Origin of the sequence: Streptomyces sp. NPDC056231, from assembly GCF_048270745.1 — a bacterium.
Taxonomy (GTDB): Bacteria; Actinomycetota; Actinomycetes; order Streptomycetales; family Streptomycetaceae; genus Streptomyces.
This window is the reverse complement of record NZ_JBLVKW010000025.1, coordinates 1-57671: the sequence shown is the minus strand read 5'-3', so window position 1 is coordinate 57671 and position 57671 is coordinate 1. Positions and strand designations below refer to the sequence as shown.

At 69.3% G+C, this 57671-nt stretch carries 49 protein-coding genes (1 of these 49 running past the window's edge); 24 read left to right on the top strand and 25 right to left on the bottom strand.

All coding sequences use genetic code 11. From position 1 onward, the window contains the following. Window positions 1-129 carry the end of a sigma-70 family RNA polymerase sigma factor gene (locus tag ACNPQM_RS20485; RefSeq protein ID WP_418085155.1) on the top strand. Its footprint begins 747 nt before the window's first position, so only the last 129 of its 876 coding nucleotides appear in the window; the start codon falls outside the window, past its left edge; its stop codon occupies window positions 127-129. Between the two features lie 306 nt (window positions 130-435). Then, on the top strand, window positions 436-1095 hold the full coding sequence (locus tag ACNPQM_RS20480) for an MSMEG_1061 family FMN-dependent PPOX-type flavoprotein (RefSeq protein ID WP_418085154.1): 660 nt from the start codon (window positions 436-438) through the stop codon (window positions 1093-1095). Between the two features lie 151 nt (window positions 1096-1246). Here ACNPQM_RS20480 and ACNPQM_RS20475 read toward each other — a convergent pair whose 3' ends face one another. Both ACNPQM_RS20475 and ACNPQM_RS20470 read right to left on the bottom strand, forming a co-directional pair. Continuing rightward, a complete protein-coding gene (locus ACNPQM_RS20475) occupies window positions 1247-1438 on the bottom strand; it encodes a hypothetical protein (RefSeq protein ID WP_418085153.1) in 192 nt (63 codons plus the stop codon). 11 nt (window positions 1439-1449) lie between these two features. Then, on the bottom strand, window positions 1450-2301 hold the full coding sequence (locus tag ACNPQM_RS20470) for a DUF5753 domain-containing protein (protein ID WP_418085152.1): 852 nt from the start codon (window positions 2299-2301) through the stop codon (window positions 1450-1452). 307 nt (window positions 2302-2608) lie between these two features. On the opposite strand from ACNPQM_RS20470, the gene ACNPQM_RS20465 reads away from it, so the two are divergent. Further along, a complete protein-coding gene (locus ACNPQM_RS20465) occupies window positions 2609-3109 on the top strand; it encodes an ATP-binding protein (protein WP_418085151.1) in 501 nt (166 codons plus the stop codon). Here ACNPQM_RS20465 and ACNPQM_RS20460 read toward each other — a convergent pair. After that, on the bottom strand, window positions 3081-3911 hold the full coding sequence (locus ACNPQM_RS20460; RefSeq protein WP_418085150.1) for an ATP-grasp domain-containing protein: 831 nt from the start codon (window positions 3909-3911) through the stop codon (window positions 3081-3083). The genes ACNPQM_RS20465 and ACNPQM_RS20460 overlap by 29 nt on opposite strands. Then, window positions 3908-4846, bottom strand: a complete 939-nt coding sequence (locus ACNPQM_RS20455; protein ID WP_418085149.1) for an ATP-grasp domain-containing protein — start codon at window positions 4844-4846, stop codon at window positions 3908-3910. The genes ACNPQM_RS20460 and ACNPQM_RS20455 overlap by 4 nt, the downstream gene beginning before the upstream one ends. A 539-nt stretch (window positions 4847-5385) precedes the next feature. Between ACNPQM_RS20455 and ACNPQM_RS20450 the strand changes: the two genes are divergently transcribed. Further along, entirely contained in the window at window positions 5386-5748 is a 363-nt protein-coding gene (locus ACNPQM_RS20450) for a YciI family protein (RefSeq protein WP_418085148.1), read from the top strand. A gap of 354 nt (window positions 5749-6102) precedes the next feature. Here the strand turns inward: ACNPQM_RS20450 and ACNPQM_RS20445 are convergent, their stop codons facing one another. Further along, window positions 6103-7554 (bottom strand): FG-GAP repeat protein, encoded by a 1452-nt coding sequence (locus ACNPQM_RS20445; protein ID WP_418085147.1) that lies wholly within the window; start codon window positions 7552-7554, stop codon window positions 6103-6105. A 326-nt stretch (window positions 7555-7880) separates the two neighbouring features. Here ACNPQM_RS20445 and ACNPQM_RS20440 point away from each other — a divergent pair, with 326 nt between their 5' ends. From ACNPQM_RS20440 to ACNPQM_RS20420, 5 genes are all read left to right on the top strand, one after another. After that, on the top strand, window positions 7881-8741 hold the full coding sequence (locus ACNPQM_RS20440; RefSeq protein ID WP_418085146.1) for a calcium-binding protein: 861 nt from the start codon (window positions 7881-7883) through the stop codon (window positions 8739-8741). Window positions 8742-8963: 222 nt separating this feature from the next. Beyond that, window positions 8964-9833: an LLM class F420-dependent oxidoreductase gene (locus ACNPQM_RS20435; RefSeq protein ID WP_418085145.1), complete on the top strand. Its 870-nt coding sequence runs from the start codon at window positions 8964-8966 to the stop codon at window positions 9831-9833. 213 nt (window positions 9834-10046) lie between these two features. Then, window positions 10047-10640, top strand: a complete 594-nt coding sequence (locus ACNPQM_RS20430) for a hypothetical protein (protein WP_366693234.1) — start codon at window positions 10047-10049, stop codon at window positions 10638-10640. 126 nt (window positions 10641-10766) lie between these two features. Next, window positions 10767-13175, top strand: a complete 2409-nt coding sequence (locus tag ACNPQM_RS20425) for a Tox-REase-5 domain-containing protein (protein WP_418085144.1) — start codon at window positions 10767-10769, stop codon at window positions 13173-13175. Between the two features lie 25 nt (window positions 13176-13200). Beyond that, a complete protein-coding gene (locus ACNPQM_RS20420; RefSeq protein ID WP_418085143.1) occupies window positions 13201-13932 on the top strand; it encodes an Imm52 family immunity protein in 732 nt (243 codons plus the stop codon). 175 nt (window positions 13933-14107) lie between these two features. Here ACNPQM_RS20420 and ACNPQM_RS20415 read toward each other — a convergent pair whose 3' ends face one another. Continuing rightward, window positions 14108-16483 (bottom strand): hypothetical protein, encoded by a 2376-nt coding sequence (locus ACNPQM_RS20415; protein ID WP_418085142.1) that lies wholly within the window; start codon window positions 16481-16483, stop codon window positions 14108-14110. 196 nt (window positions 16484-16679) lie between these two features. Here ACNPQM_RS20415 and ACNPQM_RS20410 point away from each other — a divergent pair, with 196 nt between their 5' ends. Next, the gene (locus tag ACNPQM_RS20410; protein ID WP_358857913.1) at window positions 16680-17198 is read left to right on the top strand and encodes a hypothetical protein; all 519 of its coding nucleotides are present in this window, start codon (window positions 16680-16682) and stop codon (window positions 17196-17198) included. 80 nt (window positions 17199-17278) lie between these two features. On the opposite strand, the gene ACNPQM_RS20405 is transcribed toward ACNPQM_RS20410, so the two are convergent. The 3 genes from ACNPQM_RS20405 to ACNPQM_RS20395 are packed head-to-tail and all read right to left on the bottom strand — an operon-like array spanning window position 17279 to window position 20392. Next, window positions 17279-17728, bottom strand: a complete 450-nt coding sequence (locus ACNPQM_RS20405; protein ID WP_358857914.1) for a DUF3592 domain-containing protein — start codon at window positions 17726-17728, stop codon at window positions 17279-17281. 20 nt (window positions 17729-17748) lie between these two features. Beyond that, window positions 17749-18333 (bottom strand): hypothetical protein, encoded by a 585-nt coding sequence (locus ACNPQM_RS20400; protein WP_358857915.1) that lies wholly within the window; start codon window positions 18331-18333, stop codon window positions 17749-17751. Between the two features lie 34 nt (window positions 18334-18367). Further along, window positions 18368-20392 carry a hypothetical protein gene (locus ACNPQM_RS20395; protein WP_418085141.1) on the bottom strand — a complete coding sequence of 675 codons (2025 nt, stop codon included), beginning with the start codon at window positions 20390-20392 and terminating at the stop codon, window positions 18368-18370. A 399-nt stretch (window positions 20393-20791) separates the two neighbouring features. Between ACNPQM_RS20395 and ACNPQM_RS20390 the strand changes: the two genes are divergently transcribed. Further along, entirely contained in the window at window positions 20792-21187 is a 396-nt protein-coding gene (locus ACNPQM_RS20390; protein WP_358857917.1) for a hypothetical protein, read from the top strand. Window positions 21188-21287: 100 nt separating this feature from the next. Here ACNPQM_RS20390 and ACNPQM_RS20385 read toward each other — a convergent pair whose 3' ends face one another. Beyond that, the gene (locus ACNPQM_RS20385; protein WP_418085140.1) at window positions 21288-21659 is read right to left on the bottom strand and encodes a DUF192 domain-containing protein; all 372 of its coding nucleotides are present in this window, start codon (window positions 21657-21659) and stop codon (window positions 21288-21290) included. A gap of 113 nt (window positions 21660-21772) precedes the next feature. Between ACNPQM_RS20385 and ACNPQM_RS20380 the strand changes: the two genes are divergently transcribed. Further along, complete coding sequence (locus ACNPQM_RS20380) at window positions 21773-22576, top strand: prepilin peptidase (protein ID WP_418085186.1); 804 nt, start codon at window positions 21773-21775, stop codon at window positions 22574-22576. A gap of 248 nt (window positions 22577-22824) precedes the next feature. Next, window positions 22825-23607, top strand: a complete 783-nt coding sequence (locus ACNPQM_RS20375; protein ID WP_418085139.1) for a class I SAM-dependent methyltransferase — start codon at window positions 22825-22827, stop codon at window positions 23605-23607. 6 nt (window positions 23608-23613) lie between these two features. On the opposite strand, the gene ACNPQM_RS20370 is transcribed toward ACNPQM_RS20375, so the two are convergent. Further along, window positions 23614-24768: a winged helix DNA-binding domain-containing protein gene (locus tag ACNPQM_RS20370; protein WP_418085138.1), complete on the bottom strand. Its 1155-nt coding sequence runs from the start codon at window positions 24766-24768 to the stop codon at window positions 23614-23616. Window positions 24769-25162: 394 nt separating this feature from the next. Continuing rightward, a complete protein-coding gene (gene mgrA, locus ACNPQM_RS20365; RefSeq protein ID WP_418085137.1) occupies window positions 25163-26203 on the bottom strand; it encodes an L-glyceraldehyde 3-phosphate reductase in 1041 nt (346 codons plus the stop codon). A 200-nt stretch (window positions 26204-26403) separates the two neighbouring features. On the opposite strand from mgrA, the gene ACNPQM_RS20360 reads away from it, so the two are divergent. From ACNPQM_RS20360 to ACNPQM_RS20345, 4 genes are all read left to right on the top strand, one after another. Then, on the top strand, window positions 26404-27165 hold the full coding sequence (locus ACNPQM_RS20360; protein ID WP_358857923.1) for an isoprenyl transferase: 762 nt from the start codon (window positions 26404-26406) through the stop codon (window positions 27163-27165). Between the two features lie 532 nt (window positions 27166-27697). After that, window positions 27698-29020 carry a PhoH family protein gene (locus ACNPQM_RS20355; RefSeq protein ID WP_358857924.1) on the top strand — a complete coding sequence of 441 codons (1323 nt, stop codon included), beginning with the start codon at window positions 27698-27700 and terminating at the stop codon, window positions 29018-29020. Between the two features lie 390 nt (window positions 29021-29410). Continuing rightward, on the top strand, window positions 29411-30112 hold the full coding sequence (locus ACNPQM_RS20350; RefSeq protein ID WP_358857925.1) for a lytic transglycosylase domain-containing protein: 702 nt from the start codon (window positions 29411-29413) through the stop codon (window positions 30110-30112). A gap of 134 nt (window positions 30113-30246) precedes the next feature. Beyond that, window positions 30247-31671: an AI-2E family transporter gene (locus ACNPQM_RS20345; RefSeq protein WP_418085136.1), complete on the top strand. Its 1425-nt coding sequence runs from the start codon at window positions 30247-30249 to the stop codon at window positions 31669-31671. A 67-nt stretch (window positions 31672-31738) separates the two neighbouring features. Here ACNPQM_RS20345 and ACNPQM_RS20340 read toward each other — a convergent pair whose 3' ends face one another. Next, window positions 31739-32275: an alkyl hydroperoxide reductase gene (locus ACNPQM_RS20340; protein WP_358857927.1), complete on the bottom strand. Its 537-nt coding sequence runs from the start codon at window positions 32273-32275 to the stop codon at window positions 31739-31741. A 12-nt stretch (window positions 32276-32287) separates the two neighbouring features. Next, window positions 32288-32842, bottom strand: coding sequence for a peroxiredoxin (locus ACNPQM_RS20335; protein ID WP_358857928.1), 555 nt, complete (start codon window positions 32840-32842; stop codon window positions 32288-32290). Window positions 32843-32973: 131 nt separating this feature from the next. Between ACNPQM_RS20335 and ACNPQM_RS20330 the strand changes: the two genes are divergently transcribed. Further along, on the top strand, window positions 32974-33951 hold the full coding sequence (locus ACNPQM_RS20330) for a hydrogen peroxide-inducible genes activator (RefSeq protein ID WP_358857929.1): 978 nt from the start codon (window positions 32974-32976) through the stop codon (window positions 33949-33951). A 129-nt stretch (window positions 33952-34080) separates the two neighbouring features. Here ACNPQM_RS20330 and ACNPQM_RS20325 read toward each other — a convergent pair whose 3' ends face one another. From ACNPQM_RS20325 to ACNPQM_RS20315, 3 genes are read right to left on the bottom strand one after another with little or no spacing between them, the layout of a single operon-like run. Continuing rightward, on the bottom strand, window positions 34081-36489 hold the full coding sequence (locus ACNPQM_RS20325; RefSeq protein ID WP_418085135.1) for an FtsX-like permease family protein: 2409 nt from the start codon (window positions 36487-36489) through the stop codon (window positions 34081-34083). Next, the gene (locus ACNPQM_RS20320; protein WP_418085134.1) at window positions 36486-37172 is read right to left on the bottom strand and encodes an ABC transporter ATP-binding protein; all 687 of its coding nucleotides are present in this window, start codon (window positions 37170-37172) and stop codon (window positions 36486-36488) included. Before ACNPQM_RS20320 ends, ACNPQM_RS20325 begins: the two co-directional genes overlap by 4 nt. Next, window positions 37169-37693 (bottom strand): PadR family transcriptional regulator, encoded by a 525-nt coding sequence (locus ACNPQM_RS20315; protein ID WP_358857932.1) that lies wholly within the window; start codon window positions 37691-37693, stop codon window positions 37169-37171. The genes ACNPQM_RS20320 and ACNPQM_RS20315 overlap by 4 nt, the downstream gene beginning before the upstream one ends. 511 nt (window positions 37694-38204) lie before the next feature. On the opposite strand from ACNPQM_RS20315, the gene ACNPQM_RS20310 reads away from it, so the two are divergent. After that, window positions 38205-40487: a transglycosylase domain-containing protein gene (locus tag ACNPQM_RS20310; RefSeq protein WP_418085133.1), complete on the top strand. Its 2283-nt coding sequence runs from the start codon at window positions 38205-38207 to the stop codon at window positions 40485-40487. 92 nt (window positions 40488-40579) lie between these two features. Here the strand turns inward: ACNPQM_RS20310 and ACNPQM_RS20305 are convergent, their stop codons facing one another. The 4 genes from ACNPQM_RS20305 to ACNPQM_RS20290 form a co-directional block, all read right to left on the bottom strand. After that, window positions 40580-42043, bottom strand: coding sequence for a catalase (locus ACNPQM_RS20305; RefSeq protein WP_418085132.1), 1464 nt, complete (start codon window positions 42041-42043; stop codon window positions 40580-40582). 137 nt (window positions 42044-42180) lie between these two features. After that, window positions 42181-44139, bottom strand: coding sequence for a SpoIIE family protein phosphatase (locus ACNPQM_RS20300; RefSeq protein ID WP_418085131.1), 1959 nt, complete (start codon window positions 44137-44139; stop codon window positions 42181-42183). 371 nt (window positions 44140-44510) lie between these two features. Then, a complete protein-coding gene (locus tag ACNPQM_RS20295) occupies window positions 44511-45227 on the bottom strand; it encodes a DUF402 domain-containing protein (RefSeq protein WP_418085130.1) in 717 nt (238 codons plus the stop codon). Window positions 45228-45271: 44 nt separating this feature from the next. Beyond that, window positions 45272-46696: a class II fumarate hydratase gene (locus ACNPQM_RS20290; protein WP_418085129.1), complete on the bottom strand. Its 1425-nt coding sequence runs from the start codon at window positions 46694-46696 to the stop codon at window positions 45272-45274. 106 nt (window positions 46697-46802) lie between these two features. On the opposite strand from ACNPQM_RS20290, the gene ACNPQM_RS20285 reads away from it, so the two are divergent. After that, on the top strand, window positions 46803-48332 hold the full coding sequence (locus tag ACNPQM_RS20285; protein WP_418085128.1) for a ricin-type beta-trefoil lectin domain protein: 1530 nt from the start codon (window positions 46803-46805) through the stop codon (window positions 48330-48332). Window positions 48333-48384: 52 nt separating this feature from the next. Here ACNPQM_RS20285 and ACNPQM_RS20280 read toward each other — a convergent pair whose 3' ends face one another. After that, complete coding sequence (locus ACNPQM_RS20280) at window positions 48385-49713, bottom strand: M18 family aminopeptidase (RefSeq protein ID WP_418085127.1); 1329 nt, start codon at window positions 49711-49713, stop codon at window positions 48385-48387. A 303-nt stretch (window positions 49714-50016) separates the two neighbouring features. Further along, the gene (locus tag ACNPQM_RS20275; protein ID WP_418085185.1) at window positions 50017-51288 is read right to left on the bottom strand and encodes an MFS transporter; all 1272 of its coding nucleotides are present in this window, start codon (window positions 51286-51288) and stop codon (window positions 50017-50019) included. A 74-nt stretch (window positions 51289-51362) separates the two neighbouring features. Here ACNPQM_RS20275 and ACNPQM_RS20270 point away from each other — a divergent pair, with 74 nt between their 5' ends. Next, entirely contained in the window at window positions 51363-52349 is a 987-nt protein-coding gene (locus ACNPQM_RS20270; RefSeq protein WP_418085126.1) for a LuxR C-terminal-related transcriptional regulator, read from the top strand. A gap of 110 nt (window positions 52350-52459) precedes the next feature. Here ACNPQM_RS20270 and ACNPQM_RS20265 read toward each other — a convergent pair whose 3' ends face one another. Beyond that, window positions 52460-54127, bottom strand: a complete 1668-nt coding sequence (locus tag ACNPQM_RS20265) for a fumarate hydratase (protein WP_418085125.1) — start codon at window positions 54125-54127, stop codon at window positions 52460-52462. Window positions 54128-54500: 373 nt separating this feature from the next. Between ACNPQM_RS20265 and ACNPQM_RS20260 the strand changes: the two genes are divergently transcribed. Together ACNPQM_RS20260 and ACNPQM_RS20255 are read left to right on the top strand one after the other, a co-directional pair. Beyond that, entirely contained in the window at window positions 54501-55175 is a 675-nt protein-coding gene (locus ACNPQM_RS20260; RefSeq protein ID WP_418085124.1) for a DUF1707 SHOCT-like domain-containing protein, read from the top strand. Between the two features lie 168 nt (window positions 55176-55343). After that, on the top strand, window positions 55344-55715 hold the full coding sequence (locus ACNPQM_RS20255; RefSeq protein ID WP_358857943.1) for a WhiB family transcriptional regulator: 372 nt from the start codon (window positions 55344-55346) through the stop codon (window positions 55713-55715). Between the two features lie 171 nt (window positions 55716-55886). On the opposite strand, the gene glpX is transcribed toward ACNPQM_RS20255, so the two are convergent. Beyond that, the gene (glpX, locus tag ACNPQM_RS20250) at window positions 55887-56918 is read right to left on the bottom strand and encodes a class II fructose-bisphosphatase (RefSeq protein ID WP_358857944.1); all 1032 of its coding nucleotides are present in this window, start codon (window positions 56916-56918) and stop codon (window positions 55887-55889) included. Window positions 56919-57086: 168 nt separating this feature from the next. On the opposite strand from glpX, the gene ACNPQM_RS20245 reads away from it, so the two are divergent. Next, window positions 57087-57605: a DUF4245 domain-containing protein gene (locus ACNPQM_RS20245; RefSeq protein ID WP_418085123.1), complete on the top strand. Its 519-nt coding sequence runs from the start codon at window positions 57087-57089 to the stop codon at window positions 57603-57605. The last annotated feature ends 66 nt before the right edge of the window (window positions 57606-57671 follow it).

The following is a 57671-nucleotide window of genomic DNA, read 5'->3' as shown; positions in this document are numbered from 1 at the left end:
TCCTGGAGCGAAGACGGCACCCCGCTTTCCCTCCTGGCCTTCACTGTCGCCGACGGCCACATCACCGAGATCACCGCCGTGGTCGACCCGGCCGAACTCGCGCTCATGGACCTGCCGGACCCGGTGTGAAGACCGGTGCCGCCAGGAGCCGGTCGGTGAAGCCCAGTTCGTACGTCGGCCCGGCCCCCGCCTCCCGCCGGCGGTTGCCCTCACGTCGCTCATGGCGCCCGGACTCACAGCGCGCCACCCGGCGCGGGGCGAGTTCTGCGACCAACTCGCCCGGATGTTGGCGCGACAGCCCGCAGAAGGCAGGATGGGACATGGCCGCGCGGGCCTGCTTGATCTACACGCATCAGACAACTCGCGCGGGTGTCTCCACGTCCCCGCACTCACCGACCAAGATCGATCGCAGGCCGGCCCGTTAGGGTCAGGGGCATGACAACACCCCTTACCGGCAGTGCCTTCGACTTGCTCCGCCTCGACGCCGTGCCCGACCAGGAGGCGCTGCGCCGGGTCTACGAACTCCCCAGCGACGCGGCCGTGCGCAAGCAGATGACCGAACTCACCGAGCAGACACGACGGTTGATCGAATGCTCATCACTGGTCCTGGTCGCCAGCGCGGACGCCGAGGGTAACTGTGACGTTTCCCCGCGCGGCGGCCCTGCCGGGTTCGTCGCCGTCCTGGACGCACGCACGGTGGCGATACCGGACGCGACCGGCAACAAGCGTCTGGACACCTTGCAGAACGTCGTCGCTACCGGACGGGCCGGGCTGCTGTTCGTCATCCCGGGGCGCACCACGACGCTCAGGGTGAACGGCCGGGCCTGCGTCTCCACCCGACCGGAGCTGCTGTCCCAGCTGACCGCCGTGGGCAAGCCGCCGGCCAGTGCGCTGGTGCTGGGGATCGAGGAGGTCTACCCGCACTGCCCCAAGTCGCTCCTGCGCAGCGCGGCCTGGAAGCCGGAGCAGTGGCTGCCGGCGGACGCCCAGCCGGCCTCGGCCGAGGTGACGCTGGCCCAGCTGCGGATGCCGGAGCTGACGATCGCCGACATCGAGCAGGCGGAGGCGGATGCGCTGAAGTACCGGTACGAGTGACGGGCGAACCCGCGATTGCTGAACCACCGGCCGGCCGAACCCCCAGGTCGGCACGTCGCAAGACCAACCGTGGGGCAAAGTGCGCGCTCACTGGAAGCGGGAACCTGCAGCCCGGCACCGCGACCACCTCGCGGTGCCGAGCCCTGACGCATTACAGCAGGTGGTCCGCCTTGCCGGCCTTGATGTCACGGATCATCTGCTGGAGTGCCTCGCGGCTGTCGGTGAGGTATCGATCCTCCTCTCCGAGGACGGCGATGAAGCCGTTGCCGTCTGCATCCGTGCCGAGTCTGAAGCAGTTGTTCCCTTCACCGCAGAAGGGATCTTCCCAGTCGATCGCGGGCATGACGAGCATCCTTAGAGTTGACGTGAGATGGCGTGGACAAAGTCTCGTGATTCAGTGGCAGTCAGCGAGGCGTCCTCCATCCAGTTCAGGTGTGCGCGGTACTTGGTGAGCTGTGCGTCGGCATGCATGAATTCGGGGCCGTGTGCGGAGTCGAGCTGCACAGTGTCGAGCTGGGGCACGGCCCCGTGGGCGTAGAGAACTGCGTGTCCGGCGCCGGGGAAGGCCCCCCGGTCGACAGGAATCACCCGGAGCTCGACGTGCTCACGCTCGGACATGTCGCATAGATGCTGCAGCTGCTCCTGCGTAACTTTCCGGCTGCCGAATTGCATCCGCAGAGCGGCTTCGTGGATGTAGCCCACGTAGTCGACCGGAGATTCGCGGTCGAGCACTTGCTGTCTTTCCATCCGATGGGCTACCCGCAGTTCGATCTCCAGACGTGACAGTGCTGGCAACACGGCGCCGAACACCGCGCGGGCATACCCATCGGTGTGAAGCAGGCCAGGGAGATGGACGGTCTGCGCTGTACGGATCCGGGCGGCGTGCCATTCGAGTTCCGCGATGTCCAGGAGTCCTGAAGGCAGAGTGCCCCGGTACTGCTCCCACCACCCGCGCTCGCCCTGCTCGGCCATCTCTACGAGAGCGTCGACGTAATGGGCATCGGCACAGGCGTAGTTGCAGGCAAGAGTGCGCACGCGTGCCGGAGTGACAGGGCGGACGCCGACCTCCATGTTGGAAATCTTGGTCCGGTCGATGCCCAGGAGGCCGGCCGCGTAGGCGGTGGTCGCTTCGGCGGCGAGGCGCATCTTCCTTAGTTCGGCGCCGAGCCGTTTTTGACGCTCTGTCGGTGTGGAACTGCTGGGCATGGGGCTCCTTTTTCGCCGACGGTGAGCACAGTCTGCCGCTGGGCAGGATGTCCGGTCCAGCAGGTTGGAGGCAATTGCCTCCAACCCTGTGACACACGTGCCCTATTGCGCTACATTCGGTAACGCACTGCTCACGCTGCGAATGGCAAGAAGTGCATCGCGCGGTCCTGCCCGCAACCTCCTGCCCTGGGAGAGGCAGCCCGCGCCAGGGAGACAAGCCACTGCTCATCCCGCAGCGCTGGAGCCATCTGTGCGCATCGACGCGAAAGAGACCGCCAACTCGCCACCCTTACAAGGGGAGTCAGTCATGCCGCAATCTCCGCGCGCCGCGCTCTGCCCGGTAGCGATCGAGGAACCTTCGCCCGCCCCGTACCCGCACTCGCCCCCGTATCCGAAGCGCCGCTCCGAGCGTGGGCTCGCGCTCAGCCTCACTCTTCCCGGTGATCCGCGGAGCGCGGCGATCGGACGCAACGCGGTCACCGCCTCGCTGCGGGCCTACGGGCTCACTGCCTACATCTGGCCGGCCACGCTTGTGCTGGGCGAACTGGTCGGTGTCACCTCGGCCATGACCCCGGGCCGGGAGCTCTACGTCTCCGTACGGCACCGGGACAACGCGCTCCGGGTCGTCGTCTGGGACCAGCACCCGCACCACTCCGACCCCGGCGCCTTCATGCTCTGCGAGGCGCAGCGCAGACGGGCACTGTGGCTGCTGGCGGCGGCCGTGGACGACTGGGGCGGGGAGTGGGACGTCAGCGACGCCCAGCCACCGCACGCAGGCATCAAGTCCTGGGTGGTACTGCCGCGCTGACAGGCCTGTTCTGACAAGACCGTTCCGACAGGGCCAGTTCCGCCAGGGCTTCTGGGGCGCCGGACTGACCCCGGACTCCGGGGAAGGCGTTGATGTCCACGATCAGCGGGGCGCCGTCGCCCGTGTCGATGATGTCCACGCCGTAGACGTCCAGTGCGAAGACCTCGCCGACCCGGCGCACCAGGGCGGGCCAGCCGGGCGGCAGGTCACCGGGGGCGAGCGGCAGTGTGGGGCCCCGCCCCTCGGGCGAGAGTTCGGAACGGCGCAGGGCGGAGAAGAGCTGGTCTCCGATCGCCCACAGTTTGTGGTCCCAGCCGCTGTTCGGTGCGAACTCCTGGACCACGACCGGCTCCTGTGGGTGAGTGGCGGCGAGCTCCCGCAGCTGTGTGTCGCTGTCGAGGCGGGCCACCAGGTCGTGCCTTCGGCTGTGGCGGCTCTTGACCACCACGGGGCCGGGGAGCGGTGGGCCGGACGCCAGGTGAGCGAGTGTGGTGAAGGTGCGGGTGGCGGCGAACGGGAGGCCGGCCCTCCGGGCATGTTCCGCCATCGCTGTGCGGTCCTGGCACAGCGCGGTCGCCGCAGCCGAGTTCACCACGCGGGCGCCGCGCTCCTCCAGGGCGCGGGCGAGAGCCAGGGCGCGTGGCGTACGCGACTTCAGCAGGTAGACGCCGGCGAGCGGCTCGGGGACTTCTGCCACCGTTCTCGGGTCCAGCGTTTCCACCTGATGCTCGGGGGTGAGCAGGGCGGCGGTGTCGACCAGCAACGGATGACCGGGATCGGGCGTGATCAGGACGATTCTCATACGGTCTTGCCCGCCGCCACGGGAACCTGCACCGGGTGGGGGCGGAGTGCCAACGGCGTCGCGCCGACCGCGTCGCGCTGCTCCGGCGGACGGGCGGGGACCGGCTCGGCCGCGCCGGACGCCTGGCCTGTGCGGGCCAGCTCGAGCACGGCTCGTGCCACCCGCGCCGCCGCGTCAGGGACCTGACGGAAGCTGGGGAAGTCGTTCACATCGACGACCACAGGACCATCCGGCCCCAGTACGACGTCCACACCGTACAGATCGAGGCCGTAGACCACCCCGACCTGGGCGGCTATCGCGGCCACCTCGGCCGACAGCGGCACGCGGCGTTCCCGCACCGAGTGGTCCGGGTTGAGCGGGGAGCGGCGTTCGGTCGCGTACAGTTCGCCGCCGACGCTGTACACCTTGACGTCGATGCCCGAGTTGATCACATAGGGCTGGGCGATGAGCATTCCCTCTCCCGCCAGTTCGGGAATCACCGTGGCGAGCCGGTCCGGCGACGACACCAGGTGCACGGCTCGTCCCGAGCTGCCGTCGGCGGGCTTGACCACCAGTGGGTACTCCGACGCCGGAATCTCGACCAGCAGCTCAGGCCTCGCCGCCGCGTAGGTCGGCGGCAGAGGCAGCCCACGGCTGCGACCGATGGCTGCTGCCAGCGCCTTGTCCCGTACGCCTCGTATCGACCGGGCGTCGTTGACCGTCGTCATCCCGGCCGAGGCCGCGGCTTCGAGCAAGGTGAGCCCCGGCCCGCCGGAGACCGTCTTGAGCACCCACGCGTCATGGGTGCTCGCCTGCACCGCGTCAGTCATACGCAGCAGGGAACCGCCCGGCCGCAGCACGTCCACCTGGTGCCCCCAGGAGGTCAGCTGACGGATCACCTCAACCGGCATGCCGTCGTGGCGGTATTGCTCCTCCACCAGAAAGCAGAGCTTCATCGAATTTCCCCGCAACCCCGGATGCCCGCCCTTACCGTTCGGCATCCTGTGACGTCACAGGATGTCATGAACCGTTCTGCGGCCAGGGCGCGATCCGCGGGGACGTCGGGCGCCTGGAACAGATCCGGACCTGGTTCGGTCGGCCGCTGTGAGGCATGGAGCCGGCCGATGCTGACGTGTACTTCGGGAAGGTGCTGCGGAACTCGCCCAGCCGCTGTCCCTCAGCCCCCCGACTGCCGGGCCCTCACCGCTGCCTCCCGTTCACGGTGGTACGAGCGCCAGATCAACCGGTGCACTCGTGTCCAGCGCGGGATGGACCGCGAGAGAGGTCGTGGATGGGTGGGGACGGTCTCGCGCCGGGATCTGCTCGGCTGCACCTGGTGGACGGCTTGTCGCTGTTGCGGCCGGACGAGCAGGTCTTCGAGGCGATGCGACAGGCCAACCGGCCACGGACACGCGCCGGCGGGTGTCACACCAGCGGGCCCGGCGGTGTCTTTATGCCGAACAGCCTCACAGGGACACGTACAAGGAGAGACAGCATGGCCCTGCGCCCGCCGAAGGCCGAGTTCGAGGAGAGCATGATCAAGCAGCTGGGCGCCGTGCCCGCGGCGGAGATCGCCAAGCAGGACGCCTACAACAAGAAGTACACGGCGACCGGCGAGCTGTTCGGCGCGTACGGTCTGGCCGACGCGGCCGCGGCGAAGCTGGTGAGCCGGAAGAACGGCGTCGCGGATGTCACCGACGGCCCGTACCTGGAGACCAAGGAGTACATGGCCTCCTTCTACCTCGTGGACGTCGCGAGCGAGGAGCGGGCCTACGAGCTCGCCGCAGAGATGCCGTGGGCCGACCAGAACCCGACCGAGGTCTGGCCGATCCTGCACGCGACCGCGGACGACGTCTGAGGCTCGCCCCCGTGACCGATGACAGGCGCGTCGACGACCTGCGGGCCACAGATCTGACTCGGTAGTCGCGACGGACAGGACGCTGAGCAGACCGCGCAACTCACGCCGCCTCACATGCTCATGAGCGACAGCACCTGACCTTCGAGGGACGCACCCAGCTGCCGGCCAAACCCCTCCTTGGCAGACTCCGAGAACCGAGCCTCCAATATCTGGCAGGCCTGCTGGATTGCCGGTGGGATCAGACGGCCGGTCACCAGACGAGGTTGGCGTCCGCGCCGGGACCAGGCGCGGTCCGGTCGTGTGGCGCGCCGTCGGGGCGACCGATCCGTCTCGGCTGCGGCCGCCCCGGCCGTCTCATCCGCCCAGTGCCTGCCCGAAGCTCCGGTCCTCGGGGCCACGCCCGAGTTCATGGGAGCCGAAGCTCTTGGAGCCGGTGCTGGTGAGCCCGGTGGCGGCGCCGAGGAGCCGCCATACGGAACCGGTGCGTACGGTCGAACCGGAGACCGCCTCACCGATCGCGGAGGCGGTGAGGTCCGCCCTGCCGTTGCGGTTGGTGTCCGTCAGGAGGACGAGGGATCCGAATTTGTCCTTGCTCTCCGCCGTGCCGGGGATCCCGGACGTGTTCTGGGTGAAGCTCTGGTTGCCGCTGGTGGCGATGCCGGTCGCCGAGCCGCGCAGCAGGAGGATCGAACCCGCGTCCGTGAGGCTGCCGAAGTCCTCACCGGGGAGCCCGACGGCCAGGTCCGCGTAGCCGTCGCCGGTCACGTCGGCGACGGAGAGGGAGGCCCCGAACTGGTCACCACTCTCCGAGGCGCCCGGGACACCGGGAGAATTCTGGGTCAGGGAGGTCGCCGCCCTGCTCCTGCCGAGGCCCGTGGAGCTGCCGTACAGCACGGTCACCGCCCCGCCGAGACCGGTGGTCTCGTAGGCGTCGGCCACCGCGATGTCGGCGTACCCGTTCTTGTCGATGTCCCCGACGGCGGAGGTGTGCGAGGCGGGCAGCACGGCCTCCTGGACCAGTCCCTTGCCGGCGGCGGAGCCCCGGAAGTACCAGGCGCGGGATGTGCCTCCGCGCATCGTCCGGTACTGCACGACGAGGTCGTCCGCCGCGTCGCCCGAGATGTTTCCGGATGACAGGAATCCGTTGGCGTAGGTCGAGGTCTCCGGCAGAGGCACGGTCGACGCGGAGGTCCAGAGGCCGGAGCGGGTGAACGGGCCGTTGAGGATGGAGACGGTGGAGGAAAGGGAGTTGTAGGAGGCGAGGTCGGTGTCCCCGTCCCCGTCGAAGTCCCCGGCGGTGAGTGCGCCGCCGAAACTGTTGCCGTCCTTCGCCACCGGGTCCTTGACGAGCACCGCGGAGCCGCCGAGTCCGGTCGGGCCGCCCCAGTACAGGGTGACCGTGCCCTGATTGGCGTTCGGACTGAGATCCTTGCCCGGCGCGCCGACCGCGAGGTCGCTGTAGCCGTCACCGTCGAAGTCGGCGACGGACAGACTCGCGCCGAAGCGGTCGGTGCCCCTGGGCGTGGCGGGATTGACGCTTCCGGACTGCGTGAGGATCTTCCGCTTGGACGGGTCGATACCCGCGGAAGTGCCGTACACGACGCCGACCCAGCCGGCATCCGTAGTGCCGTCCATCCCGTCGGGCACACCGATCGCGACATCGCGGTAGCCGTCGCCGTTGAAGTCGCCGTGCAGGCCCTTACCGGCGGTGACGGCATCCGCCGGGGCAGCCGCCCCGGCGAGAAGACCGCTGGTCAGCGCCGTGGCGGCGGCCGTCGCAAGGGAGAGACGTATGTGTCTGTACATGCAGGTGTGTCCCTGGGCGTGCGGGGATGCGGGGGCATCCGGGATCCGACGGAGCACCGGTTCGCCACGTTTGCCCGGACTTCACCCGGGCTTCGCGCAGCGTTGGCGTATCCCAGACCACTGATGCGGAAACACGGTTGTACGGGTGGCGGAAGTTCTCAGCCCCGGACCGGCCCGACGACGCACCGCACGTGAGGCCGTGGGCCGTCGGCTCCTGCTTCTGGAGTCGGTGACCCGGCTGACGATTCGGGGCTCTTCGCGCGTGCAGTCATACGGAGTCAAGCGGGTCGGGGCGCCCCGTTGTGGACGCCGCGCCTCCGGGGTGGATGCGTGCGCATACACTGCGCGCACTCATCAACAGCTGCCTGTCGGGGGACATCGACGGGCACTATCCCCTTGGGGTCTTCGTGCGCAAAATGACTGTGGGAGCCGCTCTGCTCGGCTCCCTGGCCTTGGCTTCTCTGCTTCCAGGGGGCGCACAGGCTGACACGGTCGGCACCATCGATCCCGGCAGCTTCCAGATCACCGGCGGGGGCGGCGCAGGAAACGCTGTCGTTCTTGGCGTCTCCGCGCAGAGGACGATCACCGTCAAGCTGTCGGCCAGCGACAACTCAGGCATCAGCGTGGCGGACTTCACCCTCTACCACGGGACGAGCCTCCAGAAAGCCGACGCGGTCCTGAAGAGCAGCGAGTCCGCGCCGACATGCACGGCCACGGGGACAAGCACGGTCTGCACTCGGCACTTCACGATCAGCCCGAAGCGTGATCTTAGGAACGCGCTGGCCGGCATCTGGAAAGTTGCCGTCAACATCCGGGCCAAGGACGGTGAAATCTTCGACGGGAACGGCTACACGACCTTCTTCATGCAGCGTGCGTCCAGGTTGACCACCAACGCCTCGCCCGAACCCGTCACCAAGGGCAAGACCCTCACCGTCACCGGCAAACTCAGCCGGGCCAACTGGGACAGCCACGACTACCGCGGCTATGCGGACCAGCGTGGCGTCCTGCAGTTCCGTCGACCCGGAACCGACTACTACGAAACCCTGGGATCGACCCAGACGAACAGCACCGGGGTTCTCACGGCCAAGGTGACCGCCTCCAGGGACAGCTACTGGCGCTACAACTTCACCGGCACCATGACCACCCCCGCAGTCATGGCCACCGGCGACTACGTCGACGTCCGTTGACGTGTGTGATCAGGGGCTGCGGAGGGCCGCTGCCGCCCGCTGCCCCTGGTCATCACGGCCGGGCAGCGGGCGGCAGCACCCGGTTCGGTAAGGCCGCCGTCCGCCGTCACCTTGGCCTCGGCACCCGTCCGGCCGTACAGACCATGCCTGTACGGCCGGATGCGCCTAACGTGACGAGGACTGCACAAGGTTGCCGAAGGTGTCCGGCGTGGAGGAGTGGACGTGAAGCTCGGTCTGCACTACTGGAACTACTCGCAGCCGGCCGACCCCGCGCTCATCGCGCCCACGCTCGCCGAGTCGGCGCGGATCGCCGACCAGGGCGGGGTCGCGTCGTTCACGGTGATGGACCACTACTTCCAGATGGACACCCCGCAGAGCGCGGCCGACGAACCGATGCTGGAGGGGTACACGACCCTCGGGTACGTGGCCGCGCTGACCCAACGGATGACGCTCGGGCTGATGGTCACGGGCGTGATGTACCGCCACCCCGGCCTGCTCGCGAAGATCGTCACCAGTCTCGACGTGCTCTCCGGCGGCCGGGCGGTGCTCGGGCTCGGTGCCTCCTGGTACGAGCGGGAGCAGCGCGGGCTCGGGGTGCCGGTCGTCCCGGTGGCGGAGCGGTTCGAGCGGCTGGAGGAGACGCTCCAGATCTGTCTGCAGATGTGGAGCGAGGAGGACGGCCCGTACGAAGGGCGGCACTACAAGCTGGCCGAGACGCTCTGCGTGCCGGAGCCGATCGGGGAGCGGCCGCCGATCATGATCGGCGGCGGGGGCGAGAAGAAGACGCTGCGGCTGGTCGCCCGGTACGCGGACGCGTGCAACCTGTTCGCCACCGACGTCGACGAGGTGGCCCACAAGCTCGACGTTCTGCGGGAGCACTGCGCGGCGGCGGGGCGCGACTACGACGCCATCGAGAAGACCGTGATGTTCAACAGGCCGGTCCTGGACGAGACCGATGCGTTCCTCGCCGACGTCGAGGCGTACTCGGAGCTCGGCATCAGCGAGGTCCAGGTGCTGCCGGACCGGCACCCGGTCAGCTTCGCCGAACAGCTCGTCGCGCGCATCGTGCCCAGGCTCGCCACGATCGGCTGACGGCCTCCGGATCCTCGTACCTTCTTTGGGCCGGTGGTGGGCCCGTGGGCCCAAGCCCCGTTCAGGTGTGCTCATTACGCTCGTGCACGACCAACCGTGAGGCATGTGACGACGCCGCCCCGAAGCGGCAATCCGGCATGCCCGCGCGCACGGAGAACTTCACGCTCCATTCGTACTGGCGAGGTGCCCCCACACCGATGAGGTGAAGCGTCGATGAGTGACGGATTCTTCTACTCGTACCACCTTGGCTGGAGCCGCCCCGATGCCGAGTCACTGCTCGGTGATCTCGATGCGGCCGGACTGCGGCTCACCCACCCCACCACCCGGCGCATCACCCTCGTCACTCCGGGATCCGAACCGGTGATGACCCAGTCGTGGGTGACCAGGGAGCAGCTCGCGCTCCTGGCGGGCCTGCAGCGGCTCGACGAGATCGGATTCCTGCTCTGGGTGAAGCGCGGCGCGGAGATCCGTGTGCGCCTCCGCCGCACACGGGACGGCATCGTCTCCCTCGAATTCGGGCTGTACTGGCTGTCCCGGGACGAGCAGGAACTGGCCGTCCGCGCGATCAGGGAGGCGATCGGCAGGGCGTCCCTGCTCTGCATCGGTTTCGTGGTCGACCGGGAGGGCGCGTCGGCGGCGACCGACTGGCGGGCGGTCATCGTCAACGGCACCACGTTCTTCGACAGTTGGCCCGACACGCTTGCCGTGCGGCATGAGATCGCCGACATGCAGCCGCAGTTGTCGCGTGTGACGTCCTTCGAGCAGTCGCCGTGGATGCTGTTCGGGAGCGAGGTGCCCAGCAGGTAGGGCGCGCAGACCGGGAGCTCGGGTCCGGGTTTGGGCCCTGGGGCCCATGCCCTGGACGGGGCGATGTGGTCGGATAAGTGAAGTGGCCCAAGTCTGGTCACGCGCCGACCAGTTGGGGGACTCGTCGTGTCTGGCACAGGCGGAATCGCAATTCCGGGCGGCGCCGGCGGCGGCGTCTTTCCGACCCATTCCGGCAGGCAGTCGCTGCCGCGCCCGCTGCAGGCGGTACTGATTCTCGTCCGGACGCTGTTCGTCTTCGCGGTCCTGGGCGGCATCGGTGTGCTCACCGTGGCGTCGTCGATCAACGAGGTCGACGGAAAGCTGATCGGACTGCTGCTGTACGCGGCTCTGCCGAGCGTCTGCGCCTTCGTGCTCTCGCTGTACCTGCGTACCGGCGGCATCTGGATCTGGCGCGGGCTCCTCGCCGTCCACGTCTGGCTCACCCTCGGCGCGCTGGCGACCCTGGGCGCGGGCGGCGGGCGCGGGGCGACACAGCTGGTGATGCCGGTCGTGATCGTCGTCCTGCTGCTGCGTCCGTCCTCCCGCGACTGGTTCGAACTCTCCCTGGAACAGCGGCAGCCGCACCGGCCGTTCAGCATCGCCCGGATGATCAAGTGGCGCCGGGACGGCGGTCAGACCGCCATGGAGTACCTGGGGCTGGTCCTGGTGGTCGTGGCCCTCATCGGCGGCCTCGTGGCGACGGGGATCGGCGCCCAGCTGACGGGGGAGATCCGGAGCGCGATCTGCCAGCTGACCGGCAGCGCGTGCCCGGCACCGGGCGGCGGCGACGTGGAGGCCGGGGGCGGTACGACCGGTGGGGGCACGGACTCGGGTGGCGCGGTCGCGGGCGGGGGCACCGGCTCGGGCGGGTCGGCCGCATCCGGGGGATCGGACTCCGGCGGGTCGGACTCGGGAGGCTCCGACGCATCGGGCGGAACCAATGGTTCGGGCGGCTCCACCGAGGGCTCGGGCGCCTCGGGCGGATCCGACAGCACCGGCGGTAACGGCGGGACCACCGGCTCGGGTGGCACCGACACCACCACCCAGGACGGCGACGTCGACCAGGGCGGCGACGACATGGACCCCACCGAGGGTCCGGACGCCGACTACGGCAACTACGACGGCAGCCAGGACCAGAAGGACGACGAAAGCTGCACCTCCGGCGTCGGAGCGTTCTTCTCGTGCGCCGCCCACCAGACCGGCGGCTTCTTCAAGGGCCTGGTCGGCGACGGCCTGTGGGGCGATGTCACCGGCACCTTCGACACGATCATTCACCCCATCAAGGCGTGGGACGGCCTGAAGGACTACGGCAAGAGCCTCGGCGACAAGTGGGTCGAGGACTCCAAGGGCGCGGGCGACAAGTGGTCCAAGGGTGACTACCTCGGCGCCGTCTGGGACTGGACCAAGGCGTCCGGCGGTACGGGCGTGAAGGTCCTCGACGACATGTTCATCGGCGACGAAGTCCGTGACATGTGGAAGAACGGCAACGAGGGCCAGGCGATCGGCACCGGTCTCTGGAACATCGGCTCGCTCTTCATTCCCGGCTACGGCGAAGCCAAGCTGATCGGCAAGGCCGGAAAGCTGGGCAAGCTCGGGAAGCTCGGCAAGATCGGTGAGCTGGCCGAGAAGGCGTCGGACGCCGCATCCAAGGCCAGGAAGCTCGCCAAGGCCGGCGATGTGGGCGGGGCGGAGAAGGCGGCGAAGGAGGCGCGTCAGCACGCCGACGACCTGGAGAAGAAGGTCGAGAGCAAGGGCTGCCCGATCGGCGCGGGCCCCCTCGGCCGTACGGGCATCCGGCCCGGCGGCACCACGGTCACCACGGCCTCCGTACGCACGACGGCAGGCACGACAGCAGCCACGACGACACGGGCGACGGCATCCACCGCCACACGGACCGCGTACGCCGGATACGTCACCTTCCCCACCGGCTTCCGTGCCGAGGGCTGCGAGGCCACACCCGAAGAGGTCGAGGCGGCCAAGCAGGCGAAGAAGGAGGCGGACGAGGCCGACAAGGCGGCCAAGGCCGCCAAGCGCGAGGCCGAGCGGAAGCGGCTTGCGAAGATGGCGAAGCCGTCCTGGTACGACCAGCTCAAGAACCCGCGGGCGGGCACCAAGGACCTCGGCGACGGCAAGTGGAAGTCGAAGAGCGCCGACACGTACGCCTACCCGCAGGAGATGGGCGCCCGCTACCAGGAGCAGGTCTCCGGCGTGAAGCGCGGCAAGGAGTACGAGGTTCCGCTCGACAAGTTGGACGGCAAGCCCGTCGAGTTCGACGGCTGGGACTCCGCGAAGCAGACGTACATCGAGACGAAGTGGGGCTACCGCGGGCCCCGGTTCTACAACGAGGCGACGGGTCAGCTCACCAGCCTGGCGACCAACCGCTGGGTGCAGCAGGCGACACGGCAGCTCGACGCCGCGCGCGGAAAGCCCGTGGTCTGGCACATGTCGGACCCCGACGTGGCCAGGGCCACGCAGGAGATGTTCGACGACAGGGGCCTCGACATTACTGTGGAGCCCACCCCGGTGAAGCCCTGACCGGGCAGCGTGAGAGGAGACCCCGTTGCTGAATGTCACGGTCCACGGGCTGTGGGGCGTCCGGAAGGAGGACCCGCAGGAACTCGCCGAGCGCTGGGGGCACCTGCTCCGTACCCTCGGCGGCATCGATGCCGATGCCTGCGGGACCTGGCGGGCGGCGGAGGCGGAGGATGATCCGACGGCACCGCCGGTCGAGCTCGGTGTGCCCGCCCTGACGGAGTACCTCCTGCTCACCAACCCGGACCCGGACGCCCCGTACATCGGCTACACCGCCTCTCTGTGGTCGGGACGGCTGGAGACGGTGAAGGTGACCGTCTCCATCACCGCGGGAGGATCGGCGAACCGCGCGCCCGACTCGTGCGTGGTGGGGCTCCTCTCGGCCTCGGACGACGCGCCGGAACTGGTGCGGCGGTCCACGGACGTCCTGGAGGCGCTCGTCTCCTGCTGGGGCCCGGACTGGGGCGAGGCGTACAGCAGGGAGGAGTTCCGCGCGGTGAAGACGGAGTTCGGTCTCCGGGCCGGCGCCCCACGCGCGGGCCGGTCGGTGTATCTGTCGCCGGGCCGGGCGGACCGCGCACCGGAGGGGCTGCCGGGGACGTACACCCGTACGACAGATGGCGGCCTGGTCGTCGATCTCACGCGCGGTGGCACGGAGCTGCCCGGCATCGAGACGATCACCGAGGTGAACAGGCAGCTGCTTGCGGCCGGGGCACTGGAGCCGCTGACGGTCCCCTTCGACCGGGCCACGTTCGCGTAGTGCTTCGGCGGGTCGTGGTGCAGGACTGCCGGCCAACCCCTTGAACAGACAGCCGTCACAGCGCTGCCGGGCCGGTCAGGAGGAAGGCCCCGCCGCCTGGAACTGCCGTGCCGTGGGGGCGGGGCCTTCGCTGTGAGCGCCCTGGCGTACGGGTGTGGCTGCCAGGGCCTCTCGTTTACTCCGTCTTACGACGGCGCATCCACCAGGTCAGGCCCGCTCCGCCGACGGCGAGTGCCCCGGCGATGGAGGCGATCAGGCCGACGGGGGTGTCGGAGCCGGTGTGGGCGAGGTTGCCGTCCGGGTCCTCGGGGGTGCCGGTGGGGGCGGGAGTGTGACTGCCGGACGGGGCCGGTGCCGGAGTGGTGGGCTGGTGGGTCGGACTGCTGGTGGGCTTGCCCGTGCTGGTCGGCTTCGGGCTCGGGGTTTCGTTCCCGCCGCCGTTGTAGACCTTGCCGGAGCTGGAGCCGCCGAACATGACGGTGTTGCTGTTGCGGTAGGTGACCGTGGTGGTCCTGGAGGTCTTGGTGGTGGTGTCCGTCTTGGGGTGCTGGAGGTTGAACTCCGTCTTGGAGATGTTGCGCTTCGGGGCCTTGGAGAAGTCGACGCCGCCCATGATGCAGGTCTTGTTCTGGCCGTCGACCTGGCAGGGGTAGCTGTAGTCGCCCTGCGTGTAGGACTTCATGTAGTCGTCCCACGTCTGCTTCGGGGTCCAGGCCTTTGCCTTGCCCCGCAGTGGCCAACGAGCCACGTTGTTGCTGTTGATGAGAGGCCGGAAGTCGGTGACGTGGTCCTTGTCCTGGGTGCGGATGTACTCGGCCGCGACGCGGGCGTTGTAGGCGCGGCGCAGGTCGGCGTACGCGCTCCCGCTGTTGACCTTCTCCTCGACGTCGGGGATGACGTACTGCTCGACCAGGCGCTGTGAGGTGTTGATCTGGGCCTCGGTCAGGTCGCACTTGCCGTTGGGGCTGGGGAAGTTGACCTTCTGCGGCTCGGCGTTGACCTTCAGCGGCGCATCCAGGATGTACAGGCCGTTGTCGTCGGCGCGGACCTTGGCGGTCTTGGGGACGATCCACAGCCGGATCTGGTGCCCGCAGGGGATGTTCGCGGCCGCCATGGCATCCCAGTACTGCTTGCCGATGCCGCTGCGGGGGTCCATGTCACGCGCGTAGTCGTGCTTCATCTCCAGGTCGGCCTGGAGCAGAACGCGTCCGGCATCGGTCTTCCCGAACGTCTTGTCCATGATCCTGTCGGGCTGGTCCGGGTTGAGGTTGACCCAGAACTTGTCCGGCGTCAGCGCGAGCCAGGCGAACATCGCATCGGAGGAGAGCTGAAGGCGCTGCTCACCGCCCCAGCCGGGGTTCTTGTCCTCGTCCTCGACCATGTCGGCCTTGAAGGAGTAGTCGAGACCCTTGCCCTTGGCCGGGTTGCCGACGTACTGAAGCTCCAGGGTGGAGAAGTCGATGCCTCCGGGCCGTCCGAAGCCGCCACGCGTGTTGACCTGGTTGTACTGGTGCTGGAGCTTGCGTGCCTGCTCAGGGCTCTTCGCCGAGCGCCACACGTCGTCGTGCAGCGGGCCGTAGGAGCCGACGCGGCGCGGATCGGGGTTGAAGACCTTGTCGTAGCGGGTGTACCTGTTCGGTGTCCAGCGGGCGTGGCCGTTGGCGCGCTGCTCGCGGATGGTGGCCTGGGGCAGGCTCGTGCCGCGTTCGCTCTGGAGCTGCCGGTTCAGGGACGCGTACTGGCGCTTGGTGTTGCCCGTGGTCTCGTCGCCGGTGATCAGGCGGAGCTTGTGGTCGGCGTACTCCTTGTTGCGCAGGATGTGCTTGTCCCAGCGGAGCTGCTCGGCGATGTGCTTGCCGTTGGACTTGAACTCGACGAACTCTTTGGTCTTGGCGTTGTAGGCGTCGTACTTGCGGACCGCCTGCTCGCCGGTCTTGGGGTTGATGACCGCCTTGCCGTCCTTGTCGAAGACCGGCACTTCCTTCTGGCAGATCCAGTCCGGTCCGACGAGCTTGAACTGCTTGACGACACGGGATTCGAAGCCGTCGCCCTTGCGCTGGTTGGCCTCGTTGCCGATGACCCGCTGGTCGAGCCAGAGCCGGAAGTCATTCATCTTCCGGGGGCCGCTGCCGACGAGCTGCTTGTTGAAGCGGGCGTAGATCTCCAGGGCCCGGTACTGCGGGTCACGGGTCTGGCCGTACTTCTTCTTCCACTTCTGGACGTCGTCGTCGGTCTTGCCGGCGGCGTCCAGCTTCGCCTGGTCCGGCGTGGGCATCCCGTCGAAGGCGTGGGAGGGGTTGTCGAAGAAGTAGTCGCCCCAGGTGTCTTCGGGGTTCTGGCTGTAGGGGGTGTTCTTGCCCTGGATGCCGCGGGCCTCGTCCATGTTGTACTTGCGGCCGAGGAACTTCTCATCGCAGCGGATCTTGCCCGGTGCGGCGTCGGCGGTGCTCTGGAAGGCGGGCAGGCCGGTGACGACGAGTCCGGCTGCGGCAGCGGTGGCGAACCAGGCGGCCAGCCGGATTCGTATGCGTGATCGTATGGAGGTACTCAAGTGTCTGTCCCTGTGGGGGGCTCATGGGACACGGAGTTGGACGGTGCGGGCCCCCGTGCTTGCCACCGTCCAGCCCTACACCCTAGAGCCTGATGCGTCGGCTGAGGCAACGGTTTGTCGAGGTGCGGCGTGTCAACTGGCCGGACACGGTGGCCAGTTCACGCCTTGGTCCGGGATTCTGTCTACAGTGGGCGGCATGGCTGACCGCACGGACCATGGCATCGACCCGCAGTCCCACCCCGACCTGTCGGCGTGGCTGGCCGAACGCGCCCGGAGCTTCGACCACTGGGCCGAGGACACCGGCACCCCCGGGACATGGGACTTCTCCCCCCGGTCCTTGGACGTGCTGGAGGACCTCATCCGCAGCCGGTGCGACAGCGACGCGGAGACCCGCACAGCGCGACGCGGCGCATTCCTTCAGGGGGCGTGCTGGTACATCGGGGAAGTGGTGTGCCGCACCCGGGGGGCGGTGTGGAAGTTCGAGCCGTTCGCCGTGAAGGGCGCCGAACTGCCTTCCCTGTTCGGGGAGGCGGATCCGTCAGGGGTCATCGACGACCCCTGTGTGGGGATGCCGGGCGAGGACACGGAGGAGGCCATCTATCCGATGGGCGCCGTGCACGGACTGTTCTGCACCGAGGACGAGCTGGGCAGCCCCATCGCCCAGCACCTCTCGGACGTGCTGGGCGACTTCGACGAGGACGACGACATGGAGTAGCCGGGGCCGCCGCGATCGTCGCCGACGGGGTGGATGCGCGCGCCCACCTGAGGCCGGACGGCCGGTCCGGACTGCTGCTGTCAGAGCCAGCCCCGCATCGCCGCGAACCCGGCCAGCAGCCCCACCGCGAACACCCCCAGCACCACCGTGAACACCGCGGGCATCAGCACCGGACCCCAGGCCCGCGGCCCGGCGACCGTGGCGCGCCTGACCGGGTCCGCCGGATCGTACGAGACCCGGACCGGCGCCCCGACCTCGAAGCCGAAGGGGCCCGGCGCATGGTCGACGAACTCGACCTCGCGGCCGTCGAGCGTGCGGAACGCGAACACGTACTCCGTCGCATAGCTCCGCTCCCGGTCCGCCCCCCGGTCCACGACCCGGCGCTCCGCGCACCGCCCCTCGGCCCGCTCCCCGTGCCGCACCAGGCTCAGCACGCGGCTCAGCCGCAGCGCCGACCGTACGGCGAACGCACCGAGGAACAGGCCGAAAAGCAGCAGGAACGTGGCGGTCCCGCCGGGCAGTACATCCATGAACGCCAGTCCTCCACCCGCTATTTCACGGTGATCGAGTCCACGAACGCGTCGAGGTCCTGAGCGCTCAGAGAGCCCTTCACCGCATTGATCCGGATGGCGAACGGTACGTGCTTCGAATCGACTCCCGCCACCACGACCCCCGTCATCCGGGTGCCGCTCGCCGGGGTCTGCTCCTTGCCGGACGAGGTGAACTCGTAGTCGATCCGACGCGCCTCGCGGGCGCTCTCCTCGCCCGCGAGCCGCACGTCGGTGGTGCCCTTGCGGGTGGCACCGAGGCCGATGCCCGCGCCCGCCGCGGAGGCGGCCTCGCCCGCGTCGTCGATGCCGGTCGCGAAGTCGAGCTGGACCGAGACCATGCCGGTGCGCAGCCCGCCCTCCTCCTTGAGCGCGACGGCCGCGTTGTTCTTGTTGCGGTCGGCGGCGGACTGCTCCTTGTATCCCTTGTTCTCGGGGTAGCCGACGGACACGCTCTTGGTGTCGAGCGTGCCCCAGCCGTCCGGGACGGCGGCGGCGTCCGAAGAGCCGCAGCCGGTGAGCAGGGTGAGACCGAGGGCGGCGGCAACAACCGCGCCGGACGTCCGGGACTTCCTCACTGCCGTCATCGCCTTTCGTTGTGCGGGGTGTTGCGTACGGGGCTCACTTCGCGCAGTAGCTGTACGGGAGGAACGCGCGCTTGTCGCCCTGCGGAGCTCCGAGGAACTGCGCGTCCGTCAGTTGCTCCTTCTTGTGCTCGTCCGAGAGGGAGAATCCGAGGCTCATGCCGAGCGAGACCTCGAAGCCGAACTCCTGGGCGTCCGTCTCGCCGTGGTACTGCATCGTGCTCGACAGACCGTCCTGGAACATCATCTGATCGAACGGGTCGGTTCCGTCGGGCTTCTGCTGAAGCGACTTGTCGCCGAACATGTACTCGAACGGAACGGTGTTGTTGCCGCTGCCGTCCAGCCACTGCTCGGCGATGGCCCGCTTGTCCTCGGTCGCCTTGTCGGTGTCCTTGCCGAAGACGATCGAGTTCGTCTGGACCTCGATGCCCGTGTCGCCGGACGAGTCGGTGGCGCCCGCCTTGCCGCCGCGCTTGTCGCCGTCCTTCTTGCCGTTGTCGCCCTTGGCCTCGCCCTTGTCGGACGTGGAGCCCGTCTCGACCGTCTTCGTCATGTCGATACGGACGATCTTGCCGGTCTTCTGGTCACGGGTGACGGTGACGGCCCCGGTACGGGTGTCCTTCGCCCCGGCCGTACCGGTGAGCGGGCCGGCCGAACCGCCGACCTTGCCCTCCAGTTCGAGCTTGGCGGTGTAGGTGTACGACTCGTTGCCGTTGACGTCGTCCTTCGAGATGGTCACCTCCGGCGAGAACTTGACCTTGCCGCCGAGCTTCGCGCTGAGCTTGGACTCGTCGCCCGCGCTGATGTTGAGACCGCCGTCCGCGTACGCATTGAGGCCGATCGTCGAGTAGGAGATCTTCTTGTTGCCGATCTGCCTCTCGACGTCCTTCTTCTTGTCCGCCCACTTCATCCCCGAGTACCAGTTACCGCCGTAGCCGCCGCTGTACTTCGTGGAGGCCTCCCACATCTTCATTTCCTCGATGTCGTCCCGCATCTTCTTGGCGTCCTCCTCGCTCTTGAAGACCCAGGTGTCACCGTTGGTGATCTTGACGCCGCCGCCGACGTCGACGTCCGCCTTGCCCAGCTTGCCGAGCTTGAAGCCGGGAGTGCTGGCGTTGACGCCGACGGATGCGGCGTCCGTGAACGTCATGTAGACCAGCTTGTCGTTCTCGTCGACCTTGCCGTCCTCGTTCACATCCGTGTTGGCCTGGCTGACCTTCTGCTGGAAGCCGTACTCGTTGCCCCACTCGAACCAGCCGATCTTGACCTTGTCGCCGACCGTTTCGGAGACGCTGGAGATCTGGCAGAGCTTGGGCTCGTAGTCGGCATCCGTCTTCGGCTTCGCGACCGGGTTGTTGCCACCGGTGGTGCACCCCCCGCCGCCACCGAGCGAACTGATCGCACACCGGATCCGCTCGCCGATCTGACCGCCGACACCGGCCATCGCCATCGCGCCGATCATCGTGACGACGAGGATGATCACCCCGAGGTACTCCATGGCGGTGGCACCGCTGTCCCGCCAGGAGTACGAGTTCGGCGTGACGGACTCCGTGCTGTCGTCGTCCTCCAGCAGCCGGTCGACGGCCAGCCCGGCGGCCGAACCGGTGACCAGCACCACGAGCGGCATCAACACGCCCTCGAAACCGACGAGATGCCACGAAACGACGAGGCCGTACGCGAGTCCGGCGACCGGCACACCCAGCGCGGCGGCCAGATGCACCGGGCGGGACTCCCGCTGCTCCTCGGGCAGGACGCGGGCGGCGGCCAGGACGGTGAGCAGGGTGGTGATGACGCTGGGCACATGCAGCAGGCCCAGCCGCCAGGTGAACTCCTCGAGCCGCGCACCCGTGGCGAGGGTCTCCACGAGCCCGCGGCTCACCAGGAAACCGGCGACGATGTAGACGAGGGCGCCGACGGCCCAACTGCGCGTCAGCGGAAAGAACGCACCGCCGCCGCTCCGGCCTGCGCCGTTCCAGCCGGGGCCACCGCCCGGCCGGCCGGGACCCTGCCCCGGCGGTATATGGCCCGTGCTTCCGTGTCCCCAGCCCCCATCACTGCTCACGGCTCTCCCTCTCCGACGCTCATTCGCCCTGCTCGTCCCCCGCTGACCGAACCTCGGGTGTGGCGTGAGCGTACGGGCGAACTAGCCGTATGACCTGGGTCCTTGGCCCCAAACCCGGACCCAAGTGCGCAGCCGCGGCGGCGAATTCGGCGACCTGTGATGCGGGCACGGATCCGGTGGCCGGTTCCGGCGGCCACGGGACCCGCGGAACGACCGTCTCGACGCCGGCGCAACGGCTCCGGCTGGGCCCCGGCATGAGCCCACGGGCCCAAGACGGCCTCGTCGGCCGGTGGCTAGCGTCGCATCCCTGAGGTTCTGAATGTTCCGCCGGCACCCACGTGCGCACAACGACTGCGGGGCCGGGCGGGCTCCCGGAAGGGTGGAAGGGTGACGGCTGGCGTGCAGACGGCGGAACAGCTGATGCTGACCGATGAGGAGTCCCGGCTCCTGCAACAGGGCCTGATCGAGTGGAGCGGCCCCGCGCGGTGCACGGAGGAGTTCGCCGTGGCCATGGGCTTCGACGACGCGGACGACCTGAACCGGCGAGGCGCCCGGATCCGTACGGCACTTGCGGCCAAGGAGCCCCTGGAACCGATGGACTGGGCGCGGGCCCTGCTCGCGACGGAACTGGCGTTCGCCAGCGAGGTGGTCGGCTCGGGATACCAATGGTCCACGACCACCGGCTGGTCCGACGACACGACGGTGAAGGTCCTGCGCTCCACCCAGCTGAAACTGATCCGCACGGTGACCCCGCTCGTCGGCCGCGGCCTGGGCACCCGCCGCCCGGTCTCCTGAGCCGTGCCCCTCACCCGTCGCGACCGCCCGGACCCGGCCCGGCGGGGCGGCGCAGCAGATCTCCCACCCCTCATGTGCCGGTCGGTCTCAAGTCCCCGCGTCAGGAGGTCTGGACGACCCGCACCCGGGCTCCCGGCCGCAGCCCCCACTTCTCCATCGCCCCGGCCTCCGACTCGATCACGTGCCGCGACCGCAGCCGCACCATCCCGAGCCGCCCCGGCTTCATCGTGTGGACCGCCACCACGTTGAACTTCCGGTCCAGGTACGCCACATCGATCGCGAACCGCATCCGGAAGGTGTGCACACTCCCGCACGGGGTGATCATCAGCGCCCCGTCGATCCCGTCCTGACCGAGCAGCCCCTTGGACCGCGCCCGGTACGAGGCGGCGATCCGCAGCGGCACCTCCTGCTCCGGCCCGCCCTCGCGGTCCGTGACCGTCAACGTCCCGTATCCATTGCGCCATTGACCCATGGCCACGAAGGTAGCGCCCGGTGACCGCCGCTGGGCCCGGAACCGCACGCAGTGGGCCCCTGGACCCATGACCCGTGCGCGTCCACCGGCCTAGGGTCGGTTCCGTGTTCGCCATGTTGCTGGGGGTCGCCGCGCTCTGGGGCGCCGCGACCGGACTGCTGGTCCCTCGCGCTGCCTACCGGTTCTCGGTCGAACCGGACGATGCATGGCGGGACACCTGCCCCGCCGGCCACCCTTTCAGCGGGGTGGCCCGCGGCTGGCTCGGTTCTCCCCGGTGCGCTGCGTGTGCCGGGGTACGGACGGCTTTGCGGGCGGCGGCGGTTGCCGCTTCCGTGCCGGATACGGGCAGTGGTGAAGCCGGGAGAACGGCTGAGCGTTACGCCCCCTCCCTCCTCGCCCCGGCCGTGACCGCCCTCGGCTGCACCGTCCTGGCCGCGGCCACCGGACTCCGCCCCGAGCTCGTCGTCTGGCTGCTGCTCGCCCCCGTCGCCGTGCTTCTCGCCACCATCGACCGCCGCGTCCACCGGCTGCCCGACCAGCTGACGCTGCCGCTCGCCGGGGCGGCCGCGCTGCTCCTGGGCGGCGCGGCGCTGCTTCCGGAGCATGCCGGATCGTGGACCTCCGCACTGCTCGGCGGGCTCGCGCTCGGAGGCTTCTACTTCATGCTCTTCTTGATCAACCCGAACGGGATGGGCTTCGGCGATGTCAAGCTCGCCGTGTCGCTGGGCGTGGCCCTCGGCTGGTACGGGTGGGCGATCGTCTGCGCGGGAGGCTTCGCCGGGTTCGTGTTCGGTTCGGTGTACGGGTTCGGGCTGATGATCCTGCGACGGGCCGGTCGCAAGACGGGCATCCCGTTCGGGCCGTTCATGATCGGGGGCGCCCTGCTCGGGCTCCTGCTGGGCGGTCTCGCCGTCTAAGACCGACCAGTAATCCCTGGTGGTTCAGCGCGCGGCGTCGGATGCGGTGCACCGCAAGGCGGAGGGGCGTCCTCATACTGGGTGCATTCGGGCGTTCCGACAACGCAGCGAGATCGCACAGCTGTCGTCGTGCGCCCGCCAGGGATTACGGGACAGCCCTCAACCTGCCGTACCGCTCACGGACCGCCGGGAACGGTGGACCCGGAATCCGGTCGCGGCCGCGGGCGCACCGGTGACACCATCGCCGTATGCCTGGAACACCCGAAGAGGAACGCGCACGCTTCGACGCACTCGTGGCCGAGGCCGCCGCCGTCTCCGTCGACGGCTGGGACTTCTCCTGGCTCGACGGTCGGGCCACCGAACAACGCCCCTCCTGGGGCTATGCGCAAGCCATGGGGGAGCGGCTGGGCCGGGCCCACGCCGCCCTGGACATCCAGACCGGCGGCGGCGAGGTCCTCGCCTCCGCCCCGAAGCTTCCTCCGCTCACCGCCGCCACCGAATCCTGGCCGCCGAACATCGCCCGGGCCACCGCCCGCCTGCATCCGCTCGGCGTCGTCGTGGTCGCCGATGCGGACGAGCCGCCGCTGCCGTTCGGGGACGCCGCCTTCGACCTGGTGACCAGCCGTCACCCGGTGACCACCTGGTGGACGGAGATCGCACGCGTCCTGCGGCCCGGCGGCACATACTTCTCGCAGCAGGTCGGTCCGGCGAGCGTTTTCGAACTCGTCGAGTACTTCCTCGGTCCGCAGCCGCCCGAGGTGCGCGGCGCCCGCGACCCGCAACGGGCCGGCGCCGAGGCCGAGGCGGCCGGGCTGGAGGTCGTCGATCTGCGGCTGGAGACGCTGCGTACCGAGTTCTTCGACATCGGCGCCGTCGTCTACTTCCTGCGGAAGGTGATCTGGATGGTGCCCGGCTTCACAGTCGAGCAGTACCGGCCGCAGCTGGCCGCCCTGCACCACCTCATCGAGACCGAGGGGCCGTTCGTCGCGCACACCACCCGCTTCCTGATCGAGGCCCGCAAGCCGGGGTAGGCGGTCCTACGCGTGCGGCCCCACCGTCACCTTCCCGACCGTCAGCTCCGTCTTCCCTCCCAGCACCGTCCCCACCCGCTCCACCTGTTCCTCCAGCTCCCGCAGCTGTACAGCGGTGAGCGGGGACAGCGGCTCCACGGTCACCGCGATCCGGCGACCCGAGCGGCGCTGGTGCCAGACCCCGGCGACGGTTCCGTCGATCAGCAGCAAGGGGAAGTTCCCCGCCTGACCGCGTGCCAGCGCGCGCTCGTACGCCGCGCCCGGGAAGAGCCGCTCGCGCGGTTGGGACGCGATGGCGAACGCATCGAAATAGGGGAGCATCCGCACCCCGCGCGCCGGTCCGGCGGGGAATCCGGTGTCGCCCGCCACCAGCCACGCCGTACCGCCGCTCTCGTACGCCACCTCTTCGATCGCCCCGTTCCCGGCCAGTTCCGCGAAGAGGGACACGGCCCACGTGGTCGGCGCTGCGAGCCATCTGGCGAAGTGCGCAGGGGTGGCGGGGCCGTACGCGTACAGATAGCGCCGCACGAGTCCGGCGAGCGCCGTCGGACCGTCGAGCGCGACGGCGCCCGGGTTGGTGTACGTGACCTTGCGGCCGCGGTCCGGGGCGAAGCACAGCACACCGCGGTGGCCCGCCAGATGCATCACCTGCCGCCAGCGCGGCCACAGCCCCTGGAACGCGGGTATCACCGGGTCCCCGGCCCATGGACCCGTGCGGGCGACCACCGCGTCGGACAGCTCGTCGATCGTCAGCTCGGTGCCCGTCAGCGCGTCGCCGATCGCCGCCAGGACCTCCTCGGTCTGCCCGGGACTCATCCGGACGTCCTCCCGGAGCGGACCGGCCCCGGTGGGAACTTGGGACAACGCGCCGGTCCACATCGGTAATTCGGCCGCAGGCAGCAGATGTACGGTGCCGCGCGGCCCGTACGTCCTGACCAGGGTGCGGTCGGTCCACAGTGCGGTGCGTACGTCGGCACACGTACCGCCCGTCAGCCGCAGCCCGACGGACAGCTCGGCGGCGGACCGCACCTGTGCGTGTGCGGCAAGCATCGCCGCCACGGCGTCCGCGGGGGAGGCAGCCAAGGGGGCGGAGAGGCCCTGGCGCTCGATCCGGCGGGCGTTCGCCCCGGTCCAGGTCACGGTTGCTGCTCGGGTCGTCATGATGCGGAATCTAGCGGCCCATCAGGTCAGAGGCTGTCCCATATTCGCCCCATGGCCTCTGTGAGACACCCAGCTGTGGTCCTGATCGGCGCGACGGTGCTGGTCCTGGCTCCGGCTGCGTGAAGCCGGAGGGCGGTCGCCGACCCCCTGGCGGGGGGCCGGCGTCAGGCGGACGCCTCCGGCAGCCCACCTGCCTCATCCGCTTCATCCACCTCATCCGCCCCCGGGCGCCGTGCTCGGACCGGAGTCCCACGAATTCGGAGAGTAATTGTCGAGTGGCGTGGCACGCAGCATCACTTACGAAGGGTTATGGTGGAAACCCCCCCTCGGGCCGGTCCGTATCCCCCCCACGGACCGGCCCGTTTTTTGTACCCGTCCGGCGAAGACCGGACTCTCAGCCCCGGCCGGCCCAGATGTTGGTGCCGGCGGTGTCCACGGCGAAGGTGTCGATCTCCTTCAGCTCATCGGCCGACAGGGCCGGCGCGGCGAGCGCCGCGACGTTCTCCTCCAGCTGCTTCACGCTCGAAGCGCCGATCAGGGCCGACGTCATCCGGCTGTCCCGCAGCACCCAGGTGAGTGCCAGCTGAGCGAGTGACTGGCCGCGCCGCTGCGCGATGTCGTTCAGCCCGTTCAGCCGGCGGATCACCTCGTCCGAGAGCAGATCCGGGTCGAGGGACTTGCCCTGGGTGGCGCGTGAACCCTCCGGGATGCCCTTCAGGTACTTGTTCGTGAGCAGCCCCTGGGCGAGCGGCACGAAGGAGATGCAGCCCATGCCGGCCTCCTCCAGCGTGTCGAGCAGTCCGTCGTCCTCGGTCCAGCGGTTGATCATCGAGTAGGACGGCTGGTGGATCAGGGCCGGCACGTCCATCTCCCTGAGCAGCGCGGCCGCCTCGGCGGTCTGCTCCGAGTTGTACGAGGAGACGCCCACGTACAGCGCCTTGCCCTGCTGCACGGCGGAGGCCAGCGCACCCATGGTCTCCTCGAGCGGAGTGTCCGGGTCGAAGCGGTGCGAATAGAAGATGTCGACGTAGTCGAGCTGCATCCGCTTCAGTGAGGCGTCGAGCGACGACAGCAGATACTTGCGGGAGCCCCATTCGCCGTACGGGCCGGGGTGCATCTCGTACCCGGCCTTGGTCGAAATAATCAGTTCGTCACGGTACGGGGCGAAGTCCTGCTGGAAGAGCTTGCCGAAGTTGAGCTCGGCGGAGCCGGGCGGCGGCCCGTAGTTGTTGGCCAGGTCGAAGTGGGTCACGCCGAGGTCGAAGGCGCGGCGCAGAATCGCCCGCTGGGAGTCCAGGGTGCGGTCGTCGCCGAAGTTGTGCCACAGGCCGAGCGAGACGGCGGGGAGCTTGAGGCCACTGCGGCCGGTGCGGCGGTACTCCATGGAGTCGTAGCGCGAACCGGCGGCTCGGTAGGAGAAAGAAGAATCAGTCACGTTTCCCTCCTTATCACGGACTTGTGACAGGCCGGGTTGGGCCGGTGCGGTGCCTGCGCAGTAATGTGGCGGCCTCGGGGACTGTCACGGCACGGCGGAGCTACGGACTCTGCGGACCGGTGCGCCGATCCCCTCGGGGTCGACCCCGGACCCCGGGCAATGGGGCGGGAGGGCCCGCACGGAACCGAGAGGTGAACTCAGTGAACTTGCGCGACCTGGTGTACGGGCTCTACGCACGCCGGGTGGAGGCCCGCCTCGACCACGCCCAGGTGCCCAAGCACATCGGTGTCATCCTCGACGGCAACCGGCGCTGGGCGAAGGCGTCCGGCGGCACGGCCGCGCAGGGGCACCAGGCGGGTGCGGACAAGATCCAGGAGCTTCTCGGCTGGTGCAGTGAGACCGATGTCGAGGTCGTCACCCTGTGGCTGCTGTCCACGGACAACTTCGACCGGCCCGAGTCCGAGCTGACGCCGCTCCTCGGCATCATCGAGAACACGGTTCGTGACCTGGCGGCGGACGGCCGGTGGCGCGTCCACCACGTCGGCACCCTCGACCTGCTGCCCGCGCACACGCAGACCGTCCTCAAGGAGGCCGAGCAGGCCACGTCCGGGGTCGACGGAATACTGGTCAATGTCGCCGTCGGCTACGGCGGTCGGCAGGAGATCGCGGACGCGGTCCGGTCGCTGCTGCTCGACCACTCGTCCAAGGGGACGTCCTTCGAGGACCTGGCGGAGATCGTCTCCACCGACCTGATCTCGGAACACCTCTACACGCGGGGGCAGCCGGACCCGGACCTGGTGATCCGCACGAGCGGCGAACAGCGGCTGTCCGGCTTCATGCTCTGGCAGAGCGCGCACTCCGAGTACTACTTCTGCGAAGTCTTCTGGCCGGCGTTCCGCAAGGTCGACTTCCTCCGCGCGCTGCGCGACTACGCCGCCCGAGGCCGCCGCTTCGGCGGCTGACGCCGTCCGTCTCCGCCACGGAACCCCTCGGCCGGGTGGGCCCGGACCCGCGTGCCCGGGGTCGTCACTTGCCGCCCCCGACGGCACCGGTCCCGTCGTCCATCGCCGGACGGGCTCGAAGGCCCGGCCGGGGCCCGCGTGTCGGGGCGGGTCCGAAGAACAGCCTGTCCGGCGTTCGAGGACGGAGCCCCTCGGCCGGGCGGGCCGGGACCCGCGTGCCCGGGGCGCCCTTGGTCATCACTCCCGGGTCACCCACGCCCCCGGCGCGGCATGGCTTCGCGTGTTCGAGGGAATACCCCTGACAGGTCGACGTCCGGTCAAAACCAGGCGGATGTCGTGTCCAAGTGAGCGGCATGGAGTCCGCTCGCCCGGGAGGCCCTTTGCACACGAAGGACCGTACATACTGTGCGGCTGACGCGGAGGGCCGTCGCTCGGCCCGTGCAAGAGGGTCACAGCCCGGTCCGTCCTCTCCCTTTGGGATGCTCCGCGACGCCGTCGCACCCCAACCTCGTCCGAGGGGGTACGTCCTTCCGTGGTGACCAGCACAAAGCGCCGCATGCCCGACAGGCGCACCTATGTTCTCGACACCAGCGTCCTGCTGGCCGATCCGAACGCCATGGCCCGGTTCGACGAGCACGAAGTTGTGCTCCCGATCGTCGTGGTCACGGAACTGGAGGCCAAACGCCACCATCCAGAGCTCGGTTACTTCGCCCGGCAGGCCCTGCGTCTGCTGGACGACTTCCGGGTCCGGTACGGCCGGCTGGATGCCCCGATTCCGCTCGGGGATCTCGGCGGGACGCTGCGCGTCGAACTCAACCATTCCGACCCCGGCGTACTGCCCGCCGGCTACCGGTTGGGGGACAACGACTCACGGATTCTCGCAGTCGCGCGCAATCTCCAGGCCGAGGGATACGACGTCACGGTCGTCTCCAAGGATCTGCCGCTGCGCATCAAGGCATCCTCGGTCGGCCTCCTCGCGGAGGAGTACCGCGCCGAGCTCGCCGTCACCGACTCCGGCTGGACGGGTATGTCGGAAATGCCCCTCTCTGCCGAACAGGTGGATCTGCTCTTCGGTGAGGAGACGCTCTACGTCCCCGAGGCCGCCGACCTGCCCGTGCACACCGGACTGGTCCTGCAGTCCGAGCGCGGCAAGGCGCTCGGCCGGATCACCGCCGACGGCAATGTGCGCCTCGTCCGCGGCGACCGGGAGGCCTTCGGGATCCATGGCCGCAGCGCCGAGCAGCGCATCGCGCTCGATCTGCTGCTCGACCAGGACGTCGGCATCGTGTCGCTGGGCGGCCGGGCCGGAACCGGCAAGTCGGCGCTCGCGCTCTGCGCCGGCCTGGAAGCCGTCCTGGAGCGGAGGCAGCATCAGAAGGTGATGGTCTTCCGGCCGCTGTATGCAGTCGGTGGCCAGGAGCTCGGCTATCTCCCCGGCACCGAGGCCGAGAAGATGAGCCCGTGGGCGCAGGCCGTCTTCGACACGCTCTCGGCGGTCGCCGGGCGCGAGGTGATCGAGGAGGTGCTGGGGCGCGGGATGCTGGAGGTTCTGCCGCTCACCCACATCCGGGGCCGCTCGCTCCACGACGCGTTCGTGATCGTCGACGAGGCGCAGTCGCTCGAACGGAACGTCCTGCTGACCGTTCTGTCTCGAATCGGGGCAAATTCCCGAGTGGTGCTCACGCATGACGTGGCGCAGCGGGACAACCTCCGGGTCGGCCGGTACGACGGAGTCGTCGCCGTGGTCGAGAAGCTGAAGGGCCATCCGCTCTTCGCGCATGTCACGCTCACCCGTTCCGAGCGTTCGCAGATCGCCGCACTGGTGACCGAAATGCTGGAGGAAGGCCAGATCTGACACGGGATACGACCATTGGTGCCGCCCGGCGAGCCGAAAAGTTTAGCCGGGCGGCATCGTGCTGCGGCACCCTTTTCGTAAAACACGTGAGCCAAACGGGGTGTGAGCTTTCACACGCAACGGAGAATTGCTTCGCGGCGGCCCGTTCCGGCAGAGTCTTGCTTCCGTCAGGCCCCGCATACGGCACACCCGCACCTCCAGAGGTGCCACGCACCAGACAACTCAACAATCGCCGTCCGTATGCCGCCCGCGAGCACCACGCGGCACTCCTCCAGGGGAGTCGCCCACCGGGCCCGTGCCTCCCGTGACCCAAGCAGTAGGGAGGCCAGCGCCAGGGGCACGATTGCGTCCGCGAGGTCACCTAAGCGGGCGATGCTGGAAGGACACCGTGTGAGCCGGATCTCGGTCCGGGGGTTCGCCGTGGCATCTGCCACTGCGGTCACCACCGTCGGCGCCGTCGTAGGCGTTGCATCGGGCAGCACTCCTGCTGCCGACGACAACAACTTCGAGGCGACCGCAGCCGACACGACGCTTCTCGCCGACATCCCTGCGGGCCAGCAGGCCCAGGTGCAGACCGCCTCGCTGACGCAGCAGGCGGACGCCCAGGCGTCCGCGGCCGACGCGGCAGCGAAGAAGTCCGCGGAAGAATCGGCCCGCATCCAGGCCGCCAAGGACGCCGAGTCGAAGAAGCAGGCGGCCGAGGACAAGCTGGCGAAGGAGCGGCAGGCCAAGAAGGACGCCGAGCGTGCCAGCCGGTCCGCGGTGCGTTCCGCATCCGCCTTCGCCACGCAGAGCTCGTACACCGTGGCCGAAGTCCAGGCGATGGCTCGCCAGATGATCCCCGGCGACCAGTACCAGTGCTTCAGCAACATCGTGAACCACGAGTCGACCTGGAACTACCGGGCGACCAACGCGTCCTCCGGTGCGTACGGTCTCGTCCAGGCGCTCCCCGGTTCCAAGATGGCGAGCGCCGGCGCCGACTGGCAGACCAACCCGGCCACCCAGATCAAGTGGGGCCTCAACTACATGAACGGCCGTTACGGCTCCCCGTGCGGTGCCTGGTCCTTCTGGCAGGCCAACCACTGGTACTAGAACCTTCCGAGGTTCCGGTCTCAACCTTACGAAGCCCCTCACCGTCCTACGGTGAGGGGCTTCGCGCGTGTACCGTCGTCCGGACAGCTCCGGGGGGAGTGGTGGGGAGAGAACTCGGGGGTAGAGAAACACTCATGTCGAAACTGCCAGGATGGCTCGGGCGGCTGGGCGCCGAACTGACCGAGCTGGGCGACCGCCTGGAGGAACGCCGCGCCGCGGCGGAGGCCGAGGGGGACGTCGAGGGATACAGGGACGCGCAGGCCGAATTCCCGGTCGCGGTCGTCGCCGCGGTGTCCACCTCCGAAGAACAGTCCACCGCCCCCGGCCGGGTCCCGGCGCCGCCCGCCTACGCACCCGCGGTCGCCGCCCGCCCCGATCCGGTCGCGGCGATCCCCTGGGGGATGCGCGTCGCGGCCGAGGCCGGCTGGCGGCTGCTCGTCCTCGCGGGCACGCTCTGGGTGCTGATGAAGGCCATCAGCGCCATACAGCTGGTGGTGCTGGCGTTCGTCGCCGCGCTGCTCGTCACCGCGATGCTGCAGCCGACCGTCTCCCGGCTGCGGCGGTACGGGCTGCCGAGGGGTCTCGCCACCGCCGTCACCGCGATACTGGGCTTCGTCATCATGGGCCTGGTCGGCTGGTTCGTGGTCTGGCAGGTCATGGACAACCTCGACACTCTCTCCGACAAGGTGCGGGACGGTATCGAGGAGCTGAAGCGATGGCTGCTCGACAGCCCGTTCCATGTCACCGAGCAGCAGATCAACGATGTCGCGAAGAATCTCAGCGACACCATCGGCACCAACACCGAGGAGATAACCTCCGCCGGACTCCAGGGCGTCACCGTGATGGTGGAGCTCCTCACCGGGATGCTGCTGGCGATGTTCTCGACGCTCTTCCTGCTGTACGACGGGAAGCGCATCTGGCACTGGGTGCTGAAGCTGGTGCCCGCGCAGGCGCGGCCGGGTGTCGCAGGCGCCGGGCCACGTGCCTGGCGGACGCTGACCGCCTATGTGCGGGGCACGGTGCTGGTCGCCCTGATCGACGCGATCTTCATCGGGCTCGGCATCTGGTTCCTCGATGTGCCGATGGCGGTGCCGCTCGCCGTCTTCATCTTCCTCTTCGCCTTCATCCCGCTCGTCGGCGCGGTGATCTCCGGAGCGCTCGCGGTGGTCGTCGCGCTGGTCACCGAGGGCGTGTTCACCGCCCTGATGGTGCTGGTCGTGGTGCTGGCCGTGCAGCAGATCGAAGGCCATGTGCTGCAGCCGTTCATCCTCGGCCGCGCGGTACGCGTCCACCCGCTCGCCGTCGTCCTCTCGGTCGCCGCCGGCGGCATGATCGCGGGCATCGGCGGTGCGGTCGTCGCGGTGCCGCTGGTCGCCGTCACCAACACGGTGGTCGGCTATCTGCGGGCGTACGGGGAGGAGCAGGTGCTGCAGTACGCACCGCAGCCGCGCGGCACCTCGGCCGACGGCGTCGCCCCCACCCGGGCGCCGGGACCGCCGCCCAAGGGCCACGGCGACGGCGAAGCCGATAGGGAAGCGGCGCAGCCGGCGACGGAGTAGGGGAAAAGAAGGGCCCCGAGGACGGTCGGTCGTCCTCGGGGCCCTTCTCGTATCAGGGGTGCTGCTGTTACTGCTCGGCGAGCACGGCCTCGGCGTCGAGAGTGACGCCGACCGCCTGGATCACCGAGGCGATCTTGACGGCTTCCTGAATGGTCTCACGGTCCACGCCGGCCTTGCGCAGCACCTGCTCGTGGGAGTCCAGGCACTGGCCGCAGCCGTTGATCGCGGAGACGGCGAGCGACCACAGTTCGAAGTCGACCTTCTCCACGCCCGGCTTGCCGATGACGTTCATCCGCAGACCCGCACGGAGCGTCCCGTACTCGGGGTCCGACAGCAGGTGCCGGGTCCGGTAGAAGACGTTGTTCATCGCCATGACGGCCGCCGCCGACTTCGCCGCGGTGTACGCCTCGGCGGAGAGGTTGGCCTTGGCCTCCGGCTCCAGCTCGCGCAGCACCTTCGGCGAGCGCGAGGCGATCGCGCAGGCGAGGACGGTGCCCCACAGCTGCTGCTGCGGGAGCTCGCTGTTCCCGATGACCGAACCGAGGTTCAGCTTCAGGTCCTTGGCGAAGTCCGGAACAGCGGCCTTCAGTTCGTCGAGTGCCATGTCGGTGTCAGCTCACTCGCCGGCGAGGAGCGCGACTGGGTCCAGGGTGCTCTCGCCCTTGGTCCAGTTGCACGGGCACAGCTCGTCGGTCTGCAGGGCGTCGAGGACCCGGAGGACCTCCTTGGGGTTACGGCCCACGGAACCGGCGGTCACCATCGTGAACTGGATCTCGTTGTTCTGGTCGACGATGAAGACGGCGCGCTGAGCGAAGCCGTCCTCGCCCTCGATGCCGAGGTCACGCATGAGCTCGTGCTTCGAGTCGGCCATCATCGGGAAGGGCAGGTCGGTCAGGTCCGGGTGGTCCTTGCGCCAGGCGTGGTGCACGAACTCGGAGTCACCGGAGAAGCCGAGGATCTGGGCGTCACGGTCGGCGAACTCGTCGTTCAGCTTGCCGAAGGCGGCGATCTCGGTGGGACACACGAAGGTGAAGTCCTTCGGCCACGCGAAGACGATCTTCCACTTGCCCTCGTAGGTCTTGTGGTTGATCTGCTCGAACTCCTTGCCGCTCTCCAGCGAAACACAAGCAGTCAGGTCGAACTCGGGGAACTTGTCACCGACAGTGAGCACGCGCTCTCCTTGCAGCGTAGGAATTCCCAGGTGCGGGAGTTCCTGAGGGTTGGACGGTGTCCACCATGACACAGAGGGCATTGATCGCGGAAATAGCTACAATTGGTTGTGATGATCGGAGGTGCCTATCAGTGGCGCAGAGTAACCAGGGCAATCGCCCCAAACAGCCCAGCCTGTCGCAGCTGCGCGCCTTCGCGGCCGTGGCCGAACATCTGCACTTCAGGGATGCGGCGGCAGCGATCGGGATGAGTCAGCCCGCGCTCTCCGGATCCGTGTCCGCGCTGGAGGAGACGCTCGGTGTCCAGCTCATCGAGCGTACGACGCGCAAGGTGCTGCTCTCGCCCGCCGGGGAACGGCTCGCGGTGCGGGCCCGGGTGGTGCTGGAGGCCGTGGGCGAGCTGATGGAAGAGGCCGAGGCGGTCCGGGCGCCGTTCACCGGAGTGCTCAGACTCGGTGTGATCCCGACCGTCGCCCCGTATCTGCTGCCGGCCGTGCTGCGACTGGTCCACGACCGCTACCCGGAGCTCGACCTCCAGGTGCACGAGGAACAGACCTCGTCGCTGCTGGAGGGGCTGGCGGCCGGACGGCTGGACCTGCTGCTGCTCGCCGTACCTCTCGGGGTGCCACAGGTGACCGAACTCCCGCTTTTCGACGAGGACTTCGTGCTGGTCATGGAGCGCAGCCACTGGCTGGGCGGGCGCATCGACATTCCGCGCGAGGCGCTGCGCGAACTGCCGTTGCTGCTGCTCGACGAGGGGCACTGCCTGCGCGACCAGGCCCTCGACATCTGCCGGGAGGCGGGCCGTACGGAGGGGGCGCCGGTCACCACGACCGCCGCCGGGCTCTCCACGCTGGTGCAGCTGGTCGCGGGCGGACTCGGGGTGACACTGCTGCCGCGTACCGCCGTGACCGTCGAGACCGCCCGCAACGACGCGCTGACCACTGGGTACTTCGCGGAGCCCGCGCCGTCGCGGCGGGTGGCGCTGGGCATGCGGACAGGGGCGGCCCGGCAGGGCGAGTTCGAGGAGTTCGCCGCCGCGTTGCGTGAGGCGATGCGGGTGCTGCCGGTACGGGTGACGACGGGCGCCCAGGAAACGGCGGGCCCCTAGGGCGTGTTTCGAAAGTAGCGTCGTCCGCCCCTAGGGCGGGCCAGACGCCGCCTGGCAGACGGGACTTTCGAAACACGCCCTAGGGGTGCGGTCCCCGGGGGGACCGCACCCCTTGCGGCTACCGCGCCATCACTCCGTGCGCAGGCCGTCCGGCCGCATCAGGCGCCACAGCGAAGGCAGTGAGACCAGAGTCACCAGCAGGATCAGTGCCGCTCCCGCACCGGTCATCGGGAGGAACAACCACCAGTCGGTCACCTTCTTGGCGACCATCCAGATCATCACCGCACCCAGGCCGAGACCGCCTGCGACGGCCGCCACCAGGCCGATGGCCACGGGCACGGCGGTCTGCCAGAGCACCGACCAGCCGAGCGTGCTCCGCCGGGTGCCGAAGGCGACGAGGACCGAGAGCAGCCGCTTGCGCTCGCGCAGCTGCTCCAGCTGCGAGACCAGCATCGCGGCGGCGATCAGCAGCAGGGTCGCGGTCGCGCCGGCCTGGAGACCGGTCTGCACGCTGGCGTACTGCCGGTCGCGGGCCACCGACTTGAGGGTCACGACCCTCATTGCGGGGTCGAGGCGGGCCGCCGTGTTCCGTACGTACTCGGCGACATCCCTGACACTGTCGTCGACCCGGATCTGCGCCTTGGTCTGCGCGTGCGGCAGGGTGCTCGGGTCGATCGCACCGGCCGTCGCCATGATGCCCCAGTGCTCCTCGCCCATCGGATCGCGGCGGGAGGAAACGGTAGGAGTGTCGGCGGGCAGGGTCCACAGCTTCGACTTCTTGCCGGGTATCGATTCCGCCGCGTAGTTGAGTTCGACCGCCTTGCCTTTGCGGGCGGTCTTGTCCATCCACTTGGCCAGGCCCTTGTCCGCGGGGTGGACGACGAACGCGTCACCCTCCTTGCACGAGCCGATCCGGGCGATCTCGCGCAGAGTCGCACAGTCGCCGACGGTCAGCGAGGTGGTGGGCTGGACTTCGTCGTCCTGGTACGTGCCCGGTTTGACGGCGAAGGACTCGACCGTGCCGATGACCGCCGTCACGCCCTTGGTGGCCCGGAATTCCTTTATGGTCCGGGTGGCCGCTTCACCTGTGACGTTCTCGGAGAACGTGTAGAACTGGGCGCGCGTCGGGTCCTGTCCCGTTATCCGGTTGAACTCGTCGCCCACCGCGGCGAACAGCATCTGCAGTGCCACCGCACCCGCGACCGCGACCGCGATGCCGCTGACCGCGCGGGAGGCCGCCCCGCTGCTCAGCTGGAGCCTGCGGATGGCCAGCTGCCAGGGCACCGGTCCGCCGTGCAGCCGGTTGACGCACGCCTCGACCAGCCAGGGCAGCAGCAGCGCGAGACCCACCAGGACCAGTACGGCGCCGCCCGCGATCGGGTACGGATTCACCGGGGAGAACTCGTCGACCTTGCCGGTCAGCCCGAGCACCGCCAGTCCCGCGACGGGTATCAGCAGCCGCCACCAGAGCCGGCGCCTGCGATTGCGGCCGTTGCGTGCGACGCCGAGCGGTTCGATCACCACCGAACGCAGGGCGACCAGCGTGACGAGCACCGCCGTCACGGGAACCGCGACGGCGATCAGCGCCGTCAGCCAGGGGTCGGGGACCAGGTCCGAAGGGAAGGCGCTGACGTCCCACACCTCGACGGAGCCGATGAACTGACACCCCACCAGGAAGAGCGCCAGGCCGACGAGGAGACCGAGCACCGAACCGAAGAGCGCCTCACCGGCGGCGATCCGGCGGGTCATCCGGATGTCCGCACCGACCAGACGGAGTGCGGCGAGCCGGCGGTCGCGGCGGTCCCCGCCGAAGCGCACAGCCGTCGCGATGAAGATCGCGACCGGCACCAGCAGCACCACGCAGATCATGATGATCAGCACGATGAGAATGGGCGGCAACTCCTTGCCCGGGCCCGGGTCGCCGTAACCGGCGATCCGGTGGCCGCCGTTGGCGGGGGTCAGGGTGTCGCTGCCCACGTAGAAGAGCAGCTCTCCCGGGGCCATCAGGCCCGCCTTGCCGATCGTGCCGGTGATCCGGTACGGCAGCCGCTCCTTGAGGAGGCTGCCCTCCGAGGAACCCAGCAGGTCCTTCAGTGCGGGGGAGACCACCATCTCGTCCGGGCCGGGGAAGCGCGTGACGCCCGGCGGGACGACCGGGTGGGCGCCGTCCGCACGCATCAGGAAGCCGCCGATGGTGCGGCCGCGGTATTCCGTCTCTGCGCTGATCCGGAGCACCGAGGTGTCCGACTTCTTGGCCAGGGCGTCCGGCGACTCGGAGATCTTGGTCTCGGCGCGGGCCTGCTCCCGCGCGGAACGTTCGTCGAGCAGATGTGGTGCGGAGGCGGCGACCAGCAGCAGCGCCACCCCGAGGCCGACGCCGACCGCGGTCAGCAGGGTGCGGATCCAGCCCTCGCGCCCGCCGGAGACGGCGAACCGGATGCCGAGACCGAGATCGCGCAGCAGGGCGGCGATGCCGGTGGGCTGCGTCGGCCGGGGCGGTGCGTCGGCCGGGGCGCTCTTGTGGTCGAGCAAGGTCATACCGCGTGCTCCAGGTCACGGGCCCGGCCGTCGCGCACGGTGACGTCACGGTCGGAGTAGGCGGCGAGGCGGGCCTCGTGCGTCACCAGGACCACGGCGACGCCGGCGGACCGGGCGGCCTCGGTGAGCAGCTCCATGACCCGCTCCCCGTTGAGGGAGTCCAGGGCGCCGGTCGGCTCGTCCGCGAAGATCACCTTGGGGGAGGAGGCGAGGGCGCGGGCCACGGCCACGCGCTGACCCTGACCACCGGAGACCTCGGCGGGGCGCTTGGCGCCGAGGTCTCCGACCTCCAGGCGCTCCATCCATGTCAGGGCGGTGCGTTCGGCGTCCTTGCGCCGGGCGCCGCTGAGCCGGAGCGGCAGGGCGACGTTCTCCACACAGGTCAGCTCCGGGACGAGCTGGCCGAACTGGAAGACGAAGCCGAACTCGGTGCGGCGCAGGGCGCTCCGTTCGGCGTCGGACATCGTGGAGAGCTCGCGGCCCGCGTAGGTGACCGTGCCGCGGTCGGGGGTGACGATTCCGGCGAGGCAGTGCAGCAGGGTCGACTTGCCGGAGCCGGACGGGCCCATCACGGCGACGACCTCGCCGGGGTGGATGGAGAACGAGGCGCCGTCGAGGGCCGGCGTCGAACCGTACGACTTGTGCAGGTCGTGGGCGGTCAGCAGGGAACCGCTGGGGGTCACGGGTTCACCACCTTCGCGAGCTGGCCGAGTCGCGCGGCGGTCAGTTCCAGCCAGCGGAGGTCGGCTTCGAGGTGGAACAGCGCGTGGTCGCAGATCAGCTGGTCGGCCAGGTCGCCCTTGCGCTTGCGGTCGGTGAGGATGCGCATCAGGCGCAGGTGCTCGGAGCGCTGGGCGTCCAGCAGATCGGTGGCGCTGCGGCCGGTGAGCAGGGCCAGGACGACCTTGGTGTAGAGCGTCGACTGGAGATACGGCTCCGGCTTCTCGGGCTGGGCGAGCCAGGCCGAGACATCGGTGATCCCGGCCTCGGTGATGGCGTACCGCTTGCGCTCGGGGCCGCCGCCGCTCTCGATGCCGTCGACCTCGACGAGGCCGTTCTTGAGGAGCCGGGACATGGTCGAGTAGACCTGCCCGTAGTGCAGGGGGCGGTCGTGGCCGAACTTCTCGTCGAACGTGCGCTTGAGGTCGTAGCCGTGGCGGGGGCCGGACTCCAGGAGTCCCAGCAGGGTGTGGCCGATAGACATGTTCAGCACTCTACACGCTGTCTATACATCGAGTGTATACCCGAGCCGGGCCGGCCCGATGGGTCGATGGCGAGCAGCAGCCCGAGGGTGAAGAGCGGGATCCGCGCCCCGTTGTGCCCGTTCGCCACGGGATGCCGCCGATGATCGTCAGGCCGACGCCGAGGAAGCTGCCGAGGGCGGTCGGGAGGAGACCGAGGCCACGGGGAAGAGAGCGGGCCGCGGCCCCTGGATCTGGGGTTTCGGTATCTCGGGAAGCGGATCGACGTACGAAGTGGAGTGATTGATCACGAAATCCAGCTATTTGTTCGTTTGAAAAGCACTAGCAAACTGTTATCGGATTAGCTGTTCTCGCAACCATGTGCACCTCTCGTGAGTCGGTTCCCTATGGAGCGGGTGCTGATTGTCACGTCCGCAAAAGGCCGGATCTCTTGCTTTTTGTCCCCACCGACAGTGTTAGCTGGCTGGGCCGAGGGGGATCCGGGCGAGCAGAGAAACAGGGAGCAAGACAGCGATGGGTCGAGCGGATGCGCGACGAGCCCAACAGCGCGATGCGCGAGGGGCTACGAAGAGCGGCGGCATACGCAGACTCTTCACGTGGAAGAAACTGCTGGGCACCTTCTTCGGGTTCTGCCTGCTCGGCATGGGCGCGTTCCTCGTGCTCTACATGATGGTGGACATACCCGAGGGCAACGCCCAGGCCAAGCTCCAGAGCAACGTCTACAAGTACCCCGACGGCACCGTGCTGGCCCGCACCGGCAAGGTCAACCGGGAGATCGTGGGGCTGGCCGAGGTCCCCAAGGATGTGCAGCGGACCTTCGTCGCCGCCGAGAACAAGTCCTTCTACACGGACCAGGGCGTCGACTTCAAGGGCACCGCGCGCGGTCTGATCAACACGTTGTCCGGCAAGGGCAAGCAGGGTGGCTCGACCATCACCCAGCAGTACGTCAAGAACTACTACCTGGACCAGGACCAGACGATCACCCGCAAGCTCAAGGAGCTGGTGATCTCCCTCAAGGTCGACCAGCAGAAGAGCAAGAACGACATCCTCGCCGGGTACATCAACACCAGCTACTACGGCCGCGGCGCCTACGGCATCCAGGCCGCCGCGCAGGCCTACTACGGCAAGGACGCCCGGGACCTGGACGTCTCCGAGGGCGCCTACCTCGCGGCGCTGCTCCAGGCGCCGAGCCAGTACGACTGGGCCGTCGCCTCGCCCCAGGGCAAGCGGCTGGTCAAGGAGCGCTGGAACTACGTACTGAACAACATGGTCGGCGAGCACTGGCTGGACGCCGGCAAGCGCCAGGGGCTGAAGTTCCCGGTGCCGCAGGACCCCAAGCCCGCGGACGGTCTCACCGGACAGAAGGGCTACATCGTCAACGCGGCGCGGGCCGTGGTGCAGAAGCAGGAGCACCTCACCGACGAGCAGTTCGACGCGGGCGGCTGGACCATCACGGTCAACATCGACAAGAAGAAGCAGAAGCAGCTGGAGCAGTCGGTCAAGGACAGGCTGACCAGCAAGCTCGACACGAAGGGCCGCAGCGTCGACCAGGACGTGCAGGCCGGCGCGGTCTCGGTGGACCCGAAGACCGGCGCGGTCGTCGCCCTGTACGGCGGCTCCGGGCTGACCGAGCACTGGACGTCGAACGCCACCCGGCGCGACTACCAGCCCGCCTCCACCTTCAAGCCGATCATCCTCGCCGCGGCGCTCGACCAGGAGGCCCAGACACAGGACGGGCAGCCGATCACCGCCAACACCCGGTACGACGGCAACAGCCGGCGCCCGGTCCAGGGCAGTGACATCGCCTTCGCGCCGCCCAACGAGGACAACCAGAACTACGGCCCGGTCACCGTCCAGACGGCGATGAACAAGTCCATCAACTCCGTCTTCGCGCAGATGGGCGTGGACGTCCACATGGACAAGGTGATGGAGACCGCGGGCAAGCTCGGCATGGACGTCGAGGGCCTGCCGGTCGTGCCGGCTCAGACCCTCGGCTCGATGGGCGCGAGCCCCATGGAGATGGCCGGGATCTACGCGACGCTCGACAACCACGGCAAGAAGGTCACCCCGTCGATCGTGAAGTCCGCATCCCGGCAGGGCGGCGCCCCGATCGCGCTGCCCGACCCGATCGGCGAGCAGGTGATCAGCCGCCAGGCCGCGGACTCGGTGACCTCGGTGCTGACCGGCGTGGTCGACGACGGTACGGCCCGGGTCTCGGTGCGCGACGCCGCGGGCCGCGGCGGCCAGCAGGTGGCCGGCAAGACGGGTACCTCGGACGACAACAAGTCGGCCTGGTTCACCGGCTACACCCCGAACCTCGTCACTTCGGTCGGTCTCTTCGGTGAGGCCGCCCAGTTCCACAAGGGGGCCGACGGCAAGCAGATCCAGAAGGGTTCGCAGGTCACCCTGAAGGGCGCCGCGGGCGGCGGCCGCGTCAACGGCGGTGGCTTCCCGGCCGAGATCTGGGCGGACTACACGTTCCAGGTGATGGGCGGGACCAGCCGCTTCGACCTCGACACGAACATGGGTGCGGCCGTGACGCCGCCGCCGGCCTCGACCTCGCCGAGCCCGAGCGGGACGCCGTCGGATTCGGCCAGCCCGTCGGCCGATCCGTCCAGCGAGGCACCGTCCTCCGAGCCGACGACGGACAGCCCGCCCCCGTCGCCGCCGACCGACCCGACGACGCCCCCGGGCGACATGTCGAGCGGGCCGCCGACCGTCCCGGACCCGACGGACAGCGCCCAGGTCCCGCAGAAACCGGCGGACGGCCGGCAGAACAACCGCCCGCTGGGCTGACGCGGCTCACGCACAGGTCACCCGGCCGACACGGCGAAGGGTGCCATGGATACGCTCCGTGGCACCCTTCGCCGTGTGTCCGGCGTGCGCGGTCAGTCGCCGTTGACCTCCTTGGCGACCCGGTCGCCGAGGTCCTTGTCCACGTTGCGCCAGTACTGCAGCGCCCGTTCCAGGACCGGGCGGCTCACACCGTCCAGGAGATGGCCGGAAATGTTCGACACGAGCCGCTCGCGCGCCGCGTCGTCGAGCACCTTGCGGACCATGGTGCCCGCCTGGCCCCAGTCGTCGTCCTCGCGGTGCAGCTTGTACGCCTCGTGGACCATCTCGCCCGCCGTGGCCCAGCCCGCCGGGTCGCCGAAGCGTTCGGTGTCCGCGGCCGGCCCGCCGTACGAGTTCGGTGCGTAGACCGCTCCCGTGCGCGTCGGCTCGTACCGCATCGGGCCGTCCTTCGCGTACGAGTTCCGGCCGAAGCGCGGCCGGTTCGGAGGCAGCTGCGCGTAGTTCGGGCCGATCCGGTACCGGTGGGTGTCGGGGTACGAGAAGAGCCGGCCGAGCAGCATCTTGTCGGGCGACGGACCGATGCCGGGCACCAGGTTCGACGGTTCGAAGGACGCCTGCTCGATGTGGACGAAGAAGTCCTCGGGGTTCTCGTTCAGCGTCATCCGGCCGACCTCGATCAGCGGGTAGTCGCCGTGCGGCCACACCTTGGTCAGGTCGAACGGGTTGAACCGGTAGTCCGGTGCGTCGTCGAACGGCATCACCTGGACGTACAGCGTCCAGCTCGGGTGATCACCGCGCTTGATCGACTCGAAGAGGTCGCGGCGATGGACGTCGCCGTCGATACCGGCAATCTCGTCGGCATCGGCCTGGGTGTAGAAGTCGATGCCCTGGTCGGTCTTGAAGTGGTACTTGATCCAGAATCGCTCTCCACCCGCGTTCACCCACATGTAGGCGTGCGAGCTGTAGCCGTTCATGTTGCGGTACGTCTTCGGGATACCCCGGTCGCCCATCAGCCACGTCACCATGTGCGCGGACTCCGGGGAGAGGGTCCAGAAGTCCCACTGCATGTCGTGGTCGCGCATCCCGCTCTCCGGGCGGCGCTTCTGCGAGCGGATGAAGTCCTGGAACTTCATCGGGTCCCGGACGAAGAAGATCGGCGTGTTGTTGCCGACCATGTCGTAGTTGCCCTGCTCGGTGTAGAACTTCAGCGCGAAGCCCCGGGGGTCGCGCCAGGTGTCGGGGGAGCCCTGTTCGCCGGCGACCGTGGAGAACCGGGCGAGCATGGCGGTCTGCTTGCCCGGTTGGAAGAGGTCCGCCTTGGTGAACTGACTGACGTCATTGGTTACGACGAAGGTGCCGTAGGCCCCGGAGCCCTTGGCGTGTACCACCCGTTCGGGGACCCGCTCGCGGTTGAACTGGGCCATCTTCTCAATGAGGTAGTGGTCCTGGAGCAGGATCGGCCCGTCGGATCCGACAGTGAGCGAATGTTCGTCGCTCTCCACCGGGATACCGGCGTTGTTCGTGGTGTAAGGAGTGTTCTTGGTTTCCTCGGACACGAGCGTCCTCCCGTCGGTGCGGGGTGTCGGTCAATTCGTCCAGGCGGCGCCCGGTCACGACTGAAGTCAACTCCGACGACGGGAGGATGGCAACATGTGGAGATTGCCCCAACTTGTCCAAATTCGACGAGGCGCTGTCACTGGCTTCGGGTCTGCATCTCGAACCAGACGACCTTGCCGGTCGACAGCCGGGTCGCCCCCCACCGCCTGGCCAGCCGGTTCACCAGGAACAGTCCGCGGCCGCCTTCGTCCATGTCGCGTGCCCGGCGCTGCCGGGGCAGCTGCGGGGCGTCGTCACCGACCTCGCAGCGCAGGATGTCGGTCCGAAGCAGCCGCAGCGTGACCGGCCGCTCCGCGTACCGCACGGCATTGGTGACCACCTCGCTGACCAGCAGCTCCATCGAGTCCGAGAGCTCGTCCAGCCCCCATCGGCTGAGCGCCCGCCGGGCCAGCCGGCGGGCCCGTCCGGGGGCGGAGTCCTCCGGTTCCAGGAACCAGTACGCGACATCGCTCGGCGCGATCCCGTCGAAGCGGGCGGCGAGCAGAGCGATGTCGTCGTCCCGGTCGCCGGGGCCGAGCATGTCGAGCACGTCGTCGCAGAGCGCCTCCAGCGGTGGCGAATGGTCCGGTCCGGTGAGCCGGGCGGTGGCGGCGAGCCGCTCGCGCAGCTGCTCGATCCCGGTCCAGACGTCCCGCAGCCGGGACTCCACCAGACCGTCGGTGTACAGCAGTAGCGTGGCGCCCGCGGGCGCGTCCAGCTCGACCGCCTCGAAGTCGACCCCGCCGACGCCGATCGGGGCACCGGGCGGCACCCGAAGCACCTCGGCGCGGCCGCCCAGGTGAAGCAGGACGGGCGGCGGGTGCCCGGCGTTGGCGATGGTGATCCGGTGCGCGACCGGGTCGTAGACCGCGTACAGGCAGGTCGCCATGCGGTCGCTGCCGAGCCGCTGCGCCTGCTCGTCGAGGTGGTGCAGGACCTCCTGCGGCGGCAGGTCGAGCCCGGCGAGGGTCTGCGCGGTGGTACGCAGCTGCCCCATGATCGCCGCGGAGGTCATGGAGTGGCCCATGACGTCGCCGACGACCAGGGCGACCCGGCTGCCGGGCAGCGGGATCGCGTCGTACCAGTCGCCGCCGACCCGGGCGGTCTCGGCGGCCGGAAGGTAGCGGGAGGCGAGCCGGACACCGGTGGGCTGCGGGAGCGAGTCGGGCAGCATGGTGCGCTGCAGCTCGTCGGCGATGTACGCCTCACGCCCGTACAGCACGGCCTTGTCGATGCCGAGCGCGGTGTGCGTCGCCAGCTGTGCGGCGACCAGCAGATCGTTGGCCTCGAAGGGGGGCCGCTCGGTCCCGCGCAGAAAGACGGCAGCACCGATCACCCTCCGGCGGCCGCGCAGCGGGGCGAGGATCGCCCGGTGGCCGGAGGGTACGGTGCGCCCGGCGCCGAGCAGCTCGGGCAGGGCGACGCGGGCCGTCGCGGAGTCACCGAAGACGGGCCGTACGCCGCGCAGCACCTCGGCGAGCGCGCCGCCCGCCCGGACCTCGCAGAGCTCGGCCGCGGGCATCAGATCGGCGTGCGGGTCGAGGGCGGGAAGGCGCAGCCGCTCGCCCTCCGCTGAGGGAGAGACCTCGGAGTCGTCGTCGCTTAAACGCAGCCGGTCGGACCGGCGCAGCCGCAGCACGAACGGGGTGACGGGGCGCTCGTCGCCGACCGGGAGCGGGTCGCGGAGGTAGACGAGTATGGCGTCGGAGAACGTCGGCACGCTGGCCCGGCACAGCCCCAGGACGATCTCGTCCAGGTCTATGCCGCGGGCGATCCGGCGGGTCGCGGCGCCCACGAAGCGCAGCCGGTCGCCCTCGCGGCGGGACACCGCCTGCGGGTCCGGTCCGGCCGCGGCGGCGCTCGGCGCGGTCGCCGGGTTCGGTGCGCCGGCGGGGCCGGGAATCGCCGGGGGATTCGAGCCGGAGCCGGGCTCCGGGGCCGGCACCGGGATCGCTGCGGCGGCAGGCGCGGCATCCTGCTGCCGCGGCCGGGCGCGTTCCTGCGGCCGGGCGGCGAGAGGCTGCCGGCCTTCGTGGGAGGTGGGGTGCTCCGTCACGCGTGGGGTTCCGTCCGTCCGGGCCGGTTGTATGAGGCAATCACCTTGTGGGGCGCCACTGTGCCCCGGCAGGAGCGGCGATGACAACGGCTGTCACCGCGTGCCCCGCTCGGCGGGGCCGAAACCGTATGCCTGCGAGGTGTACAGGTGACAACGTTTCCGGCGCGTGGGCGGCGGACAGCGTGCACGTCTCCACCCCCTCGTCGTGGTCCATGCGGTTCTTGCGGCTCATGCAACTGATGCGGCTCATGAAGATCGTGCAACTCGTGCGATGACTTGCGGTCAGGGCCTGCGCCGCGCCGACCGGTTGATGCGGAGCAGCCCTCCGGAGGACGATCCTACGTTTGCCCCCCTGGGGTGCATCAAGGGTCTCACGACGGCATATGCGAGGGCGTACGGTCCCAGTCATCCGGCAGCACGGGTACCCGCCACCGCGGATCGGGCCGCCAGTTCTCCCAGCCGTCCCGGAACGGCGCCCCCCACGCGTCGATCACGCGGACGGCCGCGCGGCCCGCCTCCCGTACCCGCCGCGCGGTGTCCCGGTCCATCAGCCCGACCTGCTGCGCCTGCGCGAACTCGTCCTCGTCCAGCCAGCGCCAGCTGCGGTCGGGGTTGACGGCGATGTCCAGGAAGTGATCCTCGGAGTCGATGCCGCCCGCCCAGCGGGTGCGCGGTTCCTCCAGGTTCACGTACCAGTTGCGAAAGCTCCAGCCGCGGTCCCAGAACAGCCAGACCGACCACGGCTCGCCGGGCCGGGCGAGCTTGAGCACGCCCGTGCCGGACCAGGCCGAACGGGCGGTGGTACGGGGCGCGGTGTACCGGGTGACGAGCGGCTCGGCGTGCACGCTGGCGCCGTTGGCGAGGACCGGCTTCACGCATTCGGTGCCGGGCGCCATCCACACGGCGAGCAGCTCGGCGTCGTCCTGGACCACGGTGACGGGGCGGCAGATGTGCACCGGGCTGTGGGCGCGGCCGGCCGGCCGCGGACCGTTGCCGCGGTAGCGCCACAGAATCTGATCACCCGGTGCCCAGTACGTGGTCTCTCCGGGCTCGGCCTCTCCGGGTTCGCTGTCTCCGGTACCTGTCATGGAGAGATCTTAGGGATGCGCCCGCCCGGCCGCTGCGATCCATGTCACGGGCGGGTCATACGCAACACGTCGAGTGCCTCGTCGAGCTGTTCCGTCGTGAGATCGCCGCGCTCCACATACCCCGAGTCCAGCACCACTTCGCGGATCGTCCGCCGCTCGGCGAGCGCCTTCTTGGCGACCTTCGCCGCCTCTTCGTAGCCGATGTACTTGTTCAGCGGTGTGACGACGGACGGCGAGGACTCCGCGTACTCCCTGGCCCGCTCCACGTCGGCGGTGATGCCGTCGACGGTGCGGTCCGCCAGCAGCCGGGAGACGTTGGACAGCAGCCGGACGGACTCCAGCAGATTCTTCGCGATGACCGGAAGCATGACATTGAGTTCGAAATTGCCCGCAGCGCCCGCGACGGCGACCGTCGCGTCGTTCCCCATCACCTGGGCCGCCACCATCAGCACGGCCTCAGGAATGACCGGATTCACCTTCCCCGGCATGATCGACGAGCCCGGCTGGAGGTCGGGAAGGCTGATCTCGGCCAATCCGGTGCGCGGCCCGGAGGCCATCCAGCGCAGATCGTTGGAGATCTTGGTGAGCGAGACGGCGATCGTACGGAGCTGGCCGGACGTCTCGACGAGCCCGTCCCTTGCGCCCTGCGCCTCGAAGTGGTCACGGGCCTCGGTGAACGGCAGTCCGGTGACACGGGCGACCTCGGCGATCACGGCGGCGGAGAAGCCGGGCGGGGTGTTGATGCCGGTACCGACGGCCGTGCCGCCCAGCGGCAGCTCGGCGAGGCGCGGCAGTGATGCGTACAGCCGCTCGATGCCGTACCGGATCTGCGCCGCGTAGCCGCCGAACTCCTGGCCCAGCGTCACCGGCGTGGCGTCCATCAGATGGGTACGTCCCGACTTCACGACCGCCGCGAACTCGACGGACTTGCGCTCCAGGGCGGCCGCCAGATGATCCAGCGCCGGGATCAGCTCGCCGGTGACGGCCGCGGTCGCGGCGATGTGGATGGAGGACGGGAAGACGTCGTTGGACGACTGCGAGGCGTTGACGTGGTCGTTGGGGTGGACGTCGCGGCCGAGGCGTTCGGTGGCGAGGGTGGCCACGACCTCATTGGTGTTCATGTTGGAGGACGTGCCGGACCCGGTCTGGAAGACATCGATGGGGAAGTGCGCGTCCCAGCGGCCCTCGGCGACCTCGGCGGCCGCGTCCTGGATCGCGGCGGCGATGTCCGGGGCGAGCACCTTCAGCTCGGCGTTGACCTTCGCCGCGGCCGCCTTGATCCGGGCCAGGGCCTCGATATGGGCCCGCTCCAGCCGCTGGCCGGAGATCGGGAAGTTCTGCACGGCGCGCTGCGTCTGAGCCCGCCACCGGGCATCCGCGGGCACCTTCACCTCGCCCATCGAGTCGTGCTCGATGCGGTAGTTCTCGCCGGCTGTGCCGCTGTTCGCCGGGACCTGTACGTCGTCCATGGGGTTCAACCTCCTGAAAAAGTTGAGCACTTGTCTTGTTCTGTGTATTCCCAAGTTGCCTACCGACCAGTAAATACCGGGGGTAACCACAACCAGGGGAGGCGCAATGAGGCGCACCAGGCACAGACTTCGCTGTACGGTCGCGGCTGCCGCGGCCATGGCGGCGGCGTTCGGCGGCATGGCCGCTGCCGCCGGACCGGCAGGCGCGGCAGACCGGTCCGGTACCACCACTACCGCATCGACCCCCCTCTCACCCGAGCTGGAGGCCATCCGCGCCGCCGAAGCCACCCAGCTGTACGGGAGCCCGGCCGAGCGCCCGCTCGCCGACCGCAAGACCGGGCTGATCTCGCTCGGCGACAGCGAGATCTCGGGCGAGGGCGTCGGGACGTACGAGGCGGGGACGAACGGTCCCGACAACTGGTGCCACCGCTCACCCGACTCCGCGATCCACCGGACCGGGATCCCGGCCGACGTCACGTACAACGTCTCCTGTTCCGGCGCGTACACCGGCAACATCGTCATCGGCGGCTCGAAGCAGTACGCCGACGAGCTCGTGCAGAGCGACAACCTCGCCATCAAGGCGCGCAACACCCGCATCAAGATGATCGTGCTCGTGGCCGGTGCCAACGACGACCTCCAGTTCGGCCCGGTCATGACGGACTGCGTCGAACGCTGGGTCCTCCTCCAGGGCACCTGCCAGCCGAAGTACGAGGGCGGCTGGCAGGCCCGTGTCGACGGACTCGTCCCCAAGGTCGAGAAGACCGTCCGTGACCTGAGGATTGTCATGTCCGACGCCGGCTACACGAGCCGCGACTACAAGCTCGTGGTCATGGGCTATCCGAGCCCGATCGGCCCGGACTTCTACGACAACCCGAACTTCCCCGGCAAGCTTCCCGGCGGCTGTGCCGGATACGACTCCGACGCCGCCTGGGGCCGGAACGCCGCCGTTCCCGCCTTCGAGCGCGGGATGCGGCAGGCCGCCGCCGACACCGGCGCCGTCTACCTCGACAACTCCCGTCTCTTCCACGGCCACGAGGTCTGCAGCGAGTCCACCTGGGCCCGCGGCCTCTACATCGACCTCTCGAACTTCCCGCCGGACTCCAACTCCGTCCGGCAGTCCTTCCACCCCAACGCGCGCGGGCACGCGGCCTTCGCGTCGTGTCTGACCCAGATCTACAACTCCGGTCTGCGCGAGGCGAGCTGCGCCGACCCGGCCAGCACCGGAAATCCGGTCCTGGAGCCGGCCGCCTGGGACTCGCTCTTCAAGCCCCTCAAGAACGAGGCCACCGGCACCTGTGTGGACGTCCCCGCCTCGGTGACCCGTAACAACACCCCGATCGGCGGCTGGGACTGCCACGGCGGCCGCAACCAGGGCTGGTGGTACGACACCGCCGACCAGAGCATCCACACGGAGCTGAGCCACGACCGGTGCCTCGATGTGCCGGGCGCCGACTACAGGGCGGGCGCCACGGTCATCGTGTGGAACTGCTCGGGCGCGGCCAACCAGAAGTTCGTCAGGCAGTCGGGCACCGTGCGCCCGGCGGCGTCGACCGGCCTGTGTCTGACACTGGCGGCGGCCAAGGACCCGCTGAAGCTGCAGGCGTGCGACGGGACGGCGAAGCAGCGCTTCGCGTAACGCCCGACGGGGCAGGGCGGCCGCCGCGTGCGGTCGCCCTGCCCCGTTTCGCTCACCGGCTCGCGGTCTCGCTCACGAACGCTCGCAGTACGGCAGCCAGATACCCCGGATCGTCCGCCCCGCACAGCTCGCGCGCCGAATGCATGGAGAGCCCCGGCACCCCCACGTCGACCGTCGGAACACCCAGCCGGGCCGCGGTGAGCGGGCCGATCGACGTGCCGCACGGCATCGTGTTGTGGGAGACGAAATGCTGCCACGGTGTGCCGGCCCGTTCGCACGCCGACGCGAACACGGCCATGCCGGTGCTGTCGGTGGCGTACCGCTGATTGACGTTGACCTTGATCACCGGCCCGCCGTTGGGCAGCGGATGGTGGTCCGGGTCGTGCCGTTCCGCGTAGTTGGGGTGGACCGCGTGCGACATGTCGGCGGAGACGCAGAAGGTACCCGACAGGGCGCGCGACCAGTCCTCGGAGCTGCCGCCGCGCGCGGTGACCGAGCGGCTGAGGAGCCGCTCCAGCAGCGGGCTCTGCGCGCCCGTCTCGGAGCCGCTGCCGACCTCCTCGTGGTCGAAGGCCGCCAGGACGGGGATGTACGCGGGTGGCTCGGCGCCCGTCGCCGCGTCGGCCAGGGCGGTGACGCCCGCGTGCACCGACACCAGGTTGTCCAGCCGCGACGAGACCACGAACTCCTGGTCCACGCCCAGATATCCGGGCGGCTGGACGTCGTGCAGCATCAGGTCCCAGCCCAGCACCTCGGCCGGGTCCGCCTCGGCCGCCGCCGCCACCCGGCGCACCAGCGCGCCCTCCTCGGGTGCGCCGAGCGACCACAGCGGGGCGACATGACGCTGCGGGTCGAGCGCCAGAGCGTCATTGACCGTCCGGTCCAGATGGATCGCCAGCTGAGGTACGCGCAGAATCGGTTCGTCGATCCGGACGAGCCGCGACGTGGTCGCGCCACCGGGGGCGCGCAGCGCGAGCCGCCCGGATATCCCCAGGTCCCGGTCGAGCCAGGTGTTGAGGGGGACTCCGCCGTAGATCTCCACGGCGATCTGGCGCCAGCCCGCCGAGCCGGTGTCGGGGGCGGGCTTGACCCGCAGATTCGGTGAGTCGGTGTGCGAACCGATGATCCGGAACGGTGTGTGGGCGGGGACGCCCTCCGGGACGTACCAGGCGATCAGCGCGCCGCCGCTGATGACGAAGCTGCCGCCGGTCGTGCCCGTCCAGTCGGCCGTGCCGTGCAGCTCACGGAAGCCGGCCTTCTCCAGGCGCCGGGCGGCCTCGGCCACCGCGTGGTACGGGGACGGGGCGGCGCCGATGAAGGCGAGCAGGTCGTCGGAGTGGCTGCGTCGGCTGGCGTGGCTGAGATGGGGGGCCGGCGTCATACGGCGTCCACCTTTCCGGTGTTCGGTATCGGGAATGAGGGCGGTGGAGCGGGTGGCATGCGGGTGCAGGCGCGGCCGGCGGCGTGGACGATCGACGGAGTGCTCCGGGAACGTCCGCCACCCTTCGCACGGTCCCGGCCCGGCGCAAGCCGGATCAGCTGCTCGCTGCGTGAAAGCGGCGGTGCGGGATCGTCGAGATCGAGGCCCCGTCGCAGTGGTCGCCGGGAGGAGGGCACAGCGGCACCGGGTCCAGGGCGCAGTCCGCGCGCGCTCCGGTTCGGTCCGCGGCTCCCGCAGGTGGTCTCAAGATTGGCTGGATCCCGTCCCCCTGCGCAGCACCGCCACCCGGAGCACGAACACCAGCGCGACGACGATCGCTGCCCCGTGGGACCACCCGACCACGGTCAGCGGGGTGTAGCGGTCAAGTGCCGCCGCGACGAGGATCATTCCGACACCGAAGCCGAGATTCTCGAACGTCGCGGAGAGCCCGAAGGCGTGACCGCGCGGGCCGGACGGGAGTGTCTGCAGATGCGAGGTGTAGGAAACCTCCGTGAGCCCGTCCGCCGCGCCCGCGATCAGCGCGATCACGGCAGTCGCGACGAGCGGGAACCCCGCGAACGCGAGGATGAAGGCCCCGGACATCACGATCGTGCCGTAACCGAAGCCCAGCGCGCCCACCGACCGCCCGGTGCGCTTTGCGTACCGCTGGATCACCTGCTGCGCGAGGACGTTCCCCACCGCCCACAGACACCAGAAGGAGCTGACGAACACCGCGGGGTGCGAAGGGTCGAGGCCGGCGGAGTGGACCGGCAGCCCCGCGTTGTGGGACGAGGAACCGAACGCGTCCACTCCGCGCAGTGCCACCATCAGGCCGAGTCCGGGCGCGGCGGCAAGCGCGGCGAGCGCGCCGGGCTTCCCCGGCCGCCGCCCCACCTGCTCCGCGGCCTCGCCCGCACTGCCCCCGCCCGCGACCGGCAGCAGCGCCACCGTCACGGCACACAGCACGAACGTGATCATGTCCACCACGAACGCGGCCGTGTACCCGACCAACGAAACCACCACACCCGCCGAGGCGAAACCGGCCACCATGGCCAGCGAACGCCCCGTGATGGAAAGGGAGTTCGCCCATCCGCGGCGTTCCTCGCCCACCATCTCGGGAATGGAGCTGCGCAGCGCCACCATGAACAGCGTTCCGCAGACACCGATCACCACGGACACGGCCACCAGCGCCGTTGTCCGCAGCCCGTCCGGCGCGAGGATCAGCAGCAGCATCACGGCCGCCTGCGCCGCGTTCGTCCACAGCATGACGGTCTTGGCCGTGAAACGCGCGAGCAGCGTGCCGGCCGTCATGCCGGCGGCGAAGCCGGCACCCAGCCGCACCGCCATGAAAAGCCCCATGGCGATCGCCCGGCCCGTCGTCTCGTAGACGAACAGATTGAGCGCCACCATATTCAGGAACGTGCCGTACGAGGAGACCGCGTATCCGGCGACCAGGAAGCGATAACGCCGTTCGCTGCGGGCCGAGTTGTCCGGCCGGTCGGCCGAGTGGCCCAGGGAGTGGTCGGTGCGGAGCATCACCCCGCACATAGTGGCCGAGTAACTGCGAACCCGGATGGCGGCCCGTTTGCACGAATGTAATCTGCATACTTGTGAAGGCCGATCATTCCAGCCCAGGCGCATGTGATTGCCGCGAATCGTCGTCGGACCGCCCCTGCGCCACCGCTCTGACGGCCTACCGGCGCGCCCTGATGGAAGGAAGTCTTCCGGAAGCCGCGGCGCCTGCCTGTCTGCGCGCCCTGCAGCTGGTGGTGGCGGACCGTGAAGCGCCGGGCTCCCTGATCCCCGTACCGCCGGAGACGGCATCCTTCGCCGCGCTCGGGCCCATCGAGGAGGCGATCGTCCGGCAGCGCCGGACTCTGCGTGCCACCCGCGCCGCCCTCGCCGCCTTCGAAGGGCTGTACGCGGATGTGCACCGGACGGAACAGCCCGCCCTCACCCGGCTCGTCGGAAGAGCCGTCATCAACAAGGCGCTTGACGCCGCCGTCGGGAGCTGCCGGGAGGAGCTGCTCACCGCGCAGCCCGGCGGCGGACGCCCCGCGCACGTCCTGAGCGAGGCACTGCCGCGCGATCTGGCGATGCTGCGGCGAGGCGTGCGACAGCGGACGATCTACCAGCACACCGTCCGCACGCACCGTGCGACGCTCTCGTACATCGAGCAGGTGACGTCGGCCGGCGCCGAGGTGCGGACGCTTGCCGAGGTCGTCGACCGGGTCATCGTCTGCGACCGCGACGTCGCATTCGTCCCGGTCCACGAGGAGCCGCACACGGCCCTGCGGGTCCAGCACCCGGCCCTGATCGCCCTGCTGGTCCGGCACTTCGACCACGCCTGGTCCCGCTCCGTCCCGGTCAGCCCGGAGGACGCACCACAGCGCTCCCCGGCCATCACGTCCGACCTCCAGCGCACCATTCTGCTGGCGGTGGTCGGCGGCGAGACGGACGCGTCGATCGCCCGCAGGCTCGGCATGAGCCGCCGCAGCGTCGCCGGGCACATGCGGAAGGTTTCGGAGCAGCTGGGCAGCAACAGCCGCGCCCAGCTGGGCTATCTGCTCGCCACGTCAGGACTGCTCGACACCTGAACGAAGGGGTGCGGAATCACGGCGGCCGGGCGCCCAATCCGTCACGGACGGACCGCGAGGGCGCCCCGGCCGAAACCGTGACGCCCTCGAAGCGGGCCGAGTCCTTCCGGTCAGGCGAGACCGGGGCCGCGCACCGGAATGCTGGTGAACGTCGGCGCCGGAGCGGGCTCGGTGAAGAAGTCGTTGCCCTTGTCGTCGACGACGACGAACGCCGGGAAGTCCTCGACCTCGATCCTCCAGACCGCCTCCATGCCGAGCTCCTCGTACTCGACGACCTCGACCTTCTTGATGCAGTCCTGGGCGAGGCGCGCCGCCGGGCCGCCGATCGAGCCGAGGTAGAAACCGCCGTGCGCCTCACACGCGTCGGTGACCTGCTTGGACCGGTTGCCCTTGGCGAGCATCACCTTGGAGCCGCCCGCCGCCTGGAACTGCGCGACATAGCTGTCCATGCGCCCGGCCGTCGTCGGGCCGAAGGAACCCGAGGCGTACCCCTCGGGCGTCTTCGCCGGACCCGCGTAGTACACCGGGTGGTCCCTCAGGTACTGCGGCATCTCCTCGCCCGCGTCCAGCCGCTCCTTGATCTTGGCGTGCGCGATGTCGCGCGCCACGACCAGCGGGCCGGTCAGCGAAAGGCGGGTCTTGACCGGGTACTTGGTCAGCTCGGTGAGGATGTCGTCCATCGGCCGGTTCAGGTCGATCCTGACGACGTCACCCGCCTCGTCCAGGTGCTCGTCCGTGGTGTCCGGCAGGAAGCGTGCCGGGTCCTTCTCCAGCTGCTCCAGGAACACACCCTCGGCGGTGATCTTCGCGGTGGCCTGACGGTCCGCGGAGCAGGACACGGCGATCGCCACGGGCAGCGAGGCGCCGTGCCGGGGCAGCCGCACCACGCGCACGTCGTGGCAGAAGTACTTGCCGCCGAACTGTGCGCCGATCCCGATCTTCTGCGTCAGCTCGAAGACCTTCTCCTCCAGCTCCTTGTCGCGGAAGCCGTGACCCGTGGGGGAGCCCTCTGCGGGCAGCTCGTCCAGGTAGTGAGCGGAGGCGTACTTCGCGGTCTTCAGCGCGAACTCGGCCGACGTGCCGCCGACAACGATCGCCAGGTGGTACGGCGGGCAGGCCGCGGTTCCCAGCGAACGGATCTTCTCCTCCAGGAACTTCATCATGGAGGCCTCGTTCAGGACGGCCTTCGTCTCCTGGAAGAGGAACGACTTGTTGGCCGAGCCGCCGCCCTTCGCCATGAAGAGGAACTTGTAGGCGCCGCCGTCGGTGGCGTACAGCTCGATCTGGGCCGGGAGGTTCGAGCCGGTGTTCTTCTCCTCCCACATGGTGAGCGGAGCCATCTGCGAGTAGCGCAGGTTGAGCTTGGTGTACGCGTCGAAGATGCCGCGCGAGAGCGCCTCTTCGTCACCACCCGAAGTCAGCACGTTCTGCCCGCGCTTGCCCATGACGATCGCGGTGCCGGTGTCCTGGCACATGGGGAGAACGCCCGCGGCGGCGATGTTGGCGTTCTTCAGCAGGTCGAGCGCCACGAACTTGTCGTTGGACGACGCCTCGGGGTCGTCGACGATCCGTCGCAGCTGTGCCAGGTGAGCGGGGCGCAGATAGTGCGAGATGTCGTGCATCGCCTCGGCGGCCAGGGTGCGCAGCGCCTCCGGCTCGACCTTGAGGAACGTACGGCCGTCGGCCTCGAAGGTCGAGACGCCCTCGGCGGTCACCAGCCTGTACGGCGTGGTGTCCTCTCCCAGAGGGAGCAGATCGGAGTACGCAAACTCTGGCATTACGGCCATTCCTCACTCGGCGACAGCGGCTGGCCTCCCTTGGACAGCGCACCCACCAGGGTAGAACGCCGCAAGGGTGCCGAAGCTGTGAGGTAAGGCTCAGTCGAACGCGCGCGGCCGCCCGCGGTGCGGCGGTCGCGATTCCCCGATCGGCCCGCCGTGTGTACCGGGGCCGCCCTTTCGGATCCTGCCGGGCCCGCGGGGTTCGGCACATACGTCTGCGGCGGCGTCACTCGGCGGCGGGCCGTTCCCGGTCCGGCCTGATCGGACGGAGAGACTCCGGGGTGTGTCTTCGAAAGTCCCGCCTGCCGGGCGACGCTCCTTTCGAAACACGCCCTGGTCGCGATCTATCGCGTTTGGGTACGCTTGGCCGGTGGACCTCGAAAAGCACCCCCAGCAGCCCGCCGCCCCGGCGCAGACCGCGCCCGCGGGTATCCGTGCCTCCGACGCGGACCGCGACCGGATCGCGGACATCCTGCGCGATGCCATGGCCGAGGGCCGGCTGACCGCCGAGGAGCATGCCGAGCGGGTCGACGCGGTCTACCGGGCCAAGACCGTCGGTGAACTCGAACCGCTGGTACGGGATCTGCCGACCCCCGGCGGGAGCACCCTGCCTTCGTCCGCCGCTCCGTACACCTACGGCCCCGAGGCCCCCACCGGCCCGGCCGACAACATGGTTGCGATCTTCAGCAGTTCCACCCGCAAGGGCCGTTGGCGCGTCGGCGGCCGTACGAACGCGTTCTCGCTCTTCGGCAGCGTGGAGATCGATCTGACCGAGGCGCTTTTCGGTCAGAGACTCACCGTCATCAACGCGACCTCCATCTTCGGAAGTGTCGAGATCAAGGTCCCGGAGAACATCTCGCTGCGCGGCAGCGGGACGGGCGTCTTCGGTAATTTCGAAGTGGTCACCCTGGAATCCGCGGACCCTGAAGCGCCAGTGGTCGTCGTCAACGGCTATTCGGTCTTCGGTAACGTCGAGGCGAAGCCGAAGCGCGGGAAACTGATTGCGGATCTCCACAGCAGGCTGCGCAAACACCTCGGCCGCTGAACCACGGCAAGCCGCGCCGGTCCGCACCGTGTCCAATCAGGCCAATTTTCCGATCGACCACAATTTCGCCGACCGGAACTCGGTGCCACTCAGTGCATAGGCGTACGCACAGCGGGTAGGGACTGCTGCATCGTCTCTCGCTCGCGAAGCCGTCGTCAGGAGTAGACCGTGCTGCAACTGCCGCATCAGCCCCTGCAGGTCGCCGCCGTCCCCACCCAGCGCACCCCTGCTCGGGAGGGCGAGGCCGGCCCCTGGCACTCGGAGGCGGTGTGCCGCCGGGACGAAGCCGGGCTGTTCTTCGCCCCGTCGAAGGAGCCGACTGCTGCCCGACTGTCACGAGAGGAGTCCGCGAAGCGAGTCTGCGCGCGCTGTCCGGTGATGATCGAGTGCCGGGAACACGCCTTGGTACAGCCCGAACCGTACGGAGTGTGGGGCGGCCTCACCGCCGCCGAACGCCGTGTGGTGCTCGCCCGCCGCAGGAGGCGCGAGATGGAGCTCAAGGCCGCTGCCTCGGCCGGCCACATCGCCGCAGCCGGCTGACCGGAGCGGACCTGACCGGAGCGGAGCGAAGGGGACCTCGCGGGACGCGACGCGCGGCTCCACGGGACGGGGCGCATCGGCTCCCCGGACGCGACGAGCCACCCCCGCCCGCGGTCGACGCGGAGAGGCGCCCCACCGCACATGGGGGCGCCTCTTCACGTTCTCCCGGTCTTACTTCGCGCGGTCGAAGTCGATCGCGCTGTAGGCGCGCAGCTTCGACAGCCGGTGGGTCGAGTCGATCTTCCGGATCGTGCCGGACTTGGACCGCATCACGATCGACTCGGTGGTCGCCGTCTCGCTGCGGTACCGCACGCCCCGCATCAGCTCACCGTCCGTGATGCCGGTCGCGACGAAGAACACGTTGTCGCCGCTGACCAGGTCGTCCGTGGACAGCACCCGGTCCAGGTCGTGCCCGGCGTCCAGCGCGCGCTGCCGCTCGGCCTCGTCCTTCGGCCAGAGCTTGCCCTGGATGACACCGCCGAGGCACTTTATGGCGCACGCCGAGATGATGCCCTCGGGGGTGCCGCCGATGCCCATCAGCAGATCGACGCCGGTGCCCTCGCGGGCGGCCATGATCGAGCCGGCGACATCGCCGTCGGTGATGAACTTGATGCGGGCGCCGGTCTCCCGGATCTCCTTGACGATGCCCTCGTGGCGAGGGCGGTCCAGGACGACGACGGTGACGTCCTCGGGGGCGGAGTTCTTCGCCTTCGCGACCCGGCGGATGTTCACCGAGACGGGCGCATTGATGTCGACGAAGTCGGCGGCCTCGGGGCCGGTGACCAGCTTGTCCATGTAGAAGACCGCGGACGGGTCGAACATGGCGCCGCGGTCGGCGGCGGCCAGCACGGCGATCGCGTTCGGCATGCCCTTGGCGTTCAGGGTCGTACCGTCGATCGGGTCCACGGCGATGTCGACCTCGGGGCCGGTGCCGTCACCGACCCGCTCGCCGTTGAACAGCATGGGGGCTTCGTCCTTCTCGCCCTCACCGATGACGACGACGCCGTTCATCGAGACGGTCGAGACGAGGGTGCGCATGGCCTTCACGGCGGCGCCGTCGGCGCCGATCTTGTCGCCGCGGCCGACCCAGCGCCCGGCGGCCATTGCGGCGGCCTCGGTGACCCGGACCAGCTCCAGGGCCAGGTTGCGGTCGGGGGCCTCCGGGGAGACCTCTAGCTGGGACGGCAGATGATGCTCGGACATCGGAGCGCACCTTTCTGTACGACGACGACCGGAAGAGGGTGCTCTGAACTCTATCGCCAGGTCGATAAAATGAGCAGACTGGGTCACTTATGAGCGGCAGGATGAGGTGGGTGCGGCGTCCTCCGGCCCCTCGGTCGGCGCCGCCGGGCGTGATGCGACCATGGACCCGTGGCAAGCAAGCGAGGCAAGCAGACGGCGCGGGACATGATCCTGTCGATGGCGGTGATCTCCGCCGCTGCGGGGATCGTTTACATTTTCGTCCCGCATGACGACAAGGCCAACCCGATCAAGGCGGTCGACTACCGCGTGGAGCTGGTGACGGCCAGGCGCGCGGCCCCGTACCCGGTGGCTGCTCCGGCCGGTCTGTCCAAGGACTGGAAGCCGACCTCGGTCAGCTACGACGGCGAGGCGGGCAACGGCTGGCACCTGGGCTTCCTCGACCCGGACGGCAAGTACGTCGCGGTGGAGCAGTCGACGTCCCCGGCGAAGAAGTACGTGTCCGAGGTGAGTCAGGACGCGCGGAACACCGGGCGCACGCAGCAGGTCGCCGGTGAGACGTGGGAGCACTGGGAGGGCCCGAAGTACGACGCCTTGGTGCACCACGACAAGGGCGCGACCACGGTCGTCACCGGCTCGGCGTCGACGGAGCGGCTGGCGGAGATGGCTGCCGCGCTCAGGACGTCCTGAGCCGCGAGCCGGCCGGGCCCGCACACAGGCGTACGGAGAGGGGCCCCGGAGCACGTGCTCCGGGGC

Bases quoted from the DNA above. Each gene is read 5' to 3' on its own strand.
- ACNPQM_RS20385 (WP_418085140.1), bottom strand. From the start codon at position 21,659: ATGGGTCAATGGCGCAATGGATACGGGACGTTGACGGTCACGGACCGC.
- ACNPQM_RS20460 (WP_418085150.1), bottom strand. From the start codon at position 3,911: ATGAGAATCGTCCTGATCACGCCCGATCCCGGTCATCCGTTGCTGGTC.
- ACNPQM_RS20315 (WP_358857932.1), bottom strand. From the start codon at position 37,693: ATGTCTATCGGCCACACCCTGCTGGGACTCCTGGAGTCCGGCCCCCGC.
- ACNPQM_RS20380 (WP_418085186.1), top strand. From the start codon at position 21,773: ATGTTGCTGGGGGTCGCCGCGCTCTGGGGCGCCGCGACCGGACTGCTG.
- ACNPQM_RS20445 (WP_418085147.1), bottom strand. From the start codon at position 7,554: ATGTACAGACACATACGTCTCTCCCTTGCGACGGCCGCCGCCACGGCG.
- ACNPQM_RS20450 (WP_418085148.1), top strand. From the start codon at position 5,386: ATGGCCCTGCGCCCGCCGAAGGCCGAGTTCGAGGAGAGCATGATCAAG.
- ACNPQM_RS20370 (WP_418085138.1), bottom strand. From the start codon at position 24,768: ATGACGACCCGAGCAGCAACCGTGACCTGGACCGGGGCGAACGCCCGC.
- ACNPQM_RS20405 (WP_358857914.1), bottom strand. From the start codon at position 17,728: ATGGATGTACTGCCCGGCGGGACCGCCACGTTCCTGCTGCTTTTCGGC.
- ACNPQM_RS20400 (WP_358857915.1), bottom strand. From the start codon at position 18,333: ATGACGGCAGTGAGGAAGTCCCGGACGTCCGGCGCGGTTGTTGCCGCC.
- ACNPQM_RS20440 (WP_418085146.1), top strand. From the start codon at position 7,881: ATGCGTGCGCATACACTGCGCGCACTCATCAACAGCTGCCTGTCGGGG.
- ACNPQM_RS20480 (WP_418085154.1), top strand. From the start codon at position 436: ATGACAACACCCCTTACCGGCAGTGCCTTCGACTTGCTCCGCCTCGAC.
- ACNPQM_RS20455 (WP_418085149.1), bottom strand. From the start codon at position 4,846: ATGAAGCTCTGCTTTCTGGTGGAGGAGCAATACCGCCACGACGGCATG.
- ACNPQM_RS20285 (WP_418085128.1), top strand. From the start codon at position 46,803: ATGAGGCGCACCAGGCACAGACTTCGCTGTACGGTCGCGGCTGCCGCG.
- ACNPQM_RS20375 (WP_418085139.1), top strand. From the start codon at position 22,825: ATGCCTGGAACACCCGAAGAGGAACGCGCACGCTTCGACGCACTCGTG.
- ACNPQM_RS20265 (WP_418085125.1), bottom strand. From the start codon at position 54,127: ATGCCAGAGTTTGCGTACTCCGATCTGCTCCCTCTGGGAGAGGACACC.
- ACNPQM_RS20430 (WP_366693234.1), top strand. From the start codon at position 10,047: ATGAGTGACGGATTCTTCTACTCGTACCACCTTGGCTGGAGCCGCCCC.
- ACNPQM_RS20475 (WP_418085153.1), bottom strand. From the start codon at position 1,438: ATGCCCGCGATCGACTGGGAAGATCCCTTCTGCGGTGAAGGGAACAAC.
- ACNPQM_RS20325 (WP_418085135.1), bottom strand. From the start codon at position 36,489: ATGACCTTGCTCGACCACAAGAGCGCCCCGGCCGACGCACCGCCCCGG.
- ACNPQM_RS20465 (WP_418085151.1), top strand. From the start codon at position 2,609: ATGCCGCAATCTCCGCGCGCCGCGCTCTGCCCGGTAGCGATCGAGGAA.
- ACNPQM_RS20290 (WP_418085129.1), bottom strand. From the start codon at position 46,696: ATGGACGACGTACAGGTCCCGGCGAACAGCGGCACAGCCGGCGAGAAC.
- ACNPQM_RS20295 (WP_418085130.1), bottom strand. From the start codon at position 45,227: ATGACAGGTACCGGAGACAGCGAACCCGGAGAGGCCGAGCCCGGAGAG.
- ACNPQM_RS20470 (WP_418085152.1), bottom strand. From the start codon at position 2,301: ATGCCCAGCAGTTCCACACCGACAGAGCGTCAAAAACGGCTCGGCGCC.
- glpX (WP_358857944.1), bottom strand. From the start codon at position 56,918: ATGTCCGAGCATCATCTGCCGTCCCAGCTAGAGGTCTCCCCGGAGGCC.
- ACNPQM_RS20280 (WP_418085127.1), bottom strand. From the start codon at position 49,713: ATGACGCCGGCCCCCCATCTCAGCCACGCCAGCCGACGCAGCCACTCC.
- ACNPQM_RS20340 (WP_358857927.1), bottom strand. From the start codon at position 32,275: ATGGCACTCGACGAACTGAAGGCCGCTGTTCCGGACTTCGCCAAGGAC.
- ACNPQM_RS20310 (WP_418085133.1), top strand. From the start codon at position 38,205: ATGGGTCGAGCGGATGCGCGACGAGCCCAACAGCGCGATGCGCGAGGG.
- ACNPQM_RS20275 (WP_418085185.1), bottom strand. From the start codon at position 51,288: ATGCTCCGCACCGACCACTCCCTGGGCCACTCGGCCGACCGGCCGGAC.
- ACNPQM_RS20410 (WP_358857913.1), top strand. From the start codon at position 16,680: ATGGCTGACCGCACGGACCATGGCATCGACCCGCAGTCCCACCCCGAC.
- ACNPQM_RS20345 (WP_418085136.1), top strand. From the start codon at position 30,247: ATGTCGAAACTGCCAGGATGGCTCGGGCGGCTGGGCGCCGAACTGACC.